41 protein-coding genes and 3 pseudogenes are annotated in these 51,996 nt (G+C 65.3%); 27 read left to right on the top strand and 17 right to left on the bottom strand.

What is annotated here, in order from left to right:
• Window positions 1-2,485 (bottom strand): hybrid sensor histidine kinase/response regulator (locus CBW50_RS19770; RefSeq protein WP_086147127.1); only part of this gene is annotated, 2,485 nt, incomplete at its 3' end.
• A 172-nt stretch (window positions 2,486-2,657) separates the two neighbouring features.
• Between CBW50_RS19770 and CBW50_RS19765 the strand changes: the two genes are divergently transcribed.
• Complete coding sequence (locus CBW50_RS19765; protein WP_086147130.1) at window positions 2,658-3,287, top strand: LysE family translocator; 630 nt, start codon at window positions 2,658-2,660, stop codon at window positions 3,285-3,287.
• Here the strand turns inward: CBW50_RS19765 and CBW50_RS19760 are convergent.
• The 3 genes and pseudogenes from CBW50_RS19760 to CBW50_RS30025 form a co-directional block, all read right to left on the bottom strand.
• Window positions 3,250-3,996: a YceI family protein gene (locus tag CBW50_RS19760; RefSeq protein ID WP_226935884.1), complete on the bottom strand. Its 747-nt coding sequence runs from the start codon at window positions 3,994-3,996 to the stop codon at window positions 3,250-3,252. The genes CBW50_RS19765 and CBW50_RS19760 overlap by 38 nt on opposite strands.
• A 533-nt stretch (window positions 3,997-4,529) precedes the next feature.
• Window positions 4,530-6,404: pseudogene (locus CBW50_RS30350) on the bottom strand (M1 family metallopeptidase); the annotation flags it as partial.
• A gap of 12 nt (window positions 6,405-6,416) precedes the next feature.
• Window positions 6,417-7,244, bottom strand: a complete 828-nt coding sequence (locus CBW50_RS30025; RefSeq protein ID WP_226935886.1) for a hypothetical protein — start codon at window positions 7,242-7,244, stop codon at window positions 6,417-6,419.
• Between the two features lie 255 nt (window positions 7,245-7,499).
• Here CBW50_RS30025 and CBW50_RS19745 point away from each other — a divergent pair, with 255 nt between their 5' ends.
• Entirely contained in the window at window positions 7,500-8,123 is a 624-nt protein-coding gene (locus CBW50_RS19745) for a glutathione S-transferase family protein (protein ID WP_086147125.1), read from the top strand.
• Window positions 8,124-8,213: 90 nt separating this feature from the next.
• Here the strand turns inward: CBW50_RS19745 and CBW50_RS19740 are convergent, their stop codons facing one another.
• Window positions 8,214-10,319, bottom strand: coding sequence for a prolyl oligopeptidase family protein (locus CBW50_RS19740; protein WP_086147124.1), 2,106 nt, complete (start codon window positions 10,317-10,319; stop codon window positions 8,214-8,216).
• A gap of 189 nt (window positions 10,320-10,508) precedes the next feature.
• The gene (locus tag CBW50_RS19735; protein ID WP_086147123.1) at window positions 10,509-12,233 is read right to left on the bottom strand and encodes a CehA/McbA family metallohydrolase; all 1,725 of its coding nucleotides are present in this window, start codon (window positions 12,231-12,233) and stop codon (window positions 10,509-10,511) included.
• 335 nt (window positions 12,234-12,568) lie between these two features.
• Between CBW50_RS19735 and CBW50_RS19730 the strand changes: the two genes are divergently transcribed.
• From CBW50_RS19730 to CBW50_RS19700, 7 genes are all read left to right on the top strand, one after another.
• Window positions 12,569-13,861 (top strand): MFS transporter, encoded by a 1,293-nt coding sequence (locus CBW50_RS19730; protein ID WP_086147122.1) that lies wholly within the window; start codon window positions 12,569-12,571, stop codon window positions 13,859-13,861.
• A gap of 10 nt (window positions 13,862-13,871) precedes the next feature.
• Entirely contained in the window at window positions 13,872-16,436 is a 2,565-nt protein-coding gene (gene nirB, locus CBW50_RS19725) for a nitrite reductase large subunit NirB (protein ID WP_086147121.1), read from the top strand.
• A 12-nt stretch (window positions 16,437-16,448) separates the two neighbouring features.
• Window positions 16,449-16,805, top strand: a complete 357-nt coding sequence (nirD, locus tag CBW50_RS19720; RefSeq protein WP_086147120.1) for a nitrite reductase small subunit NirD — start codon at window positions 16,449-16,451, stop codon at window positions 16,803-16,805.
• The gene (locus tag CBW50_RS19715) at window positions 16,802-18,040 is read left to right on the top strand and encodes an FAD-dependent oxidoreductase (RefSeq protein WP_253251962.1); all 1,239 of its coding nucleotides are present in this window, start codon (window positions 16,802-16,804) and stop codon (window positions 18,038-18,040) included. The genes nirD and CBW50_RS19715 overlap by 4 nt, the downstream gene beginning before the upstream one ends.
• Before the next feature lie 22 nt (window positions 18,041-18,062).
• Entirely contained in the window at window positions 18,063-20,732 is a 2,670-nt protein-coding gene (locus CBW50_RS19710; RefSeq protein WP_086147118.1) for a nitrate reductase, read from the top strand.
• A 62-nt stretch (window positions 20,733-20,794) separates the two neighbouring features.
• Window positions 20,795-21,325: an adenylyl-sulfate kinase gene (cysC, locus tag CBW50_RS19705; protein WP_086147117.1), complete on the top strand. Its 531-nt coding sequence runs from the start codon at window positions 20,795-20,797 to the stop codon at window positions 21,323-21,325.
• Window positions 21,322-23,352: a diguanylate cyclase gene (locus CBW50_RS19700; RefSeq protein WP_139842575.1), complete on the top strand. Its 2,031-nt coding sequence runs from the start codon at window positions 21,322-21,324 to the stop codon at window positions 23,350-23,352. Before cysC ends, CBW50_RS19700 begins: the two co-directional genes overlap by 4 nt.
• 4 nt (window positions 23,353-23,356) lie before the next feature.
• Here the strand turns inward: CBW50_RS19700 and CBW50_RS19695 are convergent, their stop codons facing one another.
• From CBW50_RS19695 to CBW50_RS19685, 3 genes are all read right to left on the bottom strand, one after another.
• Entirely contained in the window at window positions 23,357-24,274 is a 918-nt protein-coding gene (locus tag CBW50_RS19695; RefSeq protein ID WP_086147115.1) for a pyridoxal-phosphate dependent enzyme, read from the bottom strand.
• A gap of 77 nt (window positions 24,275-24,351) precedes the next feature.
• Window positions 24,352-24,855 (bottom strand): MarR family winged helix-turn-helix transcriptional regulator, encoded by a 504-nt coding sequence (locus tag CBW50_RS19690; RefSeq protein WP_086147114.1) that lies wholly within the window; start codon window positions 24,853-24,855, stop codon window positions 24,352-24,354.
• 378 nt (window positions 24,856-25,233) lie between these two features.
• Entirely contained in the window at window positions 25,234-25,995 is a 762-nt protein-coding gene (locus tag CBW50_RS19685; protein ID WP_172404825.1) for a DeoR/GlpR family DNA-binding transcription regulator, read from the bottom strand.
• A gap of 225 nt (window positions 25,996-26,220) precedes the next feature.
• Here CBW50_RS19685 and glpD point away from each other — a divergent pair, with 225 nt between their 5' ends.
• From glpD to glpK, 8 genes are all read left to right on the top strand, one after another.
• Window positions 26,221-27,759: a glycerol-3-phosphate dehydrogenase gene (glpD, locus tag CBW50_RS19680; protein WP_086147113.1), complete on the top strand. Its 1,539-nt coding sequence runs from the start codon at window positions 26,221-26,223 to the stop codon at window positions 27,757-27,759.
• 75 nt (window positions 27,760-27,834) lie between these two features.
• Entirely contained in the window at window positions 27,835-28,929 is a 1,095-nt protein-coding gene (locus CBW50_RS19675) for an ABC transporter ATP-binding protein (RefSeq protein ID WP_086147112.1), read from the top strand.
• A gap of 1 nt (window position 28,930) precedes the next feature.
• Complete coding sequence (locus CBW50_RS19670) at window positions 28,931-30,031, top strand: ABC transporter ATP-binding protein (RefSeq protein WP_086147111.1); 1,101 nt, start codon at window positions 28,931-28,933, stop codon at window positions 30,029-30,031.
• Entirely contained in the window at window positions 30,031-30,915 is an 885-nt protein-coding gene (locus tag CBW50_RS19665; protein ID WP_086147110.1) for a carbohydrate ABC transporter permease, read from the top strand. Before CBW50_RS19670 ends, CBW50_RS19665 begins: the two co-directional genes overlap by 1 nt.
• On the top strand, window positions 30,912-31,718 hold the full coding sequence (locus tag CBW50_RS19660) for a carbohydrate ABC transporter permease (protein WP_086147109.1): 807 nt from the start codon (window positions 30,912-30,914) through the stop codon (window positions 31,716-31,718). The genes CBW50_RS19665 and CBW50_RS19660 overlap by 4 nt, the downstream gene beginning before the upstream one ends.
• Window position 31,719: 1 nt before the next feature.
• Window positions 31,720-32,025 (top strand): DUF2160 domain-containing protein, encoded by a 306-nt coding sequence (locus tag CBW50_RS19655; RefSeq protein WP_226935888.1) that lies wholly within the window; start codon window positions 31,720-31,722, stop codon window positions 32,023-32,025.
• A 71-nt stretch (window positions 32,026-32,096) separates the two neighbouring features.
• A complete protein-coding gene (locus CBW50_RS19650; protein ID WP_086147108.1) occupies window positions 32,097-33,824 on the top strand; it encodes an ABC transporter substrate-binding protein in 1,728 nt (575 codons plus the stop codon).
• 83 nt (window positions 33,825-33,907) lie between these two features.
• Window positions 33,908-35,401: a glycerol kinase GlpK gene (gene glpK / locus CBW50_RS19645; protein WP_086147107.1), complete on the top strand. Its 1,494-nt coding sequence runs from the start codon at window positions 33,908-33,910 to the stop codon at window positions 35,399-35,401.
• 154 nt (window positions 35,402-35,555) lie between these two features.
• Here the strand turns inward: glpK and CBW50_RS19640 are convergent, their stop codons facing one another.
• The 3 genes and pseudogenes from CBW50_RS19640 to CBW50_RS19630 form a co-directional block, all read right to left on the bottom strand.
• Window positions 35,556-36,119, bottom strand: a complete 564-nt coding sequence (locus CBW50_RS19640; protein WP_226935890.1) for a YdcF family protein — start codon at window positions 36,117-36,119, stop codon at window positions 35,556-35,558.
• Window positions 36,116-37,048, bottom strand: a complete 933-nt coding sequence (locus tag CBW50_RS19635; protein ID WP_139842574.1) for a CFI-box-CTERM domain-containing protein — start codon at window positions 37,046-37,048, stop codon at window positions 36,116-36,118. Before CBW50_RS19635 ends, CBW50_RS19640 begins: the two co-directional genes overlap by 4 nt.
• A 141-nt stretch (window positions 37,049-37,189) precedes the next feature.
• A pseudogene (locus CBW50_RS19630) lies at window positions 37,190-37,549 on the bottom strand (isochorismatase family protein); the annotation flags it as partial.
• A gap of 19 nt (window positions 37,550-37,568) precedes the next feature.
• Between CBW50_RS19630 and CBW50_RS19625 the strand changes: the two are divergent.
• A pseudogene (locus CBW50_RS19625) lies at window positions 37,569-37,868 on the top strand (helix-turn-helix domain-containing protein); the annotation flags it as partial.
• A 2-nt stretch (window positions 37,869-37,870) separates the two neighbouring features.
• Here the strand turns inward: CBW50_RS19625 and CBW50_RS19620 are convergent.
• The 5 genes from CBW50_RS19620 to CBW50_RS19600 all read right to left on the bottom strand — a co-directional run bounded on the left by CBW50_RS19620 (window position 37,871) and on the right by CBW50_RS19600 (window position 43,201).
• A complete protein-coding gene (locus tag CBW50_RS19620) occupies window positions 37,871-39,256 on the bottom strand; it encodes a chemotaxis protein CheW (RefSeq protein WP_086147103.1) in 1,386 nt (461 codons plus the stop codon).
• 2 nt (window positions 39,257-39,258) lie between these two features.
• Entirely contained in the window at window positions 39,259-40,980 is a 1,722-nt protein-coding gene (locus CBW50_RS19615) for a PAS domain-containing methyl-accepting chemotaxis protein (RefSeq protein WP_086147102.1), read from the bottom strand.
• A 316-nt stretch (window positions 40,981-41,296) separates the two neighbouring features.
• Window positions 41,297-42,142 carry a tetratricopeptide repeat protein gene (locus tag CBW50_RS19610; RefSeq protein WP_086147101.1) on the bottom strand — a complete coding sequence of 282 codons (846 nt, stop codon included), beginning with the start codon at window positions 42,140-42,142 and terminating at the stop codon, window positions 41,297-41,299.
• Between the two features lie 62 nt (window positions 42,143-42,204).
• A complete protein-coding gene (locus tag CBW50_RS19605; RefSeq protein WP_086147100.1) occupies window positions 42,205-42,552 on the bottom strand; it encodes a hypothetical protein in 348 nt (115 codons plus the stop codon).
• 148 nt (window positions 42,553-42,700) lie between these two features.
• A complete protein-coding gene (locus CBW50_RS19600; protein ID WP_070222192.1) occupies window positions 42,701-43,201 on the bottom strand; it encodes an Lrp/AsnC ligand binding domain-containing protein in 501 nt (166 codons plus the stop codon).
• A 105-nt stretch (window positions 43,202-43,306) separates the two neighbouring features.
• On the opposite strand from CBW50_RS19600, the gene CBW50_RS19595 reads away from it, so the two are divergent.
• From CBW50_RS19595 to CBW50_RS19555, 9 genes are all read left to right on the top strand, one after another.
• Window positions 43,307-44,596 carry a D-amino acid dehydrogenase gene (locus CBW50_RS19595; protein ID WP_086147099.1) on the top strand — a complete coding sequence of 430 codons (1,290 nt, stop codon included), beginning with the start codon at window positions 43,307-43,309 and terminating at the stop codon, window positions 44,594-44,596.
• A 13-nt stretch (window positions 44,597-44,609) separates the two neighbouring features.
• Window positions 44,610-45,719, top strand: coding sequence for an alanine racemase (gene alr / locus CBW50_RS19590; protein WP_226935892.1), 1,110 nt, complete (start codon window positions 44,610-44,612; stop codon window positions 45,717-45,719).
• Between the two features lie 204 nt (window positions 45,720-45,923).
• Window positions 45,924-46,481: an NADPH-dependent FMN reductase gene (locus CBW50_RS19585; protein ID WP_086147097.1), complete on the top strand. Its 558-nt coding sequence runs from the start codon at window positions 45,924-45,926 to the stop codon at window positions 46,479-46,481.
• Window positions 46,482-46,624: 143 nt separating this feature from the next.
• Window positions 46,625-48,208 (top strand): sensor domain-containing diguanylate cyclase, encoded by a 1,584-nt coding sequence (locus tag CBW50_RS19580; RefSeq protein WP_086147096.1) that lies wholly within the window; start codon window positions 46,625-46,627, stop codon window positions 48,206-48,208.
• Between the two features lie 154 nt (window positions 48,209-48,362).
• A complete protein-coding gene (locus CBW50_RS19575) occupies window positions 48,363-49,796 on the top strand; it encodes a cytochrome ubiquinol oxidase subunit I (protein WP_086147095.1) in 1,434 nt (477 codons plus the stop codon).
• Window positions 49,786-50,793, top strand: coding sequence for a cytochrome d ubiquinol oxidase subunit II (gene cydB / locus CBW50_RS19570; RefSeq protein ID WP_086147094.1), 1,008 nt, complete (start codon window positions 49,786-49,788; stop codon window positions 50,791-50,793). Before CBW50_RS19575 ends, cydB begins: the two co-directional genes overlap by 11 nt.
• Window positions 50,793-50,936 (top strand): DUF2474 domain-containing protein, encoded by a 144-nt coding sequence (locus CBW50_RS19565; RefSeq protein WP_086147093.1) that lies wholly within the window; start codon window positions 50,793-50,795, stop codon window positions 50,934-50,936. The genes cydB and CBW50_RS19565 overlap by 1 nt, the downstream gene beginning before the upstream one ends.
• Window positions 50,936-51,475, top strand: a complete 540-nt coding sequence (locus CBW50_RS29460) for a hypothetical protein (protein ID WP_086147092.1) — start codon at window positions 50,936-50,938, stop codon at window positions 51,473-51,475. Before CBW50_RS19565 ends, CBW50_RS29460 begins: the two co-directional genes overlap by 1 nt.
• A gap of 41 nt (window positions 51,476-51,516) precedes the next feature.
• Window positions 51,517-51,933, top strand: a complete 417-nt coding sequence (locus CBW50_RS19555) for a hypothetical protein (protein WP_086147091.1) — start codon at window positions 51,517-51,519, stop codon at window positions 51,931-51,933.
• Window positions 51,934-51,996 lie beyond the last annotated feature (63 nt).

The raw sequence follows: 51,996 nt of genomic DNA, 5'->3' as shown, positions 1-51,996 counted from the left end.
CGTCCTGCGTCCGGCCCGGCGGCAGCGCGTGGCCGCGCGCCAGCAGCAGGTCGATGACGGCGTCGATTTTCTCGAACAGCAGCGTTTCGTCGACGGGCTTGCTGAGGAAGTCGTCCATGCCGCAAGCCAGGTAGCGTTGGCGGTCATGTTCGCTGGCGTTGGCCGTCAGCGCGATGATGGGGATCTGCGCGTCGGGAATGGGGAACTGCGCGTTGCCGCCGTCGCGGATCAGGCGCGCGGCCTGTTCGCCGTCCATCTGCGGCATGCGGCCGTCCATCAGCACGCAGTCGTAGGGCCCCGCGCCCAGCGCGCGCAGCGCTTCCTCGCCATTGTCGACGATGGTGACGGCATGGCCCATGTTTTCCAGCAGGGTGCCGATGATGATCTGGTTGGTGCGCACGTCTTCGGCGCACAGGATGCGCAGGCGGCAGGCGTGGTGCGCATGGCGCGGCGCCAGGCGCGTGTCGGCCGCCGGCGCGCTGCCTGGCGTCAGGGGCAAGGTGAAATGGAAGCGCGAGCCGGTGCCGACGCGGCTTTCCACGCCTATCGTGCCCTGCATCAGTTCCACCAGCTCCTTGCAGATGGCCAGGCCCAGGCCCGTGCCGCCGTAGCGGCGCGTGGTGGAATGGTCGGCCTGCTCGAATTTCTGGAACAGCCGCGGCAGGGTGTCGGCGTCGATGCCGGGGCCCGTGTCGCTGATGATGAATTCGATGTCGCTGCGGCCGTCGGGGCGCGGCGGCGTGCGGGCGCGCCGCACTTCCAGCAGTACTTCGCCGTTGGCCGTGAACTTCAAGGCATTGCCCAGCAGGTTGATGAGGATCTGGCGCAGGCGCGTGGGGTCGGCGCGCACGTAGCGCGGCAGGTCCAGCGCCAGTTCGCGGCGCAGCAGCAGGCTCTTGGCGTCGGCCTGGCCCTGCACGATGCCGGCCGCGTCGCCGATCAGCGCCAGCAGGTCGAAGTCCACCGTTTCCAAGGTCAGCTTGCCCGCGTCGATCTTCGAGAAATCGAGGATGTCATTGAGAATGGTCAATAGCGACACGCCGTTGTGCAGGCCGATGCGCAGGTATTCCTGCGTGCGGCCCTTGACGGACTGGTCGCGCAGGGCGAATTGCAGCATGCCGATCACGCCGGCCAGCGGCGTGCGGATGTCGTGGCTCATGGCCGAGAGGAATTCGATGCGGTGGCGGCTGACCACTTCCGCATGTTCCTTGGCTTTCAGCAGGGCCTCGTTGCTGAGGGTCAGCGCCAGTGTGCGCTCGCTGACGCGCTGTTCCAGGTTGTTGCGCAGCAGGCGGATCTGGTCGGCCAGGGCAAAGGCCAGCAGCAGGCCATCCATGGTGCCGCCCAGCAAGGCCACCAGCTGGGCGTTGGCCACCAGCGCCGGCATCAGGCCCAGGTTGGCCGGCAGGATCAGGAAGCCGGGCAGCATCAGGGCGACGAAGGCCAGCACGAAGAAGCGCGCTGGCTGGTAGCCGCGGCGCCAGACGACGATGCCGCTGACGAGCGCCAGCAGCATCCAGATGGTGATGGCGACGGTGGCCAGCGCGTGCGCATACGACAGGGCGACGAAGCAGCTGGGCAGCAGCAGCAGGGGCAGGATCACGTTGATCCGGCTGATGCGGTCGAGCAGGGGCGAGTACTCGCGCAGGCGCAGGAAATGCGTGTAGAACAGGGTGCTGAAGACGGGCAGCAGAAAGAACGGCACGTAATGCAGCTGCAGCTGGCGCCAGTCGAACAGGTCGGAGAAGACGTGGAAGGTCATGGCCCACGCCACGCCGTACGTGAGCACGTACAGCGCGTAATACACGGAGGCTTTTTCCAGGGTGATGGAAAAGATGAAGAAATTGAACAGGCCCAGCGCCAGCAGGGCGCCGATCGAGGCGACGATCAGGAAGTTTTCCTTGCCCACCAGCTTGCGGTAGTCCTGCTGCGTCGTGAGGCCGAACATGGGCGCGCGCGCGTAGTAGGGGCTGGAAAAGCGGATCAGGATGGCGTAGGTGGCGCCCGGCGCCAGTTGCACGTTCTTGCCGTAGTGCAGCAAATATTCGTGCGGACGCTGGTAGCCCGACAGCAGGGTTTGCGGCGCCGCATGCTGGCCGGGGCCATACACGTGGATGTCGACCAGATCGATCAGGGTGTCGTTCGGATCGATGACCCAGGCGCTTTCGGCGCTGTCGTTGCGCACCTGCGCATACAGCCAGTAGGCGCCGCCGAACAGGTCGACCTCTGCGGCCGGGCGCTGGCGCGCCAGCCAGGCGGGCAGGGCGGCGGCATCGGCGGGCACGTCATAATTGTCGGCAAGAAACAGCCGTGCGCCATCGCCCAGGTGGCCGATGCCTTGCTGCGTCAGGGGCAGCGTGGCCGCTTGCGCGCGCGCCGCCCAGCCCGGGCCCAGCAGGCCGATCAGCAGCAGGCACCAGCACAGCCAGGTGCTGACGCGGCAGTGGTGGGCGCTGTGGCTGGACGGGGGCGGGTGGGCTGGCATCGGTGAGTATGGTGATTGTCGCGCGGGGAATGGCGGCAAAGCCCTGTGCTGTGGAGTGTCCATTTTAATCGACTCGGCTTGCGCATGCGCAATTTCTTGTCACGCAAGCATGTTGCTCGTTGGTATGTTGGTCCGCTCCGGTATCATGTCGCTTTTTGCCTGCGAGTCTTCCATGCTCAGTCCCGACCAGTTCCTGGCCTTCCTGGCCGCCGCCGTCCTCATTACCGCCAGCCCCGGCCCCGACAACCTGATGGTGCTGGGCGTGGGCATGTCGCGCGGGCGGCGCCAGGGCATGGCTTTCGGCCTCGGCTGCGCCCTGGGCTGCCTCACGCACACCGTGCTGGCGAGCATCGGCGTGTCGGCCCTGCTGGCCGCTTCGCCCGCTGCTTTTACGGCGCTGAAAGTGGCCGGCGGCCTGTACCTGGTGTGGCTGGGCATCGGCGCCCTGCGCAGCCGTGGCGGCGCGAAAGTCGACGGCGCGGCGGCCCTGCCCGATGAATCGCTGCTGCGCCTGTTCGGCAAGGGCTTGTTTGCCAACAGTATCAATCCGAAAGTCGTGCTGTTTTTCCTCTCGTTCCTGCCGCAGTTTATCGTCACGGGCCAGGGCAGCGCCAGCTGGCAGACAGCCCAGCTCGGGCTGGTCTTCACGGCGCAGGCGTGCGTGCTGTTCGGCCTGCTCGGCTATTTTTCGGGCGCCGTCGGCAAATGGATCAACCGCCGCCCGCGCGCCGGCCTGTGGCTGGACCGCCTGGCCGGCACCATCTTCATCGCCCTGGGCCTGCGCCTGGTGCTGGCGCGCTAGGCTCCGGCCTTGCCGTGATGCGGAACGCCAGTTCCATCTGGTCCTGCACGGCCATGGCGCCGCCCAGGATGGCGAACGGCACGATGCCGAAATCGCTCTGTTTCAGCAGCAGGCTGCCGCTGGCCTGCAGGCCGCGCCCGCCGGCCGCCTCCGTGATCTGCACGGGCACCTGCAGCGTGCGCGTCACGCCATGCAGGGTGATGTCGGCCTCGAGCATGTCCCTGTTGCCCGTTTGGCGGGCGTCGATGCGCACCCACGGATAGCGCTCGGCCTCGAGCACGCGCACCAGCATGTTGTGGCGCGTGCCGGCGATGGCGTCGGCCGACGGCGTCGTCGTCAGGCCGGCCGTCTTGCGCAATGCCTCCTCGTCGACGCTCATCTCGTCGAGCCGGAACTGGAACTGCGCACGTCCCTGCGCGGGCGCCACCACGCCCTGCAGGCCGCGGCTGGCCACCACATGGTCATGCCCCAGCCGCGCCAGCGCGCCGCCGCGGCGCACGGTAATGGTCAGCAGGGATTCTTCGGGCGCGATGTGCAGCAGCTGCACGCCTGGCCGCTGCCACGCGGGCGCCGGCATGGCGGCCCGGGCGGCGGAAGCGGGGGCAGGAGCAGGAGCGGGCGGCAGTGGCGTGCAGGCGGCCAGCACGGCGCAGGCAAGCAGGAGCGGGGCGCGGATGGCGGACGGCAGGCGGCAGTTCTGGCTGGACATGGGGGCAAAAGGGACAAGGGCGATGGGGGAATGGTACGCGATCCGCGCCGCGGCGCGCGCGCAATGTTAGAGCTACGTCATAAGGCGGTCATATGACGCTGCTATGATGCTTTTGTTGGCACACAGCATGCGTTGCGCAGATCACTACGCTCCGGGAGCGATAGGATGCAGGCATGACTCAACAGCTTAGCCGGTGAGCTCAACCATCGGCACCAGACAGGCTGGCGCAGCGCGAAAACATTGCTGCGATGGCAAGGTTGGCAGGGGAAACGCAGGAAATGGGATGGAATTTAATGAAGTCCTAAGCCTGACGCCGGGAAGGGCTGGCATAGTGGACACATGGCGCACGGAAACCCCGGGCCCAAGGTTGCCGGACACCTCAATGACCGGCACGGTTTCCACTTTTCATGTGTCTTCCCGTTTTATCCCTGCGCTCTGAAACAGCGTTTCAACCGGCTACCGCACTTTGCGAAGCCGGTTTTTTTTGCCTGCGTTTTTATCCGTTCCCGGCGCCGCGGCGCCGGGAAATCCACTCAGCCCGCCTGTTTCGCCAGCCATGCATCGATCGCCGGCAGGCGCTCGGCGCGCACCTTGATGCGGTACTCGATGCCGGCCACGGAGCTGTCGGCGTCGCCGCGCGCGCCTTCGGGCAGGTTGGCCTGCGCGTACGCCCGCAGCTTGGCGATCATCTGCGGCTGCGCCGATCCGGCCGCCAGGCGCGGGAAGTAGCGGCTGCGCGAGCTGGCGTCGATGCGCGCATTGACTTGCTCGAGGTGCGCCAGCGCGAAGTCGAACGCCAGTTCCGGATGCGTGCGCGCCACGCGCGAGATCATGGCCGGGCTGTTGGTCACGCCCGGCTCCTCCGTCAGCGCCAGCGCCAGCGCGCGCTGCGCCAGGGCCGTATCATCGCTCGAGGCCAGCAGGTCGTACAGCTGGTTCTTGATCAGCGGCGTCTTTTCCTGCCGCGCCCTGGCGTGCAGCTGCTCCCAGGCGGCGGCGTCCGCATGCTGGGCCACCACGCCCAGGATGGTGCGGCGCAGCGGCGCGGGCATGGCGGACGGATCCTGCTCGCTGGCCGCGTAGCGGCGGCGCGCCTCGGCGATCACGCCCGCTTCGCCCATGTCGCCGAGAATGGCGATCAGCTGCCCGCGCAGGGTCGCCACGCTGGACGCTTCGCCCGTGCGCGCTTCCCAGCCCGTCTGCGCCATCATCGGCGCCAGGCGCGCGATGGCGTAGCGGCCGAACGCCTGCTGGCGCGCCTTGCTTTCCGCGCTGTCGCCCGCGTACTGTTCGTACAGCCCGCCCAGCGCGCCGGCGACCCGGCCCAGCACCTGCGGGTCGGCCGACAGCGGCGCGGCTTTTGCCAGTTCCAGGAAGGCGGCCGGGTCCTGCAGGCCCGCCATGCCCAGCGACTGGCTGTCCGCCAGCAATCCCAGCTGGTCGATGGGCGCCAGGCGCGCGAAGCTGCGCGCCAGCGCGCGCGTGCCGGCCGGCGCGTACAGGGTGCGGTAGTAGCCGCTCTGGCCCGCATTCACCAGCAGGGCGCCGCAGCCAGGCACGTTCAGGGTCGCCTTGCCATCCTTCACCAGCACGCGCGCCTGCTTGTGGCTGCCGACCGTCGAGGCGATGACGGGCACTTTCCACGCCAGCGGCTTCTTGTCCGCCTGGTCCTTGGAAAATTCCGTCTGCGTCAGGGTCACGCGCGTGCGGCCCTTGCGGCACACGGCGTCGCCCACCGTGATCATGGGCACGCCCGGCTGCAGGGTGAAATCATGGGCGATGGCGCTGACAGGCTTGCGCGCCGCCGCGTCGACTTCGCGCCACAGGTCGTCCGACACCGTATTGCCGTACGCATGCTTGCGCATGTAGCTGCGCACGGCCGTGCGCCAGGTGTCGGCGCCCACATAGGCTTCGAGCATGCGGATCACCGCCTCGCCCTTCTGGTAGGTGATGCCGTCGAAGGCCTGGCTGGCCTGTTCCACGGTGGCGATGCGCTGCACCACGGGGTGCGTGGTGCGCAGCGCGTCCTGGCTCATGGCCGACTCGCGCCCGGCCACGCTGGACAGGGCCGTGTTCCATTCCGGATGCAGGCGCTCCGTGGTGCGGCTTTCCATCCACGACGCAAAACCTTCGTTGAGCCACAGGTCGTCCCACCAGCGCATGGTGACCAGGTCGCCGAACCACTGGTGCGCCATTTCATGCGACAGCGTGGTGTAGATGTTTTCCTTGTCGGCCTGGGTCGAGATGGCCGGGTCGAGCAGCAGGCCGTATTCGAAGGTGAACACGGCGCCCCAGTTTTCCATGGCGCCGAAGAACTGGCTGCGGCCGGGCGCGGCGATGTTGTCGAGCTTGGGCAGCGGGTAGCGCACGCCGAAATAATCGTTGTATTCGCGCAGCAGGGCGCTGGACTCGTCGAGCGCTTAGCGGCTTTGCGCCAGCGCGCCCTTTTTCGTGATGACGCCGATTTCCGTGCCGTCGGCCATCGTTGTCGCCCGCTCGAAGTCGCCCAGGCCGAAGAACAGCAGATAGGTCGACATGCGCGGCGTGGTGGCGAAATACACGTGCTTCATGCCGTTGCCCAGTTCTTCGCTGCTGGAAATCGGCATGTTGCTCACGGCCATCTGGCCGCTCGGCACGACCACGCTGAGATCGAAGGTGGCCTTGTAGTCCGGCTCATCCCACGACGGCAGCATGCTGCGCGCATCCGAGTTCTCGAATTGCGTGTACAGCGCGCGCTGGCGGCCTTCGGGCGTGTCGTAGTCGAGCGAGAACAGGCCCGTGGCCTGCGTGCCGATCTTGCCGCTGTAGTCGATGCGCAGCAGGTATTCGCCCCTGGCCACGGGCTCGGCGAAATGCACGGTGGCCGTCTGCTTGTCCGCATCGAACTCGATCTTGCGCGTCACCTGCTTGCTGCCGCCCTTGCCTTCGATGGCGGCGGCGGCAAACGCCAGGTTCAGGGCATTGAAGGTGATGCTGGCGGTCGGCGCGTCGACCGCCACCTTGATGGCGGCCTCGCCCTTGAAGGTGGCGGCGGCGGCGTCCGGCGTGATCGACACGATATAGTGCAGCGGCGTGACGCCGCGCGGCAGCTGCGTGGTGGTCGCCGCCGCATGGCTGGCCGAGGCGTATCTGGCGGCGGGAGCGGCGTGGCCCGCCTGGGGAACGCCAGCGGCGGCGATGCAGGCCAGCGCCAGGACGGCGGCGGCCAGTTGGCTGCGCCGGAAGCGCGGAGTCGGTGTGCGATGCATGGTATGCCCTTGGTTCATGAATAAAACGCCCGCCAGCCGGATAGGCTGCAGGCGTCGATGACGGTTTGGGGGACATCGCTGGAACTGGCGGCCAGCGTTCCCGTATGGCAATCTAAGGCGAAACGGGAGCAAAGTCAACGCGCCAGGGGCGCCGCGCGCCTGCCATGCGCTGGTATGATGGTGGCCTGACTGTACCGCCGCAGGCCGGTGTCGCGCCTGATTGTCAACCACCATAACGAGACGAGATCCACGCACATGAAACTGTATATCAGCCCCCGCACGCCCAATCCACGCCGCGTCACCATGTTCATCGCCGAGAAGGGCCTCACCGGCATCGAGGAAGTGGCGCTCGACCTGATGGCGGGCCAGCACCGCGATCCCGCCTTCCTGGCGAAAAATCCGCTGGGCCGCGTGCCCGTGCTGGAACTGGCCGACGGGCGCGTGCTGACCGAGACGCGCGCCATCTGCACCTACCTGGAAGGCTTGCAGCCGCAGCCGAACCTGATGGGCGAAGGTTTTGAAGAGCGCGCGTTTATCGAGATGGCCGACCGCCGGGTGGAACTGCACCTGTTCAGCGCCGCCGCCAACTGGGTGCGCCACGGCCACCCGGCCCTGGTGGCGCTGGAAAATCCGCAGTTTCCCGACTTCGCCCTGGCGCAGGCGGGCAAGCTGCGCGAGACGGCGCAGTGGCTGGACCAGGTGCTGGCCAGCCAGCCCTACATCGCCGGCGAACGCTTTACGATTGCCGACATCACGGCCTTCTGCGCGCTGGAATTCGCGCGTGGCCTGATGAAGTACCGTCCGGGCGCGGAAGGTTTAGCCAACCTGCAGGCTTACCGCGACCGCATCGCCGAGCGTCCCAGCGCGCAGGCGAAGTAAGGGCCAAATGCAAAACGCCTGCGCCGGCGTCTCCGGTGCAGGCGTTTTTGCTTGCGCAAGGCCCGTCGGGCCCCGCTTGCTTCAACTTCTTTACTGCAGCTGCTCGTGCAGGAAGGTGTAGGTCAGCGCCCACATCAGCGCCTGCTGGTCGTTGTTGGCGGCGCCCGCGTGGCCGCCTTCCGTGTTTTCCCAGTACAGCACGTCGTGGCCTTGCTCTTCCATCTTCGCCACCATCTTGCGCGCATGGCCGGGATGGACCCGGTCGTCGCGCGTGGAGGTGGTCAACAGCACGCGCGGATACTTTTTATCCTTGAAGACGTTCTGGTACGGCGAGTACTTGCTGATGTAGGCCCATTGTTCCGGCACGTCCGGGTCGCCGTATTCTCCCATCCACGAGGCGCCCGCCAGCATCTTGTTATAGCGGCGCATGTCGAGCAGCGGCACCTGGCTGACGACGGCGTTGAACAAATCGGGACGCTGCACCAGCACGGCACCCGTCAGCAGGCCGCCGTTGCTGCCGCCCATGATGCCCAGGTGGCGCGGGCTGGTGACTTTGCGCTTGATCAAATCCTGCGCCACGGAGATGAAATCGTCATAGGCGCGCTGGCGGTTTTCCTTCAGCGCCGCCTGGTGCCAGCGGGGGCCGAACTCGCCGCCGCCGCGGATATTGGCCAGCACATACACGCCGCCCTTTTCCAGCCATGCCACGCCCGTGGTGCCGCTGTAGCTCGGTTTCAGCGACACTTCAAAGCCGCCATAGCCATACAGCACCGTGGGGTTGCGGCCGTCGAACTTCGTCTTCTTGTTCATGATGGCGAAGTAGGGCACCCTGGTGCCGTCCTTCGACGTCGATTCGAACTGCTGCACCTTGTACGGCGTGGCGTCGTAAAAGGCCGGCAGCGACTTGATTTTCGTGCGCTGGTCGCTGCCCGCCGCGCCCAGGTACAGGGTGGTCGGGTTGAGGAAGTCGGTCACCGTCAGGAAGTACTGGTCCGAGTCGACCGGGTCGAGCGCGCTGGCGGCCAGGGTGCCCAGCTTGGGCGCGTCGACGCTGCGGCGCTGCCACTTGCCGTCCATGTGGCGCAGTTCCGTCAGGCGGTTCTTGACCTTGTCCAGGGTGGTGACGAGGATGGCTGACTTCGTCGGCGTGACATTGTCCAGCGACGAGGTGGCCGTGGGCGCGAACAGCACTTCCAGCTCCTGTCCGCCCTGCATGAAGGCCTTGAAGTCGGTGGCCAGCAGCGAGCCTTGCAGGTAGGTCTTGCCGTTCACTTTCCAGTCCGAGCGCAGGGTGATGAGCAGCTGGTCGCGCATGGTGAAGGCCGTGGCGTCGTCCGGCTTCGGCACTTTTTTGAGTTCCGTCCCCTCGCGCAGGAAGGTTTCGCCGCTGTAGAAATCGATTTGCCGCTCGATGAACTGATGCTCGTAGCCGGGCGTGAAATCCTTGTAGGCGCCGGCGCTCAGGTCGTCGGGCTTGGCTTCATACAAGGTGCGCGCCTGGGCCAGCGGCGTGCCGCGCCGCCACTCCTTGATGATGCGCGGGTAGCCCGAGCTGGTCATCGAGCCGGGGCCGAAATCGGTGGACACGAACAGGGTATCGGCGTCGATCCAGCTGGCGCTGCCCTTCGCCTCGGGCAGGCTGAAGCCGCCGTCGACAAACGCGCGTTTCGCCACGTCGTACTCGCGCACGACCTTGGCGTCGCCGCCGCCGCGCGACAGGGAAATGAGGCAGCGTTCGCCCTTCGGATACAGGCAGGAGGCGCCGCCCCAGACCCAGTTTTCATGCTCGCCGGCGGCCAGCTGGTCGAGGTCGATCACGGTTTCCCACGCGGGTTCGGCCTGCTGGTACTGCGCCAGGGTGGTGCGGCGCCAGATGCCGCGCACATGCTGGGCGTCGCGCCAGAAATTGTAGTAATACTCGCCTTCCTTGCTGACGTAGGGAATGCGCTCCTTCGAGTTGAGAATGGTTTTCAGGCGCGCCTGCAGGGCCGGGAAGCCGGGCCGGGCTTCCAGTTCCGTCGTGGTGACGGCGTTGTGCTGTTTGACCCAGGCCAGCGGCTTGTCGCCGAGGACTTCTTCCAGCCACAGGTGGGGATCGGTATTGGCGGCGGCAGGGGAGGGAGCTTGCGCATGGGCAATGCCCGCTGCGGCCAGGCCGAGCAGCATGCTGCCGGTAACGGTGCGATATGACGACATATAGGGTTCCTGGTTGGTCCGATGGAGGCCGCGTTGCAGGCAAAACGGCGCATCCATGGTGCCATGGATTGCTGTGGGGAACCAGTGTCTATGGGCGACTACTTAAAAAATATATACTTTTCCAATATTGTTTGCTGGAAAAGAGCAGGGCCGTCGAATCTGCGGCGCTATACAGGCGAGGCAGCCTCCTCAAGGCAGCTGATTGACCCACACGGGCGCCGACCAGGCGATATTGCCGTCGTCCTGCGTCAATCTTGCATAGTAGAAATGGGCGCCAGCTGCGGGCAAGACGGTAAGCTCGGCCTGGTCCGATACTGGCGTAACGGAACCGTTGCCGCCCGGCACGCCGTGGAAGATGGCGACGGCCGCCGCTTGCCGCCCGGCGCTGTTGCTGAAGCTGGTGGCCAGGTGCAGCGGCCCTTGATTGTCGAAGCGCTCGCCCATCAGCCTGCCATTCGCCGTGAACAGCAGTTGCGCGTGCTTGTCCATGGTGGCAAACACGCGGCGCGCGCGCAGCGCTTCAAACAGTTGCTCGCGCGACAGCGGCGCGTCGGCCGCATCAGCGATCACCAGCGCGGCCGTGCGGTTGCCGTAGGCCGCGCCCCAGTTGGCGCAGTGGTTGTCCTGGTTGCTGCTGAAGGCCACGTGGTAGCCGGCCGCCAGGGCCCGGTTGCAGGCCGCTTCATAGTTGCTGCGCCGCGTTTCCGTTTCCTCGTCGTTGCTGGAAAAGGCGGACGTGTTCATCACTTCGCACAGCACCATGGCCGCGTCGCCATCCGGCGTGTAGCCCAGCGGCTGGCCATCGACGAGAAACTGGCCCGCATAGGCAGGGTGGTTGAACTGGCCGATCCAGCCCCGTGCGCGCATCAGCGCATACAGGGCGGCGTAGTCGCTTTTCGGCGTTTCCACGTCGGCCAGCAGCTCGCCCCGGGCATTTCTTTCCCAGCCCAGCAACTGGTCGCTATTGAAGATGTTCAAATGGCCGCCCTTGCTGATGACGCCCCATTCCATGCCGTACAGGGCCAGGAAGCCGGGGTGGGCAGCCGTATAGGCGGCCGCTTCGGCCAGCCCCGTCTGGTACAAGGCCTTCGCTTCGGCAGGCGTGGCTGCGGGATTGGTTCCGTCCGAACCGTCATACATATGGTTGTGCTCGGATGTCAGCAGGGCATCCAGGCCGTGATCCTGCGCATATTGATAGGCATCGATGGGGCCGAAGGGCGCCGTTTGCGGCTCCTGCGCGCCATGGCAGGCGTCGAGCGGGGCGCCGCCGTCGCTGTGGCGCGTCTGGCTGTGCAGGTTGGCATAGACGATGCGGTAGCCGGGCTGCCCATCCAGGCGGGACAATTGTTGCAAGCCGGCCTGGAAGGCGGGCACCGTGGGCGCCGTGCTGGCGCCCCGCTGCACCGCGATTTGCCATTGCTGCACCACCTGCGCTTCGCGTGGGGTGCCGGCATCGGCCACGGCCAGCAGGCGCAGTTCGTACAAGCCGTCCGGCGCCAGCACGCGCCGTTCGCGCGCGTCGGCGTCGGCGCGGCCATCCCAGGGCAAGTTCATGCTCGTGCCGCCCGCATCGACCTGTTCCGTGCCTGACCAGCGCCGCAGCACGGCCCCTTGCGGGCCGGGACCGGACAAGGTCAAGGTCCAGCGCACCGCATGGGGGCGGCCCTCGTCCGGATAACTGAGGCGCACAATAAATGTACGTGACTGCGAGCTGCGCGCCTGCGTGACCCGTCCGCCGCGCGCCGCGTGGAACGGCGCGAACACGGTCGCGTCCAGCTCGCTGTGCTCGCGGGGGTCCGCGGAGCCATCTTGCGCCGCAGCACTATTGCTCCAGGCGATCAACAGCGCCCCCGCGCAGGCGCACGCCAGCGCACGCGCCACGCGTGGCGGCACTTGCCGCAGTTGCCTGACCATGGCAGCCTCCGCATCCTGATCGCAATAGTAATTAGACAATTCTTGCCATGTGCGAGTTCCGCGACGCACCAAGAAGAGGCGCGCCTGCACCGCGATTGGCCATGATCTGGCGCAAAGTTCGTACGGACAGGAGGGCGGTCCCCTGCGGCGGACCTGGCACGGCGCTTGCTAAACAGGAGATACGGGTCAACGGCGATCCCCTGAATAAACGCACAACGGTCCAACGACGGACCACCTGGACAACGGCGTCCGCCCAGGCTGATCTTGCATCGGCGGGGGCGGGCGCCGTTTTTGTTTGCATCTTTGTTATTTTCGGGATACTTCGGGAACCTATCATGGCCAGCCAAAAAGCAACGCGCATCGCGCTCTTCTCCCTCGCCACGCCGCCCATGCGGGCATTCCACCTGACGTGGATGGCGTTTTTCGTGTGTTTCTTCGCCTGGTTCGCCTGCGCGCCGCTGATGCCGGTCATCAAGGGCGAGTTTGGCCTTTCCCTGGCGCAAGTGGCGAACATCAATATCGCGGCCGTCGCCATCACCATCCTCGTGCGCCTGATCGTCGGCCCCTTGTGCGACCGCTACGGCCCCCGCAAGACGTACACGGGCTTGCTGCTGCTGGGCGCCATTCCCGTGCTGGGCGTGGCGGCGTCGCAAAGCTATGCAAGCTTTCTGTTCTTTCGCCTGGGCATAGGCGCCGTGGGCGCCAGCTTTGTCATTACGCAATATCACACGTCCGTGATGTTCGCCCCCAGAGTCGTCGGCACGGCGAATGCGGCCGCCGCCGGCTGGGGCAATGCGGGCGGCGGCGCGGCGCAGGCGCTGATGCCGCTGCTGCTCGGCGCCGTGCTGATGCTGGGCGTGTCCGAATCGCTGGGCTGGCGCGTGGCGCTGCTGGTGCCGGGCGTGCTGATGCTGGTCATGGCGGCCCTGTACTGGAGCTATACGCAGGATTGCCCTGAAGGTAATTACTCGGACTTGCGCGCCGCCGGCGTGGCCATCGAAGGAAAAAAGGGTGGCTGGGACAGCTTCAAGGCCGCCAGCAGCAATTATCGCGTCTGGCTGCTGTTCGTCACCTACGGCGCCTGCTTCGGCATCGAGATTTTCATCCACAACATCGCCGCCGTCTACTACGTCGACCATTTCGGCCTGTCGCTGAAATCGGCCGGCCTGGCCGCCGGCAGCTTCGGCCTGCTGGCCCTGTTTGCCCGCGCCCTGGGCGGCTGGCTGTCCGACAAGCTGGCCCTGCGCGGCAACCTGAACAGCCGCGTGACCCTGCTGTTCATGCTGATGATAGGCGAAGGCGTGGGCTTGCTGTGGTTTGCCAAGGTCGACAGCGTCACGTATGCCGTCATCGCCATGCTGGTCTTCGGCCTGTTCACCCACATGGCCTGCGGCGCCACCTACGCGCTGGTGCCCTTCATCGACAGCCGCGCCCTCGGCGGCGTGGCCGGCATCATCGGCGCCGGCGGCAACGTGGGCGCCGTGGCGGCCGGTTTCCTGATGAAGGGCACGGGCGACATCCGCCAGACCTTGATCATCCTCAGCGCGCTGGTGGTGATCTCGGCCCTGTGCGCCATCGCCGCCCGTTTTGCGGGACTGGCGGCCGAACCGACCATGGCCGCGGCCTGAGGAGACAAGCATGAAGCCCCCCCTGAAGATCGTCGTCCTCGGCCATGGCATGGTCGGGCATAAATTCCTCGAACGCCTGGCGCTGGAAAACGCGCCGCACCTGGACGTCACCGTCCTGTGCGAAGAGCCGCGCCCCGCCTACGACAGGGTGCACCTGTCCGAATTTTTCAGCGGCAAGTCGGCGGACGAGCTGTCGCTGGTGGCGCCCGGCTTCTTCGACAAGGACAACGTCGTCCTGAAGCTCAATGCGCGGGCCGTGTCCATCGACCGCGCGGCGAAAACCGTCACGGCCAGCACGGGCGAAGTCTTGATCTACGACAAACTCGTGTTTGCCACCGGCTCGACGCCGTTCGTGCCGCCGCTGCCGGGCAAGGAGAGGGAAGGCTGCTTCGTCTACCGCACCATCGAAGACCTGGAAGCCATGCTGGCCTGGGGTGGCAAGTCGAAAACGGGCGTGGTGATCGGCGGGGGATTGCTGGGCCTCGAATGCGCGAAGGCCTTGCGCGATTTGAAACTCGATACCCACGTGGTGGAATTCGCGCCGCGCCTGATGGCCGTGCAGGTCGACGAGGGCGGCGCGCGCGTCCTGCGCCGCAAGATCGAGGAGCTGGGCGTGACCGTACACACGCAAAAAAACACGCTGGCCATCGTTGACGGCGAATCTGCCACGCACCGCATGCAGTTCGCCGACGGCGGCCACCTGGAAGCGGACATGATCGTCTTCTCGGCCGGCATCCGCCCCCGCGACGAACTGGCGCGCGCCTGCGGCCTGGACGTGGGACCGCGGGGCGGCATCGCCATCGACGACAGCTGCCTCACGTCCGACCCCGATATTTATGCGATCGGCGAATGCGCGCTGTGGGGCGGCCTGGTGTTCGGCCTGGTGGCGCCCGGCTACGAAATGGCGCGCATCGCTGCCCGCCACCTGCTGCAGGAGGAAGAAGGAGAAGCGGGCGAGGCGTCGTTCAAGGGCGCCGACATGAGCACCAAATTGAAACTGATGGGCGTGGACGTGGCCAGCCTGGGCGACCCGCACGGCAATGCGCCGGGCAGCCGCTCCTACCAGTTCATGGACGAGCGCAAGCAGATCTACAAGAAGATCGTCGTTTCCGACTGCGGCAAGTACCTGCTGGGCGGCGTGATGGTGGGCGACGCCAGCGAATACGGCACGCTCTTGCAGATGATGCTCAACAAGATCGAGCTGCCCGAGTTCCCCGAGTTCCTGATCCTGCCGCAGGCGGACGGCCAGCACAAGACGGGACTGGGCGTCGATGCCTTGCCCGATGCGGCGCAGATCTGCTCGTGCAACGACGTCTCGAAAGGCGCGCTGTGCGCGGCCGTGGCCGGGGGCGCCACGACCATCGGCGCCCTCAAAAGCGCTACGTGCGCCGGCACGGCCTGCGGCGGCTGCGTGCCCCTGGTGACGCAGATCATGAAGGCGGAAATGCAGAAGCAGGGCCTGGCCGTGAACAACCACGTATGCGAACACTTTGCGTATTCGCGCCAGGAATTGCACCACCTGGTCCGTGTCGGCAAGCTCCGCAGCTTCGGCGAACTCTTGGGCGCGCATGGCCAGGGCCTCGGTTGCGACGTGTGCAAGCCCGTGGCGGCGAATATCCTCGCCTCGTGCTGGAACGATTTCGTGCTGTCGCCCGTGCACGCCAGCCTGCAGGACAGCAACGATTATTTCCTTGGTAATATCCAGAAGGACGGCACCTACTCGGTGGTGCCGCGCATGCCGGGCGGCGAAGTGACGGCCGACGGCTTGATCGCCGTGGGCATGGTGGCGAAAAAATACGGCCTCTATACGAAGATCACGGGCGGCCAGCGCGTCGACCTGTTCGGCGCCCGCGTGGACCAGTTGCCGGCCATCTGGGAAGAATTGATCGCGGCCGGCTTCGAATCGGGCCACGCCTACGGCAAATCCTTGCGCACGGTCAAATCCTGCGTCGGCTCCACCTGGTGCCGCTACGGCGTGGCCGACAGCGTGGGTTTCGCCATTCAACTGGAAAACCGCTACAAGGGCTTGCGCACGCCGCACAAGATCAAGTTCGGCGTCTCCGGCTGCACGCGCGAATGCGCCGAGGCGCAGGGCAAGGACATCGGCCTGATCGCCACGGAAAAGGGCTGGAATCTGTACGTGTGCGGCAACGGCGGCATGAAGCCGCGCCATGCGGAATTGCTGGCGGCCGACCTGGATGAAGCGACCCTGGTGCGCTATGTCGACCGCTTTCTGATGTTCTACGTGCGCACGGCCGACCGCCTGCAGCGCACCAGCGTGTGGCGCGATAATCTCGAAGGGGGCCTCGATTACCTCAAGCGCGTCATCCTCGACGACAGCCTGGGCATCGCCCACGAGCTGGAAGCGGACATGCAGCACGTGGTCGACACCTATGCCTGCGAGTGGAAAGCGGCCGTCACCGACCCCGCCGTGCGCCAGCGTTTCCGCCATTTCGTCAATAGCGGGAAGAACGATGAAAACGTGGTGTTCGTCGAAGAGCGGGGCCAGATCCGGCCGGCCACGCCCCTTGAACGCGGCAGCACCGTGATCCCCATCCTTGCCGTGGAGGCGTGAGCCATGAATGCGATGAATGAATTGAGCAGCACTATCGCCGACGCCAGCTGGATGGCCGTCTGCCCCCTGACCGACATCGTGCCCGACACGGGCGTGTGCGCGCTGCTGGGGGGGCGGCACGTGGCCGTGTTCCGCGTCGGCGATGCCGCGCCGCGCGTGTACGCCATCGACAATGTCGACCCGAACGCGGGCGCTTCCGTGCTGTCGCGGGGCCTGGTGGGCAGCATCGGCGAACGCGTCGTCGTGGCGTCGCCGCTGTACAAGCAGCATTTCGACCTGGCCAGCGGCGAGTGCCTGGAAGCGCCCGGGCATTCGGTGCAGGCATGGCCGGCGCGCGTGGCCGACGGCTTCGTATGGGTGGCCCTGTGAACCCGCCGGTCAGGGCCACTGCGCGCCCCTCGCTGGTGGTGGTCGGCAACGGCATGGCCGGCATGCGCACCGTCGAGGAACTCTTGAAACTCGCGCCGGACCTGTACGACATCACCGTCTTCGGTGCCGAACCGCACGGCAACTACAACCGCATTTTGCTGTCGCCCCTGCTGGCCGGCGACAAGACCGTGGCCGACATCATGCTGCACACGCGCGACTGGTATGCGCAGCATGGCATCACCCTGCACGCGGGCGACCCCGTGGTGCGCATCGACCGGCAGGCGCGCACCGTGCAGGCCCTGTCCGGCATTACGGTCGCCTATGACCGCCTGCTGCTGGCCACCGGTTCCACGCCCTTCATCGTGCCCGTGCCGGGCCACGAACTGCCGGGCGTGATCGGCTTTCGCGACATCGACGACGTCGACACCATGCTGCGGGCGGCGCGCCGGCACCGCCACGCCGTGGTCATCGGCGGCGGTCTGCTGGGCCTGGAAGCGGCCAACGGCCTGCAGCGCCAGGGCATGGACGTCACCGTCGTGCACATGGGCGGCAGCCTGATGAACCAGCAGCTCGATCAGCCCGCGTCGGCCTTGCTGAAAACGGCGCTGGAAGCGCGCGGCCTGCGCTTCCTGATGCAGGCGAGTACCAGCGCCATTACGGGCACGCGCCGGGTGGAAGGCGTGCAGTTTGCGGACGGCAGCAGCATTCCCGCCGACCTGGTGGTGATGACGGCCGGCGTGCGCCCCAACATCGCCCTGGCGCAGGACGCGGGCCTGCACTGCGAGCGGGCCATCGTCGTCGACGACTGCCTGCAAAGCTATGATCCGCGCGTGTATGCCGTAGGCGAATGCGTGCAGCACCGGCGCGCCACCTTCGGCCTGGTGGCGCCCATCTGGGAGCAGGCGCGCGTGTGCGGCGCGCACCTGGCCGGCGCCGGACACCGGCGCTACGTGCAGCAGGCCAGCGCCACCAAACTGAAAGTGACGGGCATCGACCTGTATTCGGCCGGCGACATCCTCGGCGGCGAGGGCAGCGAAGACCTGGTGCTGCGCGATCCGCGCCGCGGCATCTACAAGCGCCTGGTGGTGCAGGGCAGCCGCCTGGCCGGCGCCGTGCTGTATGGCGACGTGCAGGACGGCCCCTGGTATTTCGACCTGATCCAGCAGCGCCGCGACATCAGCAGGCTGCGTTCCCATTTATTGTTCGGCCAGGCCCAGTGCGGCCAGGCCGCCTGACAGCGACCGACAGGACACTTTCATGACCAGCTGCACGCCCGTGAAAACCACTTGCCCTTACTGCGGCGTCGGCTGCGGCGTGGAAGCGACACGCCTGCCGGACGGCGCCATCCGCATCGCCGGCGACGCCAGCCACCCGGCCAACCTGGGCCGCCTGTGCGTGAAAGGCTCGGCGCTGGGCGACACCCTGGACCTGGACAACCGTTTGCTGCAGCCGCAGGTACGCGTGGACGGCGTGCTGCGGCGCGCTTCCTGGGATGCCGCGCTGGACCAGGTCGCCGGCGGCTTGCGCGCCATCATCGCCGAGCACGGGCCGGACGCCGTGGCCTTGTACGTGTCGGGCCAGCTGCTGACGGAAGATTATTACGTCGCCAACAAATTCATGAAGGGCTATGTGGGCAGCGCGAACATCGACACCAATTCGCGCCTGTGCATGTCGTCGGCCGTGGCGGGACACAAGCGCGCGTTCGGCGAGGATATCGTGCCCGGCTGCTATGCAGACCTGGAACTGGCCGACATGATCGTGCTGGCGGGCTCGAACACGGCCTGGTGCCACCCGATTTTGTTCCAGCGCATCGCCCGCATCAAGGAAACCCGGCCGGAGATGAAACTGGTGGTGATCGACCCGCGCCGCACGGCTACCTGCGAGCTGGCCGACCTGCACCTGCCCGTGAAACCGGGCACGGACGTGTGGCTGTTCAACGGCTTGCTGTGCCACCTGGCGCGTGAAGGCGTGGTCGATGACGCTTTCGTCACGCTGCACAGCCGCGGCCTGGACGAGGCGCTGGCGGCGGCCCATGCGGATTGCGGCGACCCGCTGCAGGTGGCGCGCATCTGCAAGGTCGACCCGCACGCCCTGCTGGCGTTTTACCAGGCGTTTGCCGCCACGCGCAAGGTCGTCACGGCCTTTTCGCAGGGCGTGAACCAGTCGTCCAGCGGCACGGACAAGGTCAACAGCATCATCAACTGCCATCTGGCGACAGGGCGCATCGGCCAGCCCGGCATGGGGCCGTTTTCGCTCACGGGCCAGCCCAACGCCATGGGCGGGCGCGAAGCGGGCGGCCTGGCCAATATGCTGGCGGCGCACCTGGAGCTGGACAATCCGCTGCACCGCGATACCGTGCAAACGTTCTGGGACTCTCCCCGCATGGCGAACAAGCCGGGCCTGAAGGCCGTGGAACTGTTCCACGCGATCGAATCGGGCCAGGTCAAGGCCGTGTGGATCATCGCCACCAACCCGCTCGTCAGCATGCCGGACGCCGACCAGGTGCGCCGCGCGCTGGCCAGGTGCGAGCTGGTGGTGGTGTCGGACATCAGCGCGCAGTCGGACACCAACGCCCATGCCGACGTGCTGCTGCCCGCGCTGGGCTGGGGCGAGAAGGACGGCACGGTGACGAACTCGGAGCGGCGCATCTCGCGCCAGCGCGCCTTTTTGCCGGCGCCGGGCGAGGCGCGCGCCGACTGGGACGTGCTGTGCGACGTGGCGCGGCGCATGGGCTATGCCGGCTTTGATTTCACGTCGCCGCAAGCCATTTTTAGCGAGCATGCACGGCTGTCCACCTTCCGCAACGGAGCGGAAACGGCGCGCCTGTTCAGCCTGGCGGGACTGGACAGCCTTGATGCAGCGCAATACGACGCGCTGGCGCCGCAGCAGTGGCCGCAGGGCCAGGCGCGGCTGTTCGGCGACGGCCGCTTCGCCCATGCGGACGGGCGCGCCCGCTTCGTGCCGACGGCGCCGCGCGCGCCGCGCAACGCGCCCGATGAAGACTATCCGCTGATCCTGAACACGGGCCGGGTGCGCGACCAGTGGCATACGATGACGCGCACCGGCAAGGCGGCGAAACTGTCGGGCCACGTCGCCGAGGCCTTCATCGACCTTCACCCGCAGGATGCGCTGCTGTACAGCGTGCGCGAAGGCGAACTGGCGCGCGTCACCAGCGCCTGGGGCGCCATGGTGGCGCGCGTCGTGCATGGCGGCGGCATCGCGCGCGGCCAGGTCTTCGTGCCCATCCACTGGAGCGACGCGAATGCCTCCGACGCGCGCGTGGGCGCCGTCGTCAACCCGGCCGTCGATCCCGTCTCGGGCGAGCCGGAATTCAAGCACACGCCCGTGCGCATCGAGCAGTTCCGCGTGCACTGGCATGCGTTCGTGCTCAGCCGCACGCCGCTCAACCTTGACGGCGTGGCGCACTGGACGCGCGTGCAGGGCGAGCAGTTCTTGCGCTACGAGCTGGCGGGCCGCCAGCGCATCGAGGATCTCGGCGCCTGGGCGCGCGCGCTGCTGGGCGTGACGGATAGCGAGGCCGACTGGCTCGATTACGCCGACGCCAGCGCCGGCGTGTACCGCGCCGTGCACCTGGACGAAGGGCGCATCGCGCAGTGCGTGTACGTCTCGCCCCGTCCCGACCTGCCGTCGCGCAGCTGGCTGGCCAGCCTGTTTGCGCATGCGCAAATGGAGGCGCTTGATCGCGCCGGCGTGCTGCTGGGCCAGCCCATCGGCAAGGGCGTCGACGCGGGACCGACCGTGTGCTCATGCTTCGGGGTGGGGCGCAACACCATCTGCGCCGCCATCGTGGAACGCAAGCTGACGACGACGGCGCAGGTGACGGCCTGCGTCAAGGCGGGCGGCAATTGCGGCTCCTGCGTGCCCGAGATACGACAGTTGCTGCTTGAGGCGCGCAGCGCGGCCTGAAAATCTGTCCTTTCCGGCACGGCTTTGTTATATTGCCAGCTCTATAACAGAGAGGCAGTGTGATGACAGCAGGACAACACCCTACGGTCTGGCTGACGGGCTTGAGCGGCGCCGGCAAGACCAGCATTGCGCTTGCGCTGGCGCAAACGCTCAAGGCCCAGGGCCAGGCCGTGACGGTGCTCGACGGCGACCAGCTGCGCCATGGCCTGAACCGCGACCTCGGTTTCAGCCCCGAAGACCGGCATGAAAACATCCGCCGCACGGCCGAAGTGGCGCGCCTGATGAATGACGCCGGCTTGCTCGTCATCGCCGCCTTCATCTCGCCCAGCCGCGCCGACCGCGCCATGGCCGCCGCCATCATCGGCGCCGCGCATTTCATCGAAGTCCACGTCAGCACGCCGCTGGCCGTGTGCGAGGCGCGCGATCCCAAGGGCCTGTATGAAAAGGCGCGCGCGGGGCAGATTGCGCAATTCACCGGCGTTTCCGCGCCCTATGAAGCGCCGCTGGCGGCCGCGCTGGCCCTGGACGCGGGCATCCTGGCGCTGGACGAGTCGGTCGCGCGCATCTGCCGGCACCTGCGGCAGCGGCCGTGACGACCTGGCGCAAACGATTGCGCCGGCGCTTGCCCGCCAGCCTGAAGGCGCGCATGAGCTTGGTCGTCTTCCTGCTGGTGCTGGGCGCCGTGGCGCTGCTGGCGCTGGCCACCCTGGCCGTGGCCGAACGGGGCATGCGCGACGTCACGGGCCGGCAGCAGTACGTGTCCCTGGCCAGCGCCGCCGTCTTCATCGACGAGGAGCTCGACGCCAGGCGCAACGTGCTGCGCGCCATCGCCGACAGCCTGGCGCAGAGCGGGGCACATGACGGCGCCGGCCTGCAGCGCTTCCTGGCCGGGCAGACGGTGCTGGGCAAGGAGTTTTACTCGGCCGGCGTGGTCGGCGTCGACGGCGCGGTGCTGGCCAGCGTCAGTCCCTTCAAGCCGCAGGCGGGGCTGAACCTGAAAGGCCGCCCCTACTTCGAACAGACGCTGGCGACCCGGCGCTCGGTGATCTCCGCGCCGCTCAACGGCAGCATTTCCGGCATGCCCATCGTGGTGGTGACGCAGCCCGTGTTCGATGCGCAGGGCGCCATGCGCTATGTGCTGGCGGCCAGCGTGAACCTGCGCCAGCCCGACTTCCTGGGCCGCCTTGGCGCCCTCAAGCCCGGCGCGGGCGGCTACCTGTACATCATGACCAATGACGGCGTCATCGTCGAACACCCCGACAAGTCGCGCATCATGCAGCATATCGGGGCCCATGGCCCGCTCAGCGAGCCGACGCGGCGCGCCATGCAGGGCTTTGAAGGCTGGCAGACGGGCACCACCACGGGCGGCGTCGACGCCCTGTTCGCCTACCACCGCATCGCCTCGACGGGCTGGATACTGGCCTCCGTGTATCCCATGCGCGAGGCTTTCGCGCCGCTGCACGCCATCCGCAGCAAGATCCTGCTGGCCGCCGTGCTGCTGGCGGCGCTGGCGGGCCTGGCCGGATGGCGCGCGGTGCTGCGCCTGCTGCGCCCCCTGGCGCGCCTGCGCCACCATGTGCATGAGATCCGCCGCCAGCGCCTGGGCATCGAAGCCCTGCAGATCGAGCGGCGCGACGAAATCGGCGACTTGAGCCGCGATTTCTATTCGCTGGTGGCCGAGCGCGAGAGCGCCGAGGCGCAGACGCGCGACAGCGAGCGGCGCCTGAAGCTGCTGACGGACCACGTGCCCGTGGTGATCGTCTACATCGACCGCGAGCACCGCTACCAGTTCATCAACGCCACGTTTGAACGATGGTTCGGCGTCTCGGCCAGGGAGAGCCTGATGCATTCCATGCGCGAGGTGCTGGGCGAGGAAGCCTATCAGCTGCGCGAGCAGTACCTGCGGCGGGCATTCCGGGGCGAGGAGGTCGAGTACGAATTCACCGTCGATGCCGATGCCGCCGAGGCCGCCGGTGCCGGCGAGACGGGGGAGCGCACCTTCCACACCACCTACGTGCCCGACGTGGGCGAAAGCGGCACGGTGGAAGGCGTGTATGGCCTGATCCACGAAATCACCAAGGTCAAGGCGGTGCAGACGGCGCTGCGGTTTGCCGCCGCCACCGATATCCTGACGGGCATCGCCAACCGGCGCCGCTTCGACGAGCAGCTGGCACAGAGCATGCAGCGCACGCGCGCCACGCGCGCGCCGATGGCGCTGGCTTATCTCGATATCGACCGCTTCAAGGCCATCAACGACAGCCTGGGACACCAGGCGGGCGACGAGGTGCTCAAGGAGTTTGCCGCCCGCCTGGCCCGCAGCGTGCGCGCCAGCGACCTGGTGGCGCGCCTGGCAGGCGATGAATTCGTGATCATTTTCGAAGGCGTGAAGAGCGCTGCCGAAGTGCGCCATATCGGCGCCAAGATCATCGGCGCCATCCGCCAGCCGTTCGACCTGGCCGGCGGCGCGCTGCCGGTGACGGCCAGCATCGGCATCGCCATCTTCCGCGACGGGGCGCTGGCGCCGGCCCAGCTGCTGGACCTGGCCGACCAGGCCCTGTACGACGCCAAGGGACAGGGCCGCGACGGCGTGGCCCTGATCGAGGCAGGCGCGCCGGCGTAAGCGCCTACAGGGTGGCGGCCCAGTGGTCGAGCTGCTGCGTGGTGGCCGTCACGCCGCCGCAGACGATGACGAGCACATTGCGGTAGGGCGCCAGTGCCGGCGCCTTGCCGTAGACGGCGGCCAGGGCCGCGCCGCAGGCCGGCTCCACCACCAGCCGATGATCTTCGATAAACCGCCGGCAGGCGTCGACGGCGGCCAGGTCCGACACCACCACGCTGTGCAGCGGGCGCGTCTGGCTGATGGCGAACGCCTGCGCGCACACCTGGCGCGCGGCCAGCGACGTGGCGATGCTGCTCACGGCCGGCAGGGCCACGTGTTCGCGCGCGGCCACGGCGGCGGCCAGCGAGGCTGCTCCTTGCGTTTCCACGGCCACCAGGGCCACGTCATCCCAGCCGTTGCGCTGCAAGCCTTCGGCCACGCCGGCCAGCAGGCCGCCGCCGCCCACCGACAGCACGACGGCGTCCGGTTTCAGGCCCGCGCGGGCCACTTCATCGATCATGCCGGCATGGCCCTGCCACAGCAGCGGGTCGTCGAACGGGTGCAAAAAGGCGTCCTGCGGCGTAAGCATGGCTTGCGCCAGCGCGTTCGCCTCCTGCCAGGCGGCGCCGTGCACGATGACCTCGGCGCCTTCCTGCACGATCAGGGCCCTGGCCCGTTCGCTGGTCGTTTCCGGCACGACGACGACGACGGGGATGCCCAGCTGGCGTCCCGCATAGGCGACGGCGATGCCGGCATTGCCGCCGGAAGAGGAAATGAAGCGGCTGGCGCCGCGGCGCGCGTATTCTTCGCACGCGAGGCCGATGCCGCGGATCTTGAACGAGCCGGGCGGCTGCAAGGCTTCCAGCTTGAGCCAGATGGCGCGCTCGCTGAGCAGGCTCAGCGCGCGCGAGTTGAGCAGAGGGGTTTCGATGTGCAGGGCCATGCGTTTTCCTGGAAGACAGTCAGGCCAGCATCATAGCCGAAGCGCCCGCGCCGCAGCATCACCGTTGCCACACCCCGTCAATTCAGGGGCGCGCTCTTCAGCTGGTGCCTGCGCGCCACTTCCTTCAGCGCTTCGAGCAGGTCGTCGCGCAACTGGCGCGGCAGCTGGCCGAAGAATTCCTCGTCGTTCTGGTCGGCCATCTCGGCCAGCACGGGTACCAGCGCTTCGCCTTCCGTGGTCAGTTCGATCGAGTGCTGGCGGCGGTCGGCCAGCAGGATGGACTTGCTGACCATGCCCTTGCTTTCCAGGCGGTCGATCAGCTTCGACACGGCGCCCTTGCTCATGCCGGCCACTTGCGCCAGCACGGTGGGCGAGGTGCAGCCGAGGCGGAACATTTCGCGCAGTACTACCCATTCGGAGACCGTTACGCCGTTGGCTTCGGCTTTTTTCTGGAAGCTGTGGGAAACGTGGTTGGAGACGAAGCGCAGCCAGTAGCCGAGGTGCGCTTCGAGCTCGCTGACGCGCACGCTGTTGGGGTGGCTGACTTGCGGCGTGACGGCCGCTTCAAAATTATGGCTCATTTCTATTCCTTCACTGGGCGATGCAGCCGGCATGGTTAAGGCCTTCGCACTTGCGGTCGAGTGGTTTTGTTTAGGGACGCAGTTTGCTGATGGTACTTTTAACACTGATTTAACAGGAAAGCATTTGCAGCTTCGGTACTTTTCTCTATTTCCTTGCTCTGGATATACAAAAAACTAATATCAAGCAAATAATCGTATTGCTGGAGAGGAAGATTAAAAAAATAACGCATGTTGCATCAATGGTAACAGCATTTTTGCCGAATTGATAAATATTTCACGTCCATCGCTGCGTTCGCCCCCATTCGCGTCTTGCCCGCGCGACAGTCGCCACTCGCCCGTGCGCCGGCAGGCCAGCGATGGCCGTCCGTTTCCCCGTCGTCAGGCGGCCACCACCACCTTCACGCCCGCCTCGCGCAGTACCTGGGCAAAGCGCGGCGGGGCGGGCGCATCCGTGAACAGCATGTCGACCTGGGCCAGGTCGGCCAGGCGCACCAGGGCCTTGCGGCCGAACTTGTGCTGGTCGGCCACCAGCCACACTTCGCGCGACTGCTCGATGATGGCTTGCGCCACTTTGACTTCGCGCGCGTCGAAGTCGCGCAGGCTGCCGTCTTCGTCGATGCTGGAAATGCCGATGATGCCGATGTCGACCTTGAACTGGCGGATGAAGTCGATGGTGGCCTCGCCGACGATGCCGCGGTCGCGCCCGCGCACCACGCCGCCGGCCACGATGACTTCGCAGGCGGCGTTGTCGGCCAGGATGGCGGCCACGTTCAGGTTGTTCGTCACCACGTGCAAGCCCGTGTGCCGGCCCAGCGCGCGCGCCACTTCCTCGGTCGTCGTGCCGATATTGATCAGCAGCGAACAGCCGTGCGGCACTTGCGCGGCGACGGCGGCGGCGATGCGCCGCTTGGCGTCGCTGTTGAACACTTGCCGCTGGCTGTAATCGATGTTTTCCACGGACGAGGGCAAGCCGACTCCGCCATGGTAGCGGGCCAGCAGGCGCGCCTCTTCCATCTGCTTGACGTCGCGGCGCACGGTCTGCGGCGTCACGTCCAGCTGCTGCGCCAGCTCTTCGACGGACATGGTGACCTTCTGGCGCACCACTTCAAGCAGGCGCCGCTGGCGGGGATTCAAAATCATGGGCTTGTCTCTTTAAAAATCACAAACGAACAAAAACGAACAAATAGTGATAAAAATATGTTGCTATCGATTCGCAATCTGGCGTATCTTATCCATATTGCATTCGAATGACATCTGTATTGATCTTAACGACAGTCGCCGGCGATGCCTAGTCTTTCCTGGGCGCCGGTTCCTGACAGCGATGGAGTCAAGATGGCGGCAGCACAGCAAGGTGTGGAGACAGCGATGGCATGCGACGTTCTCGTGGTCGGTGGCGGCATCAACGGCGCCGGCGTCGCGCGCGACGCGGCCGGGCGTGGCCTGTCCGTGGTGCTGTGCGAAAAGGACGACCTGGCCGCCCACACGTCGTCGGCCTCCACCAAGCTGATACACGGCGGCCTGCGCTACCTCGAATATTATGAATTCAGCCTCGTGCGCAAGGCGCTGATCGAGCGCGAAGTGCTGCTGCGCTCGGCGCCGCACATCATGTGGCCGCTGCGCTTCGTCATGCCGCACGCCAAAGGCCAGCGCCCGGCCTGGCTGATACGCGCCGGCCTGTTCCTCTACGACATGCTGGCCAGGCGCGAAATCCTGCCCGCCTCCAGCGGCATCGACCTGGCGCGCCACGCGGCCGGCAAACCATTAAAACCCCAGTTCAGGCGCGGCTTCGTGTATTCGGACGGCTGGGTCGATGATGCGCGCCTGGTGGTGCTCAATGCCATCGATGCGGCGGAGAAGGGCGCGGCCATCCTGACGCAGACGCGCTGCACGGCCCTGCGGCGCGAGGGCGCGGGTGCGGACGCTTGCTGGCTGGCCACCCTGCTGCAAGCCGACGGGCGGGAGTTGTCCGTGCGCGCGCGCAGCGTCGTCAATGCGGCCGGGCCGTGGACGGCCGAATTCCTGCAGCAGGCGGCGCCCGGCGGGCAGGGCCGGCATTTGCGCCTGATCAAGGGCAGCCACATCGTCGTCAAGCGATTGTTCGAGCATGATCACGCCTACATCTTCCAGCATCCGGACGGGCGCATCGTGTTTGCCATTCCGTATGAGCACGATTTCACCCTGATCGGCACCACCGACCTCGACTACCACGGCGACAGCGGCAAGGTGGAAATCGACGACGAGGAAATTCGTTACTTGTGCGAGCTTTCCAGTTACTATTTCAGCAAGCCCGTCGATCCGGCCGACGTGGTGTGGACGTATGCGGGCGTGCGCCCGCTGGTGGAAGACGCGGCGGCCGACGCCAAGGCCGTCACGCGCGATTACCGCTTCGAACTGGACCGGGAAGGCGCGCCGCTGCTGAGCATTTTCGGCGGCAAGATCACCACCTTCCGCAAGCTGGCCGAGGAAGCGCTCGATGTGCTCGCACCCTTATTGGCGCCGGTGCCAGGCAATGCGCGGCCGGCCTGGACGGCCAACGCCTGCCTGCCCGGCGGCGACGTGTCCGGCAGCACGCCGCAGAACCGGTCCGTGCGCGAGTTCGGCCAGTTCGTGCAGGGCCTGCAGCGCGACTATGCATGGCTGCCGGCCGCGCTGGTGGCGCGCTATGCGCGCGCCTACGGCACGCGCATCCATGTGCTGCTGGCCGGGCGGGCGGACGTGGCGGCCATGGGCGAGGAAATCGCCGCCGGCCTGTACGCGGCGGAAGTGGACTATTTGCGGCGCCACGAATGGGCCGTCAGCGCGGCCGACATCCTGTGGCGGCGCTCCAAGCTGGGCCTGCACCTGCCGCGCGAGACGGCGGACAGGCTCGATGCCTGGCTGTTGCAGCATCCTGTATTGCCGTAGAAAAGACTGTGCAGGCGACCGCACCCCGCAGAGGGCGCGGCGAAGAATAAGAACACATCACTGGAGGAGAAGCGCGTGCAACTGGTACTGGACAAGATCAGCAGGAAGCAGGGGGCTGACGACTATTTATATCCGATGTCGCTGGCCCTCGTGCCGGGCGCCATCAACGTCTTGCTGGGCACCACGCGTGCCGGCAAGACCACCCTGATGCGCGTGATGGCGGGCCTGGACAAGCCCAGCGCGGGCACGGTCACGGCCGACGGCGTCGACGTGACGGGCGTGCCTGTCAGCAAACGCAACCTGGCCATGGTGTACCAGCAATTCATCAATTACCCGGCCTTCACCGTCTACGACAATATCGCCTCGCCCTTGCGCTTGCGCAAGGTGCCCGAGGAACAGATACGGACGAAAGTGCAGGCGCTGGCCGAGCGCCTGCATATCACGCCCTACCTGCAGCGCACGCCCGGAGAGTTGTCGGGCGGCCAGCAGCAGCGCACGGCGCTGGGGCGCGCGCTGATCAAGGATGCGTCCTTGCTGCTGCTCGACGAGCCATTGGTGAACCTCGACTACAAACTGCGCGAGGAATTGCGCCGCGAATTGACGGAACTGTTTTCCAGCGGCAGCACGACGGTCGTGTACGCCACCACGGAACCGCTGGAAGCGCTACAGCTGGGCGGCCACGTGGCCGTGCTGCACGAAGGGCGATTGCTGCAGCAGGGGCCGACCCTGGACGTCTTCAACGCGCCCAATTCCATCGCCGTGGCGCGCACCTTCAGCGACCCGCCGATCAACCTGATTCCCGCCCGCGTCGATGCGCACGGCGTGGCGCAGGCGGCCGACGGCCTGGCCATCCACCTGAGCGGCGCGCAGCGCGCCCGCCTCGGTGAGCGGCGCGACGTGATCCTCGGCGTGCGCGCGCACAGCCTGCACCTGTCGCCCCGCTCCGATGGCGACGTGCCCATCGCAGCGACGGTGGACCTGGCCGAAATCAGCGGCTCGGAAACCTATGTGCATGCGCGCCGCGGCGAGCTGGCCCTGGTGGCGCAGCTCGGCGGCGTGCACGACCTGGAGATCGGCAGCGCCTGCACCGTGTATTGCCAGCCGCATGCCTTGCTGATCTTCGCCGACGATGGCGGCCTGCTGTTCGCTCCTGCGCAGGGAGGAGTCTGACATGGCGCGCATCGAACTGGCGGACCTGGCCCACGCCTACAAACCGAATCCCACGGCGCCAAGCGACTATGCGCTGCGGCCCATGAGCATGGAGTGGCGCGACGGCGGCGCCTACGCCTTGCTGGGACCGTCCGGCTGCGGCAAGACGACCTTGCTCAATATCATCTCCGGCCTCGTGAAACCGTCGCATGGCAAGGTGCTGTTCGACGGCAAGGATGTCACGCAGCTGCCGACCGAGGCGCGCAATATCGCGCAAGTGTTCCAGTTTCCCGTCATTTACGACACCATGACCGTGCACGACAACCTGGCGTTTCCGCTGCGTAATCGCGGCTGGAAAGAGAGCGAGGTGAAAAAGCGCGTGCAGCAGGTGGCGCAGATGCTGGAGCTGACGGACGACCTGAAGCTGCGCGCCAGCGGCTTGTCCGTGGACGCCAAGCAAAAGATTTCGCTGGGGCGGGGGCTCGTGCGCCCCGACGTGGCGGCCGTGCTGTTCGACGAACCGCTGACGGTGATCGATCCGCATTTGAAATGGCTGCTGCGCAGGAAACTCAAGGAAATTCATCACGAACTGAAGTTGTCCTTGATCTATGTCACGCACGACCAGGTGGAAGCCTTGACCTTTGCCGACCAGGTGGTCGTCATGACCCAGGGCGAAGTGGTGCAGACGGGCAGCGCGCAAGCGCTGTTCGAGGAACCCGAGCACACGTTTGTCGGCTATTTCATCGGCAACCCGGGCATGAACTTGCTCGATTGCAGCCTGGACGACGGCGGCGTGCGCGTGGCGGGACAGCCGCTGGCCGCGTCCGCCGCCGCCCGCGCGGCCCTGGCTGGCGCGCAAGGGAAAATCACGCTGGGCGTGCGGCCCGAATTCGTCGCATGCCTGCCGGCGGGCGAGGGCGGCGCGGGCAGCGATCACTGCCTGGACGCCATAGTGACGGCCGTGCGCAACATGGGCACGCATTACCTGGCGGAATTCCAGCTGGGCGGCGCGACGGTGGCGGCCAAGCTGCGCGCCATCGATGCGGTGGTGGGCGATGCTGTGCGGCTGCGTTTTCCGCCGCAACGCACCTTGTTCTATGTCAACGATAAGCGGGTGGCCTGATGATACATAACGGTAAAACCGATAACAACCGCCGCGCCTGGCTGCTGATCCTGCCCGTGTTGCTGTGCGTGGCCTTTTCCGCCATCCTGCCGCTGATGACGGTGGTCAATTATTCCGTGCAGGATATTCTGAGTCCCACGCAAAAGGTGTTCGTCGGCACCGAGTGGTTCCGCATGGTCATGCTCGACGGCGACCTGCACAGCGCCTTGCTGCGCCAACTGCTGTTTTCCGGCTCCGTGCTGGCGATCCAGATTCCGCTCGGCATCCTGATCGCCCTGTGCATGCCGGCCGATGGCTGGAAGGCCTCGCTGGCGCTGGTGCTGATCGCGCTGCCCTTGCTCATTCCCTGGAACGTGGTGGGCACCATCTGGCAAATCTTCGGCCGCGGCGACATCGGCCTGATGGGCTATACCCTGAACCAGCTGGGATTTGACTACAATTACAACGGCAATTCGCTCGACGCCTGGCTGACCGTGATGGTGATGGATGTCTGGCACTGGACGCCATTGGTCGTGCTGCTGTGCTATGCGGGCTTGCGCGCCATTCCCGACGCGTATTACCAGGCGGCGCGCATCGACGGCGCCTCGCGCCTGGCCGTGTTCCGCTACATCCAGCTGCCGAAACTGCGCAATGTGCTGATGATCGCCGTCCTGCTGCGCTTCATGGACAGTTTCATGATCTACACGGAACCGTTCGTGCTGACGGGCGGCGGGCCGGGCAATGCCACCACCTTTTTGTCGCAATACCTGACGCAAAAGGCCGTGGGCCAGTTCGACCTGGGGCCGGCTTCGGCCTTCTCGCTGATCTATTTCCTCATCATCCTGCTGTTCTGCTTTGTGCTGTACACGTGGATGCAGCGCGTCGGCACGGGAGACCAGAAATGATGCACAAGAAAATGAGCAGCACCATCCTCGTGGTCTTCTTGCTGGGCTCGCTGTTGCCCATCTACTGGATGCTCAATATGTCGCTCAAGACCAACGAGGAAATCGTCGGCGTCTTGAGCCTGTGGCCCCAGCAATGGACGTTCGCCAACTACCACACGATTTTTACCGACCGTTCCTGGTACAGCGGCTACATCAATTCCATGATTTACGTGGCCTTGAACATGGTCATGTCTGTCACCGTCGCCTTGCCGGCCGCGTATGCGTTTTCCCGCTATAACTTTGTCGGCGATAAACATTTGTTCTTCTGGTTGTTGACCAACCGCATGACGCCGCCCGCCGTCTTCCTCGTGCCGTTCTTCCAGCTGTATTCGACGGTGGGCCTGATGGATACGCATCTGGCCGTGGCGCTGGCGCACATGGTGTTCAACGTGCCGCTGGCCGTGTGGATACTGGAGGGTTTCATGTCCGGCGTGCCCAAGGAAATCGACGAGACGGCGTATATCGACGGCTACAGCTTCCCGCGCTTCTTCCTCCGTATCTTCTTGCCGATGATCAAGTCGGGCGTCGGTGTTACGGCGTTCTTCTGCTTCATGTTCAGCTGGGTGGAACTGCTGCTGGCGCGCACCTTGACGTCCGTCAATGCCAAGCCGATTGCCGCCACCATGACGCGCACCGTCTCGGCGGCCGGCATGGACTGGGGCGTGCTGGCCGCTGCCGGCGTGCTGACCATCGTGCCCGGCGCGCTGGTGATCTGGTTCGTGCGCCATTACATAGCCAAGGGTTTCGCGATGGGGAGGGTGTGACATGGAAAACAATAGCGATAGCACAGCCAGCCTGTTCGGCTGGATGGCGTGGACGCCGGAAGTGGCCATCTTCTTCATCTGCATCGGCTTGATGCTGGCCGGCATGACGGTGTGGCAAATCCGTTCGCCCAGCATCGAACGCAAGGGTTTTTTGCCCATGCCGACGACGCGCGGCGACCGCCTGTTCATTGGCTTGCTCACGGCGGCCTACGTGAATCTGGCCTGGGCGGGATTCACGGAAATGCAGCAGGCGATAGGTGCTGCCATCAGTTTTGTAATGTTATTAGTGGTAATGCGTTGGGGATGACCGGCTTGCCGGTGTTGATGGAGGCCGGACCGTCAGCAGGCGGCCGGCAATAAAATAAAAGGAGATTCACGATGAAATTGAAGTTCACGGTCTTCGCGGCTGCGGCCATGCTCGTGTCGAACGCGGCCCTGGCCGACGCCAAGCAGGCGCAAACCTGGATCGACAAGGAATTCCAGCCATCCAGCCTGAGCAAGCAGCAACAGCTTGCCGAAATGAAATGGTTCATCGATGCGGCGGCCAAGCTGAAAGCCAAGGGCATCAAGGAAATTTCCGTGGTCTCGGAAACCATCGACACCCACGTCTACGAATCGAAGACCCTGGCCAAGGCCTTCGAGGAAATCACGGGCATCAAGGTGCGCCACGACATCATCCAGGAAGGCGATGTGGTGGAAAAGCTGCAGACGTCCATGCAGTCGGGCAAGAGCATCTATGACGGCTGGATTTCCGATTCCGACCTGATCGGCACGCACTACCGCTATGGCGCCGTGGAACCGCTGTCCGACTACATGGCCGCCAAGGGCAAGGAATTCACGAATCCCGGTCTCGATCTGAAGGATTTCATCGGCATCAGCTTTACCACGGCGCCGGACGGCAAGGTGTATCAATTGCCCGACCAGCAATTTGCCAACCTGTACTGGTTCCGCGCCGACTGGTTTGCGCGCAAGGATTTGCAAGCCAAGTTCAAGGCCAAGTATGGCTACGAACTGGGCGTGCCGCAAAACTGGTCCGCGTATGAAGACATCGCCGATTTCTTCACGAATGACGTGAAGGAACTGGACGGCAAGAAAGTCTACGGCCACATGGATTACGGCAAGAAAGATCCGTCGCTGGGCTGGCGTTTTACCGATGCGTGGCTGTCGATGGCTGGCGCGGCCGACAAGGGCATTCCGAACGGCATGCCCGTCGACGAGTGGGGCATCAAGGTGGCGGCCGACAAGTGCACGCCCGTGGGCGCGTCGATGTCGCGCGGCGGCGCCACCAACTCGCCGGCGGCCGTATTTGCGCTGACGAAATATATCGACTGGATGAAGAAATACGCGCCGCCGCAGGCGAACGGCATGAATTTCTCGGAATCGGGCCCCGTGCCGGCGCAGGGCGAAATCGCCCAGCAAATCTTCTGGTACACGGCATTTACGGCCGGCATGACGAAACCGGGCTTGCCAGTGGTCAACAAGGACGGCACGCCGAAATGGCGCATGGCGCCGTCGCCGCACGGCCCGTACTGGAAAGAGGGCATGCAGAACGGCTACCAGGACGTCGGTTCCTGGTTCCTGTTCAAGTCCACGCCGGACGACCGCAAGGCGGCAGCCTGGCTGTACGCGCAGTTCGTTACCTCGAAAACCGTGTCACTGAAGAAATCCATCGTCGGCCTGACCTTCATCCGCGATTCCGACATCCGCCACGATTACTTCACGAAACACGCGAACGAATACGGCGGCTTGATCGAGTTCTACCGCAGCCCCGCCCGCGTGGCGTGGACGCCGACGGGCAACAACGTGCCCGACTATCCGAAGCTGGCCCAGCTGTGGTGGAAGAACGTGGCCACGGCCATCACGGCGGAAAAAACGCCGCAGGCCGCCATGGATAACCTGGCCGAGGAAATGGACCAGGTCATGGCGCGCCTGCAGCGGGCCGGCATGAAGGCGTGCGCGCCCAAGCTCAATGCCAAGGGCGACCCGAACCAGTATCTGTCGGACCAGCACGCCCCATGGAAAAAGCTGGCGAATGAAAAGCCGAAGGGTGAAACGATTGCCTACGATAAATTATTGCAGGCTTGGAAAGAAGGCAAGGTAAAGTAGTCGTGTAGACTTCTGCCGCCGCTTTCCCGGGGCACGGGCGCTTGTCCGTGCCCTTTTTTCACTGTATAGCCGTAGTAGCGACCATGACCAAATACATACTTGCTTTAGACCAGGGCACCACCAGTTCGCGCGCCATCCTGTTCGACCATGCGGGCCGGCCGCACGCCAGCGCGCAGCGCGAATTTCGCCAGATCTTCCCCCAGCCGGGCTGGGTCGAACATGACGCGGGCGACATCTGGGCTTCGCAGGAAGGCGTGCTGCACCAGGTGCTGCGCGACAGCGGCGTGACGGCCTCCGACGTGGCCGCCATCGGCGTGACCAACCAGCGCGAAACGACGGTGCTGTGGGACCGCGCCACGGGCGTGCCCGTCGCCAACGCCATCGTCTGGCAAGACCGCCGCAATGCCGCGTTCTGCGAACAGCTGGTCGAGCAGGGCAAGGCGGACTTGATCCAGCGCAAGACCGGTCTCGTGCTGGACGCCTATTTTTCCGCCACCAAACTCAAATGGCTGCTCGACAACGTGCCCGGCGCCCGCGCCCGCGCCGAGCGGGGGGAGCTGGCCTTCGGCACCGTCGACAGCTGGCTGATCTACAAGATGAGCGGCGCCCACTTGACGGACACGAGCAACGCGGCGCGCACCATGCTGTTCAACATTCATACTTTGCAGTGGGACACGGATTTGCTGGCGCTGCTGGACATTCCCGCCTCGCTGCTGCCCGACGTCGTGCCATCGAGCGGCGTGGCCGCGCACACCTGCGTTGACCTGCTGGGCGTGGCCGTGCCCATCGCCGGCATCGCGGGCGACCAGCAGGCCGCCACCTTCGGCCAGGCCTGCCTGAAACCGGGCATGGCGAAGAATACCTACGGCACGGGCTGCTTCATGCTGATGAACGTGGGCAAGCGCCCCTTGCCATCGAAAAACCGGCTGTTGACGACGGTGGGCTGGAGCCTGGGGCCGGGTACAGATCAAACCGATTATCTGCTCGAAGGCAGCGCCTTCATCGCGGGCGCGGCCGTGCAATGGATGCGCGACGGCATCGGCATCATCCGCGACTCGTCCGAAGTGGAAGCGCTGGCCACCAGCGTGCCCGATTCGGGCGGCCTGGTTTTCGTGCCCGCGTTCGCCGGTCTCGGCGCGCCGTACTGGGACCCCTATGCGCGCGGCACCCTGATCGGCATCACGCGCGGCACGGGCAAGGCGCACATCGCGCGCGCGGCGCTGGAAGGCGTGGCCTACCAGAACGTCGACGTGCTGTCGGCCATGCAGGACGACGCGGGCATTGCCTTGAGTGAATTGCGCGTGGACGGCGGCGCGGCCCGCAACGACATGCTGATGCAGTTCCAGGCCGACATCCTCAATGTGCCCGTGGTGCGCCCCGTGGTGACGGAAACAACAGCCCTGGGCGCCGCCTATCTGGCGGGCCTGGCCGTCGGTTTCTGGACGTCGCAGGAAGAAATCTCCGCCCAGTGGCAGGTGGGACGCCGATTCGAGCCGAAGATGGCGGCCGACGAACGGCTGACGCGCTTGCATAAATGGCAGCGGGCCGTGGAACGCTCGCGCGACTGGAGCGAGTAAGAACATCTGACCAAACCTACTGCGCGTCGCGCTTTGCGGCCTGCGATGCTCACCACCTCGCACCTCGGCGGCCCCGTGCTAAGCACGGTTGCGCTTCTTAGCCACAAATCACTGCCGCTCGCTACGGTTTTGTCAGACGTTACAAGAACCGGGATCAATGGCGCATGAAATACACGGCATAGCCGACGGTTTCGCGCGGCACGGAATACAGGTCGCGCCACTCGACATACGGCGCGTGCACCTGGCCGCTGACGGCGATGCCGCTGCGCTCCAGCGCCAGCCGGAAGCGGGGCACGTGAAAATATTGTGTGGCAAGCATGGCCGTCTTCCAGCCGTGCGCGCGCATGAGAAGCGCCGCGTTGCGGGCCGTGGCGTCCGTGGTCCAGCCTTGATTATCCTCAAGGATGGCGCCGGCGGGCACGCCGCGCTTGAGCAGGTAGCGGGCCATAGCGGCGGCCTCGTCAAAACCCTCCTTGCCCGTGGCCCCGCTGACGAGGATGCGCGGCGCCCGGCCCGCCTGGAATTGCGTCAGCGCCGCGTCGAGCCGCGCCTGCAGGCGGGGGCTGGGCGTGCCGTCGGGCAGGATCGTGTTGCCGGGCACGACGATTACGTCGGCGGGCGCCAGCTTGTCGTTAAGGCCCTCCAGTACCAGGGCGGTGGTGGCCAGCGAGAACGTGGCAAGGCTGGCCAAGCCCAAGAGCGTAAGTTTTCGCATCATTCGCAATGCCGTGACGTTTTTCCTGGGGCGGAATGGCGATGGCCCTTGCGCAAGCGGACTGCCGCATAAGTCAGCAGTGGCTGGAGTAGCCAGCGAACCAGCCGTTTCAATGTTGGGCGTGTGGCAATGAAGTTGGCGAAGGGAGGGCTGGTGCGGTAATAGCACGCCACAAACCAGCGTCCGCCAATAGATTGCAGCAGATGCCGGTCACGCCAATGCCGCAATACATTGATTTCGCTTGCAAAAGGTGTTCCGAATGCCGCCGTGGCGATGAAGCATGCCGAAGAATTGATCGAGGCGAGATTATTCTGGATGTCGATATTGCGCGGCGCGAGTTGGGCGGCTTTTTCCAGAAAAGCCCGTGCCTCGTCTTTTTTCTTGTGTCCTTCCCATAAAATCAGCCCCTTCAGATTGAGAGCGATCGGGTTTTCGGGAAATAGCTCCAGCGAACGGTCGATATATTGCAGTGCCAGATCCATATCGGCCGATTGCGGCACTTTAAAACCTATGTTTGTACCGTAGATTTTCTTATTCTCGCGCAGCAATCGCATCATTTGCTTCGCTTGATAGTGATACTGGTCGGATTCGGCCTTGTCGGCAGCCAGCTTTGCCTCGTTGGCACGTCGCGCAGCCTGTGTATTGTTGACTTGGCTTAATCCATCGCGCGCTTTTATTTCCAGATCCAGCAAGCCTGCATGGTACGGATCAAGCAGCAGCCCCTGCTCAACGTACTGCATGGCTTTGCCATAGATTCCTTTTGCAATCGAGCGCTCCGCCATGACGCACAAGGTTTGTGGGGTGGGGCTGGATGCCGCCTCATGGCTGCGCTCATGTGAATTGTGACAATAGGGACAGGTAAATGTGGATGCCTGGTCTTCTACGTCCAGGTTCGCGCCACATTGTGTGCATTCAAATACAGCTAAAGCCATCTCGGTCGTGTTCCGTTAGCGTGGAAAAGGACACAGCCTTTTTAAGCTGTGTAATTGTAAAACTCTAACGTATCTGACGGCCGGTGTCAGGGAAAGATAATGGGATGGCTGAAAATATTTTCAAGCATCCGGTACTTGCCATTAAGGTGTAATTGAAATTGTTCTTGCGCGCTGGTTCGACAGATAAATATTGTCCTTGTCCAGCGGCTTGCCTTCGCGCACGGCATCGAGCCAGTCCTGCGTGCTGGCGACGGCGGCGAAATTCGAGTGGAACACGGTGCAAAAGACGCGGTGGATTTCCTCGGCGCTGGCCGTGCCGCCCGCATTGGCGTAGGGCAGGGCGCCGCTGGCGTCGTGCAGGAACTCGACCTGCAAACCGTCGTGCGCGGCCTGGTAGATGGTGGTGGCGTCGAAGTTGTGCGTCATGTAGCCGGTTACCGCCAGGGTGTCGATGCCGTGGCGCTCCAGCCAGGCGCGCAAGTCCGTGCCTGCAAACGCGCTGGCCTGCGTGACGGCCAGCCTGGGCCAGGCGCACAGCATCGACGCGCTGGCCGAGCGGGCCGCCATGAGCCGGCGCAATTTCACGCGCCACTTCCGCCAGGCGACGGGCACGTCGTTCAAGCAATGGCTGCTGAACCAGCGCCTTGCGCATGCGCAAAGCCTGCTGGAAAAAAGCGCGGCCTCGATCGATGTCGTGGCGCAAGAAGCCGGCTTCGGCACGGCCCTGTCGCTGCGCCAGCATTTCCGGGCCAGCTTGCAGACGTCGCCGTCGGCGTACCGCAAGCTGTTCCGCGAGAAACAGGCGTGCGCGGCGCGCTGAAATCAAGGCGCATGGCCTGCCGCCGCTGCCACTTCCGCCGCGTCGAGCAGCCGGTAACTGCTGGCCCGTTCCGCCGAGTCGAGGGTAATCATCGTCAGCGGCGGCCCGCCAAACTGGCGGAAGCGTGATTTTGTCGCCGCGTAGGCGGGCACCAGGGTGATGAGATTGCGTACCAGCAATCCAACATGCCGCGCCGCATGCTCGATGACGACGATGCGCGCCGTTGGCGCACCCTGCGGGCCGAGCGCGATCAGCGGCAGCGGGCGTCCCTGCCAGGTGCAGCTGCCGCCGGGCGCGGCCATGCCGTCGGAAGCGGGCGCCTGCATGTCGGCAGGCAGGGGCAGAATGGTGACGATGGCGCTCATCGGCAAGGCCAGTTCCTCGCCCGCATCGCAGATGATGTAGGCGTCGCCGCTGCGCTCGTCGTGCGCCGGCGCCTGGTCGCCCGTTGCCTGCGACGCCTGCGGGCACAGGGCCAGCAAGGCCGCGTCGTCGAGCACCAGTTGCGGCGGGCCGGATGCCGCCGTGATCGTGGCCGCCACCAGCGCGTGAGCGCATGGCCCGTCGCTTCCGTGCAGGATGCGGCTGCTATCGGTATCGCGCACGGCCAGCGTCTTGTCGACGCGCAGCCCCAGGCAAAGGCCGTCGCGTTCCAGCACGGCCAGCAGGGGCGGCGGCGCGGACGGTGCCGGCAAGGCGCCGTCGAGCACGGCGCCGTTGAGCACATAGACTTGCCGTCCGCGCCAGCGCGCCACCCCGGCCAGTTGTCCATTCCAGCCGAATGCCGTGTCCAGCGGCGGGCACGGCAGGACCTCGGCGACCAGCGTCGCGGGCAGTGCCAGCACGCGCCCCGCCAGTTCGAACAGCGCCAGCGGCACGCTGCCGCCCGCTTGCGCATCGCGCGGGCGCGCATCGAGTCCCGTTTGCATGCCCGCCGTCCGGCTCCAGGCTTGCGCCCGCAGCATCAGGCGCTGCGGTTCCAGCAGGTTCAGCAGCTCATCGCCGCCGGCGTGACGCGCGACGTGACGGAAGAAACGGTCAGGCGCGTCGTCGTGGCACACTTGCTCGATATGGTCAGGATGGATTTTCCGTACGCTGCAGATGGCGTCGACCGCCAGGCCGGCCAGGCGGCCTTCCGCCGCCAGCAGCAGCACGTAGGCACAGGGGGCATCGGCCGGCATGTCGAGCCAGCCGCGCAAGTCGATCAGGGGTATCACCTGGCCCAGGTGCGAAAACACGCCTGCCAGGGCGCCTGTGGCGCCCGGCATGGGCAGCACGCCGGCCGGTAGCGGCAGCGCCTGGCGCACATGCAATGACGCGATGCCCACCTGCAGCAGGCCGATGCGCACCTGCACGTAGTCCTGCGCCGCCGGTGCCGGGGCAGACATGCTCAGTGCCCCGCGGCGGCGGTTGCCTGCAGGTCCGTCAGCAGTTGCGCCACATGCCTGCTGGAGTCGACCTGGGCGGCCGTGGCCTGGTCGATCTGGCCTATCGATTGTGTTGTGTTATGCACGGAGTCGCGGATCTGTTCGAAGGACAGGCGCACCTGTTCCGACAGGGTGCCGCTTTGATCGACGCGGCCGATGGTGGCGTCGATCAGGCGCGCGATGTTGCGCGCCGCATCGCCGGATTTTTCGGCCAGTTTGCGCACTTCATCGGCCACGATGGCGAAACCACGGCCATGTTCGCCGGCGCGGGCCGCCTCGACGGCCGCATTGAAGGCCAGCAGGTTGGTCTGGATCGCAATATCGCTGATGGTGCTGACGATTTCCTGCACGTCCTGCGACGATTTCTGGATCTCCAGGATGGAGTCGATCGATTGACCGAGCAGTACGCGCCCCTGCCGGGCATGCTGTTCCGTTTGCTGTGCGATGGTGTTCGCATGCGCGGCACCCTGGCCGATGCTGTCGATGGCGCGGGCCAGCTCCTGCATGACGTCGCCGATGCCGGCGACGCGGCTGCTGACGGTCTGTTCGCGCTCGACCTGCTGCGTGATGTCCATGGCAAATTTGACGACCTTGAAGGCGCGGCCGTTGGTGTCGAGTATGGGATTGTAGGTGGCTTGCAGCCAGATGGCGGCGCCATGCTTGGCGAGGCGGTGGAAACGGGCGCTCTTGAACTTTCCTTCGCCCAGGTCGGCCCAGAAGTTGCGGTAGTCTTCGCTCTGCACCAGGGCGTCGTCGCAAAACATGCTGTGGTGCTGGCCCTGCACTTCTTCCAGCGTGTAGCCGACGGCACGCAGGAAATTGCTGTTGGCCGTCAGGATAGTGCCCCGCATGTCGAATTCGATCACCGCCTGCGAACGGGCGATGGCATCGATCTTGCCGGCCGTTTCGGAGCTGAGGCGCTTGGCAGCCGTGATGTCGGTGGCAAACTTGATCACCTTCAGCGGCCGGCCATCGACATCCAGGATGGGGTTGTACGACGCCTGTATCCACACTTCGCGGCCCAGTTTGTCCAGCCTGCGGAATTCGCCGGACTGGAATTGTCCGCGCTCCAGGCTTTCCCATAATTGCCGGTAGCTGCTCGCCCGCACATCTTCCTCGGTGCAAAACATGCGGTGGTGCCGGCCGAGCAATTCCTGTTCCTGGTAGCCAAAGGTGCGCAGAAAGTTGTCATTGGCGCGCAGCACGCGGCCCTGCAAATCGAATTCGATCACGGCCTGTACCCGTTCGATAGCCTGGATCTTGCCGGAAAAGTCCTGGCGCGCGTGCATATTGGCCGTGATGTCGTCGATGAGCGCGATGACATGGTCGGGCTGTCCGCCATCGTGCGACAGCGGCACATAGCGGGCCTGTATCCACACTTCCCGTCCTTGCTTGTCCACGCGGCGAAATTCGCCCGCCTGCGACTGGCCCTCGGCCAGCAGGCTCCAGAATTGCCGTTCTTCCTGTTGCCGTTCGCGCGTGGCCATGCATAGCAACTGATGTGGCTGGCCCAGCAATTCGTCGCGCTGGTAGCCGAACAGGTCCAGCGCGAACGCGTTGGCGTCGCTCACGCAGCCGCGCAGGTCGAATTGCATCAGCCCTTGCAGCTTGCCCAGTGCTGCAAGCAGGCCCATGTCATCCATGCCTTGCCGTGCGATGCCAGCGTCCATGATCGGGTGGTTCATTGCATTCTCCAATGTTCTCGGACCGGCGCGCGCCGGCACAACTGTTCCTGGCGGTGTGTGCCACGTGTCCGTCAGACAGGCGAGCGATGTAGCTTGATGGCGGACGCAGGTTTGGCATCTGCGGAAACAAATAAATTAAATATGCCCAATTAAACAAATATTCAATGGATTAGTCAAATGGTATTTGAGATTTTCCAAGCAAGATACCCGATTTTCTTGTTTTTACAGAGCGGGGTGGGGGAAGATGTTTCTTTGTGGGTACAAGTGTGCCGGCAATATAAAAAATAAATATATCAAATATATCAAATAATTTGCGCTACCCTTGGCATGCCGGGTCGCGGCTGCCGTGCTGGAGCTTGGCGCTGACGCCGATTTGCCGCGCGATGAAGGCGGCCTGGTCAAATTCGTGGCGTTCCTGGAACGAGACGGTTTCCGCGCTCATCAGTTCGGCATACGTCTGCATCAGGGTCGAGGCGGCAACATGCTTGCCTTGCTCCAGATAGGTGTCGATGGCGGCCAGCAGCACGCGGTAGTCGGCATTGTCCTTGCTGCCGCCAAAGTTCAGCGACAACTGCCCGCAGGCGCGCCGGATGGGGTCGCGTTCCCCGTCCGGCACGCCTTGCGCGCGCAGCCATTGCAAAGCCTTCAATGGCGGGCCGCCAAACGACGGTGGAGAGATGATGGCCTGGATGGCCACCTTGACGGCGTCGTCGATTCTTCCTGCGCGCACATACTGGCCATGCAGCAGCACCAGCGCATCCGTGTATTCGGGCAGGATGGCCAGCGCCGCTTCCAGCAGGGCGACGGCGGCGTCCGGCTTGCGCTGCGCAATCAATTCCCTGGCCTCCAGATAGGCGGCGCGGGGCGAGGCGGGGTCGTCGGCCAGCGACGGCGTGGCGACGTACTCGTCTTCCGCTGTCGCGTAGGCTTGCAGAAACGCCGCCAGGCTGGAAAAGTGCGGCTGCAATCGCCACTCGTCGTGCCACGTTTCGACGACGATGGGTTCGGCCGCTTCGCGCCCGATGGGCCAGTACAGGCCGAACGTGTCGCCATTGCCCAGCGCGCCCTCGGCAAACGGGGTGAAGCCGAGGGGCGGGTAGGGTGTATCGTGCCGCCAATCCTGGTGTGTCGAGATCTGGGCGAGGTTTGCAGGTAGTTGCATGGGGGGGGGAGCGGAGAATAAAACGCCAGTGTAGACCAACGCGGCTGGCGCGTCCCCATGGCTTACCTGTGCGGCTCGTGTATGCGGAATTTTCTCACCACGCCCGCCTGGTCGAACATGACGGCCACTTCGCGCGTGCCTTTTTCACCCAGGAGGGGGATCAGCCGCGTCACGCCGGGCGTTTGCAGCTGGTTCTTGTAGACCCAGACTTCATAGCCGGGGTCGAAGCTGACGACGGTGGCGTTGCCCAGGGCCGCGTCGAGGTCGAGGCGGGTGGTCTTGCCCACCTTGATGTTCTGATAGATGGCGCCGTTGTCCGGCGCGCGGTTGACCTTGTATTCACTGGCGGTGCACATGGCCACGGCCAGGCCCGCGAGGCAGGAAGCTGCCAGTTTTATCAATGTGTTCATATGGACTCCCGGTGTGCATCACTGCTTCCAATCTCAGAGGGGACGGGCGTGATGTCAGGAGGGGAGTGTGCTTGCGAACCAGGTAATGTGCTACCAGATTATACAAAGTCTCATATTTCGATGCTGTTGGTACTGGTTGGCGGTGCTTTTAACGATTCTGCAACACGTCGGTCGAGAGCGCCAGGGTTTCCTTGATTTCTTCCATCACCACATAGCTTTTCGACTGGGCCGCGCCCGGCAGCTGCAGCAGCATGTCGCCGAGCAATTTGCGGTACTCGGCCATTTCATGGATGCGCGCCTTGATCAGGTAATCGAAGTCGCCCGACACCAGGTGGCATTCCTGCACTTCGGGAATTTGCAACACTTCACGCCGGAATTGCTCAAAGGCTGACGCGGATTTCTGATTCAGCGTAATCTCTACAAAGACGAGCAGCTTGGCGCCCAGCGCGGCCGGGTTCACCTTGGCGTGGTAGCCGGTAATGACGCCGTCGCGCTCCATGCGCTTGACACGCTCGATGCAGGGCGTAATCGACAGGCCCACCTGCTCGCCCAGGTCTTTCATCGAGATGCGGCCATCCTGCTGCAGGATGCGCAGGATGTGACGGTCCAGCTTATCCAGTCCGCGTGCCGATTCTTTAAGTATTCTCATGATTTATTGCTGAAATTCTCGATTTATACGTGAACAAATACTGGGTCATTCCCAATATCATAGCGGTAAATCTGGCAATAGCCTAAAAAATATAATGAGGAAACTATGCGTATCGTGATTCTGGGTAGCGGCGTCATCGGCGTCACCAGTGCTTACTATCTGGCCAAGGCAGGACATGAAGTGACCGTCATCGACCGCCAGCCCGGCCCGGCACTGGAAACCAGCTTCGCCAATGCGGGGCAAATCTCGCCCGGCTACGCTTCGCCATGGGCCGCGCCCGGCATTCCCCTGAAGGCCGTGAAGTGGATGATGCAGCGCCACGCGCCGCTGGCCATCTCGCTCGACGGCAGCGCCGCCCAGCTCAAATGGATGTGGCAGATGTTGCGTAATTGCACACCGGAAGCCTACGCCGTGAACAAGGAGCGCATGGTGCGCCTGGCCGAGTACAGCCGCGACTGCTTCAAGGTCTTGCGCGCCGAGGCGGGCATCGCCTATGAAGGCCGCCAGCAAGGCACGATGCAATTGTTCCGTACTGAAAAGCAATACAACGACGCTTCGAAGGATATCGAAGTGTTGAAGGACGCGGGCGTGCCGTATGAAGTGCTGCAGCGCGATGAACTGTCGCGCGCCGAACCGGCCCTGGAAGCCGTCAAGGACAAGCTGTTCGGCGGCCTGCGCCTGCCCAACGATGAAACGGGCGATTGCCAGCTGTTTACCACGCGCCTGTCCGAAATGGCCGTCGCGCTGGGCGTGAAATTCCGCTACGGCGTGGCCATCGATGCGCTGCTGACGCAGGGCGATGAAATTGCCGGCGTGCAATGCGGCGCGGAAATCGTGAAAGCCGATTCCTACGTCGTGGCGCTCGGTTCCTACTCGACGGGCTTCATGCAGCCGCTGCTCGACATCCCCGTGTATCCGCTGAAGGGCTATTCGATCACCGTGCCCATCGTCAACGCGGCCAAGGCGCCCGTCTCGACCATCCTCGACGAAACGTACAAGATCGCCGTGACGCGCTTCGACGACCGCATCCGCGTGGGCGGCATGGCGGAAATCGCCGGCTACAACCTGAACCTGAACCCGCGCCGCCGCGAAACGCTGGAAATGGTCGTCAACGACCTGTTCCCCGGCGGCGGCAACACGGCCGAAGCGACGTTCTGGACGGGCTTGCGCCCGATGACGCCGGACGGCACGCCCATCGTCGGCCGCACGCCGCTGCGCAACCTGTTCCTCAACACGGGCCACGGCACCCTGGGCTGGACCATGTCCTGCGGTTCGGCGCAATTGCTGGCCGACCTGATGTCGTCGAAACAGCCGGCCATCCTGGCCGAGGACCTGTCCGTCAGCCGCTACAGCGGCGCGCAGCGCGGCGGCAAGCTGCAATACGCGGGAGCCTGAGATGGCGGGAAGCATGCCTCCAAAGGAACGTAGCGGCGCCATCCTGACGGTGGACCTCGATGCCGTGCGCGCCAACTACCGCTTGCTGCGCGACAAGGCGCACCCGGCCGCCTGCTCGGCCGTCGTGAAGTCCGACGCGTATGGCCTGGGCGCCGCGCAAGTGGGCGCGGCCCTGTATGAAGAAGGGTGCCGCCATTTCTTCGTGGCCCACCTGGAAGAGGGCATCAGCCTGCGCCCGCACGTGGCGCCCGACGCGGCCATCTTCGTGCTGCACGGCCCGCCCGTCGACACGGAAGGCGAATTCACGGCCCACGGCCTGATCCCCGTGCTCAACAGCGAGCCGCAGGTGGCGGGCTGGCGCAGGCATGCCAGGGCGCTGGGCACCACCCTGGACGCCATCGTGCAGGTGGATACGGGCATGTCGCGCATGGGCCTGTCGCCGCAGGAAATCGACGCCTGGCTGCTGGATGCTCACTTTCTCGACGGCATCAAGGTGCGCTACCTCATGAGCCACCTGGCGTGCGCCGACGAGCGCGCCAACCCCATGAATGGCGAGCAGCTGGCCCGTTTCACCGCCATCCGCGCCCGCTTGCCGCAGTACCGCGCCAGCCTGGCCAATTCCTCGGGCATCTTCCTGTCGCCCGACTATCACTTCGACCTGGTGCGCCCGGGCGCGGCCCTGTACGGCATCGGGCCGCAGGGCGGCGAGCCGAATCCCCTGCGCTCCGTGGTCCGCCTGCAGGGCAAGGTCATGCAGACGCGCACGATTGCCGCCGGCGACCACGTGGGCTACAGCCGCCGCTACACGGCCAGCGAGCCGCGCCAGGTGGCCACTGTTTCCGTCGGTTACGCCGACGGCTGGCTGCGCAGCATGAGCAACCAGGGCCTGGCCATCGTCGACGGCGTGAAAGTGCCGCAGATCGGCGCCATTTCCATGGATTCCATCACCCTCGACGTGAGCGCCGTCGCCCGCGAGCGCATCGCGCCGGGCAGCCTGGTCGACCTGATCTGCGCCGAACACCCGGTCGACGCCGTGGCGGCCATGGCCAATACCATCGGCTATGAGGTGCTGACGAACCTGGGCGGACGCTACTACCGCGAGTACCGGGGCCTGGCACGTTAGCGCACCTGCCAAAACGCCCCTGGCGTTGTTGCCTTGCCTTGCCGTACATTCGTACTGTCTTCGGCAAGGCGCCTAGCCCTGAGCATTTTTTCAGGTGCGCTGGTTTCGCACGCTAAGCAGCGCGAAACCGATAATTGTGTGGCAAGATAGCCCCGGAGTGAACTTCACTCCAGGGCTATTTTTTTACCATCATCGGGGATTTCTATGAGTCAATATAACGTTGCTATCATCGTCGGCAGCCTGCGCAAGGATTCCTTCAACCGCAAGCTGGCCGACGCGCTCGTCAAGCTGGCGCCGCCCGAGTTTTCTTTTAAACATATCGAGATCGGCGACTTGCCGCTGTACAACCAGGATGACGATGGCGCGCAGGCCGAGCAGGTGCTGCGCCTCAAATCCGACATTTCTGCATCGCAAGCCTTGCTCTTCCTCACTCCCGAATACAACCGCTCGATTCCCGGCGTGCTGAAAAACGCCCTCGACCACGGTTCGCGCCCGTATGGCCAGAGCGTGTGGGGCGGCAAGCCGGGCGCCGTGCTCGGCGTGTCCGTGGGCGCCACGGGCACGGCGCTGGCGCAGCAGCATTTGCGCAATGTGCTGGCCTACCTGGACGTGCCGCTGCTGGGCCAGCCGGAAATGTTTATCCAGGCCAAGGACGGCCTGTTCGACGAGCACGGCGGCATCGGCCCGGCCAGCCTGGGCTTCTTCCAGGGCTGGATGCAGCGCTATGCGGACTGGGTGCGCAAGCACGCCGTGCACGCTTGATGCATATCAAGGCGGCAGCGCTCAGCGTTGCCGCTTGTTCACATTCTTTGACCAACGATGCCAGGATTTCAATATTGGCACGGCTGTCTCGGTATAATGCGCCCTTTCTGTAGCGCAATACTTTCCAATTTCCTGCCGACTCCATGTGGACTAAACCTGTTCCGCGCATGAACTTGCGCCGTTTGATCGTGCTCGTGGCCTTTGCCAGCGCCCTGGTTTCCCTGGCCAACACCTTTTATGCGAGCTACAGCGTGCAGCGCCAGCTGCTGATCGATACCACCCTGGAAGCGAACCACGCCTACGCGAGCAAGCTGGCCAGCACGGCCGAGGATTTCCTGCAGTCGGCGCGCCAGCAGCTGGCCTACAGCGCCGGCGGCCTGCCGTCGCGCATGGAGGACGAGCAGTGGCTGACGGACGAGGCGCAGCGCCTGCGCCTGCAGACGAACAGCTTCAACTCCGTGCTCATCGTCGACGCCCAGGGCAAGGTGCTGGGCGTGTCGCCGGAAACGCTGGCCCTCAAGCACCGCACGCTCGATTCGGCCGGCGCCGCGCAGGCGCTGCGCGAACGGCGTCCCCTGATCACGCAGCCGTACATGTCCTCGGCCGGCAACCTGGTGGTCTTCATTTCGCACCCCATCGTCGGCAAGGACGGCCGCTACCTGGGCTATGTGGGCGGCAGCATCTACCTGAAACAGAAAAACATCCTGTACACCATGCTGGGCCAGCATTATTACCGCGACGGCTCCTACCTGTACGTGGTCGACCAGAACCGGCGCCTGCTGTACCACCCGGACCCGGATCGCCTGGGCGACGTGGCGGGCAGCAACCAGGTCATCGACACCATCATCGCGCAGCGCGGCGCCGGCAACCAGCGCATGAGCAACAGCCTGGGCGTGGACATGCTGGCCGGCTATGCCGTCATGCCGTCGACGGGCTGGGGCATCGTGGCGCAGCGGCCGACGGCCATGACCCTGGCGCCGCTGCAACAGCTGATGGCCAATACCGTGTGGCATTCGCTGCCGATTGCCTTGCTCAGTCTGCCATTCATCTGGTGGCTGGCCAGCCTGATTTCGCGGCCCCTGGTGCAACTGGCCGAGGGCGCGCGGCGCATGGATGCGCCCGGCACAGCCGAGCGCATTGCCGCCATCCGCTCGTGGTACGTGGAAGCTGCGCAGATCAAGAAAGCCTTGCTGAAGGGCTTGGGGTTGTTGCAGAACAAGATCGGCAAGCTGAAGTTCGACGTGCAGACGGACCCGCTGACAGGCCTGTCGAACCGGCGCGGCATGGCGGCGGCGCTCGATGCCTGGCAGGCCCAGGCGCGGCCGTTTTCCGTCATCGCCATCGATATCGACCATTTCAAGCAAGTCAACGACCGCTGGGGCCACGCCGTCGGCGATGAAGTCATCCTGCGCCTGGCGCAGCTGATGCGCGCCTGCTCGCGCGATGCCGACGTGCTGTGCCGCAATGGCGGCGATGAATTCATCATGCTGCTGCCCGACGCCGACCTCGACGTGGCGCTGCAGGTGGCCGAACGCCTGCGCGCCAGGGTGGCCGCCGCCGAGATCCCCGGCGCCGGCCCCGTGACGGTATCGCTGGGCGTCGTGTCGTCGGAGCAGGCGGCGGGCAAGGCGGGCGGCGCCGATGCCGTGCTGCTGGCGGCCGACGCGGCCCTGTACGTGGCCAAGGAAAACGGCCGCAACCGCGTGGGCATCACGGAGCCGGCCTGAGGCGTTTTTACGCCGGAGCGGCTTGACCTTGCCATTCGGGAAACGTCAAACTGATCCTATGTTTTCTCCGATTTCTGAGTCTGTTATGTTTTGCCGGACAAGCCTAGAGTGGAGGCCTGGGTAAAACAGACGTCACACGTCGGGAAGGCAACACATGTTAGGGCTTACGGCATTGGAGCTGGCGCGCGTCCAGTTCGGCTTCACCATCTCATTCCACATCATTTTTCCTGCCATCACGATCGGCCTGGCCAGTTACCTGACGGTGCTGGAAGCGGCGTGGCTGCGCACGCAGGACGCCGTGTACCGCGACCTGTACCACTTCTGGTCGAAGATTTTCGCCGTCAACTTCGGCATGGGCGTCGTCTCCGGCCTCGTCATGGCTTACCAGTTCGGCACCAACTGGAGTTTCTTTTCCGATTACGCGGGCAGTATCACGGGGCCGCTGCTGGCCTATGAAGTGCTGACGGCCTTCTTCCTGGAAGCGGGCTTCCTCGGCGTAATGCTGTTCGGCTGGCACCGCGTGGGGCCCGGCCTGCACATGTTCGCCACGTCCATGGTGGCGCTGGGCACCCTGATCTCGGCCACCTGGATCATCGCCTCGAACAGCTGGATGCAGACGCCGCAGGGGCATGAAGTCGTCGACGGCAGGATCGTGCCCGTGGACTGGCTGGCCGTCATCTTCAATCCCTCGTTTCCCTACCGCCTGCTGCACATGAGCGTGGCCGCCTTCCTTGCCACGGCCTTGCTGGTGGTGGCGTCGGCCGCCTGGCATTTGCTGCGCGGCAACGACAATGCGGCCATCCGCAAGATGATGAGCATGGGCCTGTCCATGCTGCTGATCGTCGCGCCCATCCAGGCCGTGATCGGCGACCTGCATGGCTTGAACACGCTCGAGCACCAGCCGGCCAAGCTGGCCGCCATGGAAGGTCACTGGGAAAACAAGGGCGGCGAGGGCACGCCGCTGATCCTCTTCGGCTGGCCCGACATGGCGCGCGAGGCAACCCTGTACAAGGTGGAAATCCCCCGGTTGGGCGGCCTGATCCTCGCGCACGACTGGAATGGCACGATCCCCGCGCTGAAGGACTTCGCGCCGCGCGACCGGCCCCCTTCCGCCGTCGTCTTCTGGTCCTTCCGCATCATGGCTGGCCTGGGCATGCTGATGATCGCGCTGGGCATCTGGAGCGCGTGGCTGCGCCGGCGCGGCACGCTGTGGCGCTCGCGCCTGTTCCTGCGCTGCGCGCTGTGGATGGGACCCAGCGGCCTGCTGGCCATGCTGGCCGGCTGGTACACGACGGAAATCGGCCGCCAGCCGTGGACCGTCTACGGCCTGCTGCGCACGCAAGACGCCGTCTCGGCGCATGGCGCCACGCAGCTGGGCATCACCCTGGTGCTGTTCGTCGTCATCTATTTTGCCGTGTTCGGCACGGGCATCGGCTACCTGCTGCGGTTGATCCGCGTGGGGCCGCAGCCGCATGAGGGCGAGCGCGTCGAACAAGGCGGCCCCGGCCAGGAACGCACGCCCGCGCGGCCTATCTCGGCCGCGCATCTTGAAGCACCAGCACAAGGAGGAAATTCGCATGGGCATTGATCTGCCGCTACTGTGGGCCGTCATTATCCTGTTCAGCATCATGATGTACGTGGTGATGGATGGCTTTGACCTGGGCATCGGCATCCTGTACCCGTTTTTCAAGGACAAGAGCGAGCGCGACGTGATGATGAATACGGTGGCGCCCGTCTGGGACGGCAATGAAACCTGGCTGGTGCTGGGCGGCGCCGGCATGCTGGCCGCCTTTCCGCTTGCCTATTCCGTGGTGCTGAGCGCCTGCTATTTGCCGCTCAGCTTCATGCTGATGGGCCTGATCTTCCGCGGCGTGGCCTTCGAGTTCCGCTTCAAGGCGCGCGAACGCGAGCGCCACCTGTGGGACAAGGCCTTCATCGCCGGCTCGGTGGCGGCCGCCTTCTTCCAGGGCGTGACCCTGGGCGCCTACATCCAGGGCATGCCGATGGAAGGGCGCAGCTATGCGGGCGGCGCGCTGGACTGGCTCACGCCGTTCTCGCTGTTCGCGGGTGCGGGTCTGGTGGCGGCGTATGCCTTGCTGGGCAGTACCTGGCTGATCATGAAGACGCAGGGGGGCCTGCAGGCGCGCGCCGGGCGCCTCACGCGCGTGCTCGTGTGGCTGCTGCTGGGCGTGATTGCCGTCATCAGCATCTGGACGCCGCTGGTCGATCCGGCCATCGCCGCGCGCTGGTTTGCGCTGCCGCAACTGTTCTGCTTCCTGCCCGTGCCGCTGCTGGTGGCGGGCGCGGGCTGGCTGCTGCTGCGCTCCCTGCGGCGCGGGCGGCAAACGGCGCCGTTCCTGTGCACCCTGGCCCTCGTCTTCCTCGGCTACACGGGCCTGGGCATCAGCGTGTGGCCCAACATTATCCCGCCGTCGGTATCGATCTGGGAGGCGTCCTCGCCGCCGCAAAGCCAGGGCTTTACCCTGGTGGGCGCGCTGTTCATCATTCCCGTGATCCTGATGTATACGGTGTGGTCATATTATGTGTTTCGTGGCAAAGTCTTGCCGGAAGATGGTTATCACTGATGAAACAAGTTGAACAAGGACAACAATCATGGCGGAAGCGACTGGCGTGGCTGGCCGGCATCTGGCTGGCCAGCGTGGCCACCCTGGGCCTGGCCGCCTGGGCGATGCGCCTGCTGATGCGGGCGGCGGGGATGGGCAGCTGATGGCGCAGGTATCGCAGGTGTCGGGCATCCGCTGCGAAGTCGGCGGCCGGTTGCACCCGCTGGCCTTCCTCGGCTGCCGCGAACTCAACTATGGCCAGCCCAGCGCGCTGCCGCTGCACCCGTTCCGCCTGAGCGTGCCGGAAGCGGCGCTGGCGGGCCTGCTCGACGAACCGTTCAACAGTTTTATCCAGACTTGCCGCGAAGACGACTTGCAGTACGAGGAAAGCGACTTGCCCGAACTCAAGGAAGCGGGCTACCCCGGCATCTCGGCCATGCTGGCGGGGCACCGGCCGCTGCTGGCCGACATGTTGCTCGACTTCATGATCGGCGACCTGCTGGCCGCCATCGGGCGCGCCAGCGGCTACCGGCCACCGCGCGCGCGCCATTGGGGCGACGTCGAGGCGGCCGATGGCCGCGCGTATTTCACCATCAATGAAGTGCAGAAAGTGACTTTTGCCGATGGCCAGGCCATCTTCGAAGGGCAGGGATATGATGGTGTGTACGTCATCTGGCTGACGCACGGCGACGGGCGCAAATAGGGGCTTGACCTTCCTCATGTGGGAAGGTTTATAGTTGTGTCATGAACCGTGCCTTTTTCCGCTCACTCGCCCGCTCGCTGCTCTGGCTGCTGGCCGTTACGCTGCCCTTGCAGGGCTTTGCGTCGGCCATGCGCAGCTGCTGCGTGGACGAGCTGGCGGCAGCGGTCACCGTCACCGTCGCGGCCATGCCGGCGCCCCAGTGCCATGACATGGGCGACATGCAGATGCAAGGCCAGCCGCTGAACATGGCCATGGCCGATGGCGGCGCCACGCACCATGGCCACGATTGCAGCAACCATGGCGCCTGCACCGTGGGCGCCACGGCGCCGCCCGGCATGCCCGCCCTGCACGCCTTGACCCTGCGCGCGCCGCCCCCGGCGCTGGCGCCCGATTCCCTGTTCGCCGGGCATATCCCGCCTGGCCCCGAACGTCCCCCGAGAAGCACGCGCTCCGCCTGACCGCCCTTGAACCCGGCGGCGCGGCCGCTGCACGCCCATCGCGGCCGTGCCGGCCGCCCCCGG

The organism is Janthinobacterium sp. GW458P (assembly GCF_002127585.1).
Classification (GTDB): domain Bacteria; phylum Pseudomonadota; class Gammaproteobacteria; order Burkholderiales; family Burkholderiaceae_D; genus Janthinobacterium.
The sequence above is the reverse complement of the archived record's forward strand: the minus strand, read 5'-3'. Positions and strand labels throughout refer to the sequence as shown.

Bases quoted from the DNA above. Each gene is read 5' to 3' on its own strand.
- CBW50_RS19610 (WP_086147101.1), bottom strand. From the start codon at position 42,142: ATGCAACTACCTGCAAACCTCGCCCAGATCTCGACACACCAGGATTGG.
- CBW50_RS30025 (WP_226935886.1), bottom strand. From the start codon at position 7,244: ATGCATCGCACACCGACTCCGCGCTTCCGGCGCAGCCAACTGGCCGCC.
- CBW50_RS19670 (WP_086147111.1), top strand. From the start codon at position 28,931: ATGGCGCGCATCGAACTGGCGGACCTGGCCCACGCCTACAAACCGAAT.
- CBW50_RS19580 (WP_086147096.1), top strand. From the start codon at position 46,625: ATGTGGACTAAACCTGTTCCGCGCATGAACTTGCGCCGTTTGATCGTG.
- CBW50_RS19620 (WP_086147103.1), bottom strand. From the start codon at position 39,256: ATGTCTGCCCCGGCACCGGCGGCGCAGGACTACGTGCAGGTGCGCATC.
- CBW50_RS19655 (WP_226935888.1), top strand. From the start codon at position 31,720: ATGGAAAACAATAGCGATAGCACAGCCAGCCTGTTCGGCTGGATGGCG.
- glpD (WP_086147113.1), top strand. From the start codon at position 26,221: ATGGCATGCGACGTTCTCGTGGTCGGTGGCGGCATCAACGGCGCCGGC.
- CBW50_RS19565 (WP_086147093.1), top strand. From the start codon at position 50,793: ATGAAACAAGTTGAACAAGGACAACAATCATGGCGGAAGCGACTGGCG.
- CBW50_RS19585 (WP_086147097.1), top strand. From the start codon at position 45,924: ATGAGTCAATATAACGTTGCTATCATCGTCGGCAGCCTGCGCAAGGAT.
- CBW50_RS19685 (WP_172404825.1), bottom strand. From the start codon at position 25,995: ATGATTTTGAATCCCCGCCAGCGGCGCCTGCTTGAAGTGGTGCGCCAG.
- alr (WP_226935892.1), top strand. From the start codon at position 44,610: ATGCCTCCAAAGGAACGTAGCGGCGCCATCCTGACGGTGGACCTCGAT.
- CBW50_RS19765 (WP_086147130.1), top strand. From the start codon at position 2,658: ATGCTCAGTCCCGACCAGTTCCTGGCCTTCCTGGCCGCCGCCGTCCTC.
- CBW50_RS19600 (WP_070222192.1), bottom strand. From the start codon at position 43,201: ATGAGAATACTTAAAGAATCGGCACGCGGACTGGATAAGCTGGACCGT.
- nirD (WP_086147120.1), top strand. From the start codon at position 16,449: ATGAATGAATTGAGCAGCACTATCGCCGACGCCAGCTGGATGGCCGTC.
- CBW50_RS19695 (WP_086147115.1), bottom strand. From the start codon at position 24,274: ATGGCCCTGCACATCGAAACCCCTCTGCTCAACTCGCGCGCGCTGAGC.
- CBW50_RS19665 (WP_086147110.1), top strand. From the start codon at position 30,031: ATGATACATAACGGTAAAACCGATAACAACCGCCGCGCCTGGCTGCTG.
- CBW50_RS19730 (WP_086147122.1), top strand. From the start codon at position 12,569: ATGGCCAGCCAAAAAGCAACGCGCATCGCGCTCTTCTCCCTCGCCACG.
- cydB (WP_086147094.1), top strand. From the start codon at position 49,786: ATGGGCATTGATCTGCCGCTACTGTGGGCCGTCATTATCCTGTTCAGC.
- CBW50_RS19735 (WP_086147123.1), bottom strand. From the start codon at position 12,233: ATGGTCAGGCAACTGCGGCAAGTGCCGCCACGCGTGGCGCGTGCGCTG.
- CBW50_RS19615 (WP_086147102.1), bottom strand. From the start codon at position 40,980: ATGAACCACCCGATCATGGACGCTGGCATCGCACGGCAAGGCATGGAT.
- CBW50_RS19745 (WP_086147125.1), top strand. From the start codon at position 7,500: ATGAAACTGTATATCAGCCCCCGCACGCCCAATCCACGCCGCGTCACC.
- CBW50_RS29460 (WP_086147092.1), top strand. From the start codon at position 50,936: ATGGCGCAGGTATCGCAGGTGTCGGGCATCCGCTGCGAAGTCGGCGGC.
- nirB (WP_086147121.1), top strand. From the start codon at position 13,872: ATGAAGCCCCCCCTGAAGATCGTCGTCCTCGGCCATGGCATGGTCGGG.
- CBW50_RS19640 (WP_226935890.1), bottom strand. From the start codon at position 36,119: ATGATGCGAAAACTTACGCTCTTGGGCTTGGCCAGCCTTGCCACGTTC.
- CBW50_RS19710 (WP_086147118.1), top strand. From the start codon at position 18,063: ATGACCAGCTGCACGCCCGTGAAAACCACTTGCCCTTACTGCGGCGTC.
- CBW50_RS19660 (WP_086147109.1), top strand. From the start codon at position 30,912: ATGATGCACAAGAAAATGAGCAGCACCATCCTCGTGGTCTTCTTGCTG.
- CBW50_RS19595 (WP_086147099.1), top strand. From the start codon at position 43,307: ATGCGTATCGTGATTCTGGGTAGCGGCGTCATCGGCGTCACCAGTGCT.
- cysC (WP_086147117.1), top strand. From the start codon at position 20,795: ATGACAGCAGGACAACACCCTACGGTCTGGCTGACGGGCTTGAGCGGC.
- CBW50_RS19690 (WP_086147114.1), bottom strand. From the start codon at position 24,855: ATGAGCCATAATTTTGAAGCGGCCGTCACGCCGCAAGTCAGCCACCCC.
- CBW50_RS19555 (WP_086147091.1), top strand. From the start codon at position 51,517: ATGAACCGTGCCTTTTTCCGCTCACTCGCCCGCTCGCTGCTCTGGCTG.
- CBW50_RS19650 (WP_086147108.1), top strand. From the start codon at position 32,097: ATGAAATTGAAGTTCACGGTCTTCGCGGCTGCGGCCATGCTCGTGTCG.
- CBW50_RS19740 (WP_086147124.1), bottom strand. From the start codon at position 10,319: ATGTCGTCATATCGCACCGTTACCGGCAGCATGCTGCTCGGCCTGGCC.
- CBW50_RS19760 (WP_226935884.1), bottom strand. From the start codon at position 3,996: ATGTCCAGCCAGAACTGCCGCCTGCCGTCCGCCATCCGCGCCCCGCTC.
- CBW50_RS19605 (WP_086147100.1), bottom strand. From the start codon at position 42,552: ATGAACACATTGATAAAACTGGCAGCTTCCTGCCTCGCGGGCCTGGCC.
- CBW50_RS19635 (WP_139842574.1), bottom strand. From the start codon at position 37,048: ATGGCTTTAGCTGTATTTGAATGCACACAATGTGGCGCGAACCTGGAC.
- CBW50_RS19575 (WP_086147095.1), top strand. From the start codon at position 48,363: ATGTTAGGGCTTACGGCATTGGAGCTGGCGCGCGTCCAGTTCGGCTTC.
- glpK (WP_086147107.1), top strand. From the start codon at position 33,908: ATGACCAAATACATACTTGCTTTAGACCAGGGCACCACCAGTTCGCGC.